The following is a 57,304-nucleotide window of genomic DNA, read 5'->3' on the forward strand; positions in this document are numbered from 1 at the left end:
CGACCCCTCCATCGTCCAACCACAACGAGCCAGCCACAAGATCCTTTCCCCGCCCTGCGCTGGCGCCGAAGGCGCCCCCTCCGCTCGATACGCCCGCGCAGCGGGCTACTCGATCAGCATGGAACGCCGCAGCAGCATGCTGGTCGAGTAGGCGCCGGAGGCGGCGCATCGAGACCCCGGCTCAGGACTCCGGGACCTCGATGCGGGGGAAGAGCGGGGCGAGGGTGCCGACGGTGGTGCCGACGGGCAGCTGTCCCCACTCCCCCGCCGCGCGCAGCGGCTGGGCGGTGAGGGCGCCGAGCGCGTCCTGCACGCCGAGCGCCTCCCAGAGCGCCGTGGTCGCGCGGGGCACGACCGGCGAGAGCAGCACCGCCAGGGCGCGCAGCCCCTCCGACGCCGTGTAGAGCACGGTGCCGAGGCGCTCGCGCTCGTCCTTCTTGGCCAGGGCCCACGGCTCCTGCTCGGTGATGTAGCCGTTGAGCTCGTCGACGATCGTCCAGACGGCGGTGATCGCGTCGTGGATCGCGAGGGTCTCGATCGAGCGGTCGGCCGCGGCCGCCGCCTCCGCGACCGTCGCCTGCACGCGCTCCTCCGCCTCGGTCAGTGCCGAGGGCTCGGGCACGACGCCGTCGTAGTAACGGTGCAGCATCGCGATGACCCGCGAGGCGAGGTTCCCGAAGCCGTTCGCGAGCTCGGCCTGGTACCGCGCCGCGAGGTCCTCCCAGGAGAAGGAGCCGTCCTGGCCGAAGGTGATCGCCCTCATGAAGTAGTAGCGGAACGCGTCCGAGCCGAAGGTGTCGGTGATCTGCTCCGGCGCGATGCCGGTCAGCTTCGACTTCGACATCTTCTCGCCGCCGACCAGCAGCCAGCCGTGGCCGAAGACCTGCTTGGGCACGTCGAGCCCGGCGGCCATCAGCATCGCGGGCCAGATCACCGCGTGGAAGCGGAGGATGTCCTTGCCGACGATGTGGGTCGCCGGCCAGCGGCGCTCGAACTCCGCCTCGTCCTGGCCGTAGCCCACGGCGGTGATGTAGTTGAGCAGTGCGTCGAACCAGACGTAGACGACGTGCGAGTCGTCCCAGGGCACCTTGACGCCCCAGTCGAAGCTCGAGCGCGAGATCGAGAGATCGGCGAGGCCCTGGCGCACGAAGCTGACGACCTCGTTGCGCGCCGACTCGGGCTGCACGAAGTCGGGGCGCTCCTCGTAGAGCGCGAGCAGTCGCTCGGTGTACTCGCTCATCTTGAAGAAGTAGTTCTTCTCCTTGAGCAGCTCGACCGGCTTGGAGTGGATCTTGCAGACGTACTGGCCCTCGTACTCGCCGGTCCCCTCGTCGAGGTCGGAGAGCTGCTTGTACTCCTCGCAGCCCACGCAGTAGTAGCCCTCGTACTCGCCGGTGTAGATCGCGTCCTCGTCGTAGAGCTTCTGCAGGAACTTCTGCACGTTGACCTCGTGGCGCTGCTCCGTGGTCCGGATGAAGTCGTCGTTGGCGATGTCGATCGTCGACAGCAGCGGCTTCCACGAGTTCTGCACGAGCCGGTCGGCCCACTCCTGCGGGGTCGTCCCGTTCGCGGTGGCGGTGCGCAGGATCTTCTGGCCGTGCTCGTCGGTCCCGGTCAGCAGCCAGGTGTCGTCGCCCGCCTGGCGGTGCCAGCGGGTGAGGACGTCGGCGGCGACCTCGGTGTACGCGTGCCCGATGTGGGGGACGTCGTTCACGTAGAAGATCGGGGTCGTGAGATAGAAGGAGGCGCCGTCGGACATGGCGACCATCCTAGGGTTCGCCGCCGGGGCCTCCCGCTGTGTGACGGAGCGGTGCCGGACGCGACCCGGGCCGGGGCTCAGCCGCGACGGGACGCGAGGGCCGCCTCGTACAGCGCGCGCTTGGAGAGGCCGGTGATCTCCGCGACCTCGGCCGACGCCTCCTTGAGCCGCGCGCCGGCCGCGACACGCTCGAGCACGTCGGCGAGCCCGTCCTCGAGGGAGGACTCGCGCTCGGGAGCGCCCTCGACCACCAGGCAGATCTCGCCGCGGAGGCCGTCGGCCGCCCACTCGGCGAGCTCGGCCGCGGTGCCGCGGCGGACCTCCTCGAACATCTTGGTCAGCTCGCGGCAGACCACGACCCGCCGCTCGGGGCCCATCGCCTCGACGAGATCGGCCAGGGAGTCGCCGATGCGGTGCGGCGACTCGAAGAAGACCATCGTCCGGCGCTCGTCGACGAGCGAGCGGAACAGCGTGACCCGCTCGCCGTGCTTGCGCGGCAGGAAGCCCTCGAAGCTGAAGCGGTCGGTCGGCAGACCGGAGACGGCGAGCGCCATCAGCACGGCCGACGGGCCGGGCAGAGCGGTCACGCGGACACCGGCGGCGACGGCGGTCTCGACGAGGTGGTAGCCCGGGTCCGAGACGGTCGGCATGCCGGCGTCGCTGAGGACGAGAAGGTCCTCCTCGCGGGCGAGCTCGACCAGCTCGGCGGAGCGCTCGCGCTCGTTGTGGTCGTGCAGGGCGTAGAGCTGCGGGCGGTTCTCGATCCCGAGGGCGCGGAGCAGCTGGATGGTGACGCGGGTGTCCTCGGCGGCGATGTACCGGGTGCTCTCGAGCGCCTCGACGAGCCTCCGCGTCGCGTCGCCGAGATTGCCGATGGGCGTGCCGGCCAGGATGATCATCCGTCCATCCTCCCAGTCGGCGCGCGTCGGCGGCCGAACACGGCCCGGCGGCGGATCCGCGCGCCGTTAGCATGGCCGGGTGACGGACCGACCGCAGCGCGACTTCGACGACCTGCTCCTCGACTCCGCGGGGGCCTCGCGCGCCGTGCCGGTCGGGCCCGCGGACGGGAGCACCGCCGAGAGCACCGCCCGCGGCACTGCCGCGAGCACCGCCGAGAGCACCCCGCCGGCGCGCGTGCGCGAGAGCGCGCCGGACCTGCCCCGCGGCTCCTGGTTCGACGACGTGCACGACCGCCTCGTCGCGACCACCGCGCGCCGCCGGCTCTGGGAGCTGGGGCTGCCGATCCTCGTCGTCGTGGTCGCCGCCGTGCTCCGCCTCTGGAACCTCGGGCACCCGCGCTCGCTGGTCTTCGACGAGACCTTCTACGTCAAGGACGCCTGGACCCTCTGGAACCTCGGCTTCGAGGGCGCCTGGCCGGAGAACCCCGACCCGGGCTTCGCCACCGGCGCCGTCGACGTCTTCACCGGAGCGCCGTCCTTCGTGGTGCACCCGCCGCTGGGCAAGTGGATCATCGGGCTCGGGATGGGCCTGCTCGGCGCGGACGACAGCGTCGGCTGGCGCCTCGCCACCGCGATCGTCGGCATCCTCGCGGTCGCCCTCGTGATCGTGATCGGGAAGCTGCTCTTCCGCTCCACCTTCCTCGCCTCGCTCGCCGGCCTGCTGCTCGCGATCGACGGCCACGCGATCGTGATGTCGCGGGTCTCGCTGCTCGACGGCATCCTGATGTTCGTCGCCCTCTGCGGTGTCGCCGCGATCCTGCTCGACCGGCGCTGGGCCGAGGAGCGGATGGCCGTGAAGGTCGCCGCGGGCGACCTGCCGAGCTGGGGACCGGTGCTCTGGTGGCGGCCCTGGCTGCTGACCGCCGGTCTGATCTTCGGCCTCGCGGCGGGAGTGAAGTGGACGGGCATCTACTTCCTCGCCGCCTACGGCGTCTACGCGGTCGTCGTCGATGCGCTGCTGCGCCGGCGCGCGGGCGTGCCGTTCTGGGTCAGCGGCGCGATCCTCAAGCAGGGGCCGGTCACCTTCCTCCTGGTCGTGCCGATCGCGCTGATCGCCTACCTCGGCACCTGGCTCGGCTGGCTGCGCACCTCGGGCGGCTGGGCGCGGCAGTGGGCGACGGAGGCCCCGGGCAACGCCTGGACCGGCGCGCTCGCCTGGGTGCCGGACTGGGCGCAGAGCCTCTGGCACTACCACGTGCAGATGTACGACTACTCGATCAATCTGCGCGCCACGCACCCCTACGAGGCGAACCCGCTGACCTGGCTGCTGATGCTGCGGCCGACGAGCATGTACTTCGTCGACCAGGCGACCGGGGTCGACGGCTGCGCGGCGGTGCGCTGCGACGAGGCGATCACCTCGGTCGCGAATCCGCTGATCTGGTACGCCGGCGTGCTCGCGCTGGTCTACCTGCTCTACCGGCTCGCCCGCTACCGGGAGTGGCGCGCCGGCTTCGTGCTGATGGGCATCGTCGCCGGGTACCTGCCCTGGATGCTGTACCTGGACCGCACCGTCTTCCAGTTCTACTGCGTCGTCTTCGAGCCGTACATGATGCTGGCGCTCGCCCTGACGGCGGGGGTGGTGATCGGCAAGCGCGGTGACGAGCGCGGCAGACGCACGCGCGGCATCGTGATCGTGCTGATCTTCGTGGTGCTCGCGGCGGCCCTGACCGCGTACTTCTACCCGCTCTGGACCGGGCAGCAGACGTCGTTCTCGTTCTGGCAGGCGCACATGTGGTTGCCCTCGTGGGTCTGATCGCCCGGATCGGGCCCGGGCTCGCGGCCTGCGCGGCAGCGGCGGTCCTGGCGTTCGCGGTGCACCTGGCGATCCCCGCCGTGCCGATGCTGACGGCCGCCGTGGCGCTCGGCATCCTGGTCGCGCAGCTGCCGGCGGCCCGCCCGCTGCTCAGCGGCCGGCTGGCCCCGGGGCTCAAGTTCTCCTCGCGCACGCTGATGCGCGCCGGCATCGTCCTGCTGGGGCTCAAGCTCTCGCTCGTCGACATCGCTTCGCTCGGCTGGGGCGCGATCCTGATCGTCGTCGCGATCGTGCTCGCGACCTTCGGGCTGACCTACGGACTCGGGCGCGCACTGCGCCTGCCCGGCCGCGAGCCGCTGCTGCTGGCCGCGGGCTTCTCGATCTGCGGGGCCTCGGCGGTCGGCGCGATGGCCGGGGCGACCCGGGCGAAGGAGGAGGAGCAGGCGGTACCGGTCGCGCTGGTCACCCTCTGCGGCACCCTCGCGATCGCGGTGCTGCCGGCGCTGCGCTACCCGCTCGGGCTCACGGACGTGCAGTTCGGGCACTGGGTCGGCGCGTCGGTCCACGACGTCGGCCAGGTGGTGGCGACGGCGCAGGTCGCGGGGGCGTCGGCCCTCGCGATCGCGGTGGTCGTGAAGCTGACCCGCGTGGTGATGCTGGCGCCGATGGTGGCGGTCGCCGCTGCCGTGACGCGACGCGGCGGAGACGAGGGCGGACCGCGCCCCGCCATCGTGCCGCTGTTCGTGGTCGGCTTCCTCGCGGCGGTGCTGCTGCGGACGCTCCTGCCGCTGCCGGAGAGCGTGCTGGTCGCGGCGGACACGGCGCAGACCTGGCTGCTGGCGGCGGCGCTCTTCGCGCTCGGGAGCGGTGTGCGGCTGCGGGCGCTGCTGACGACCGGCTGGCGGGCGCTGGTCGTCGCGCTCGCCTCGTGGTTCGCGATCGCGGTGATGTCGCTGGCGGCGGTGCACGCGACGCTCTGACGCTCGTCGAGGCGCGACGCTTCGAGTGCTCGGAGCCTGGGACTGTTACGGGATGCGTCGCTCCGGCGGCCCGGTGTCGGCGGCGCCCGCTAGCGTCGATCGCATGGCAGATCGCGAGTACGGCTTCAAGACGCGGGCAATCCACGCCGGCAACATCCCCGACCCGGTGACGGGCGCGCGAGCGCTGCCGATCTACCAGACGAGCGCGTTCGTCTTCGACGACACCTCCGACGCGGCGGCCCGGTTCGCGCTGCAGAAGTACGGGAACATCTACTCCCGGCTCTCCAACCCCACCGTCGCCTCGTTCGAGGAGCGGGTCGCGAGCCTCGAGGGCGGCCTCGGCGCCGTCGCGACCGCCTCCGGCCTGTCGGCGCAGTTCATCACCTTCGCGGCGCTGGTCGGCGCGGGCGACCACGTCGTCTCCTCCGCCAACCTCTACGGCGGCTCGATCACCCAGCTCGACGTGACACTGCGGCGCTTCGGCGTCGAGACCACCTTCGTGCAGTCGAGCGACCCGGCCGACTACGCCGCCGCGATCACCGAGAAGACCAAGGTGCTCTACGCCGAGACGATCGCGAACCCCTCCGGCGAGATCGCCGACATCGAGGGCCTGGCCGCCGTCGCGCACGCCGCCGGCATCCCGCTGATCATCGACTCGACCGTCGCGACGCCGTACCTCGTCCGCCCGATCGAGTGGGGCGCCGACATCGTCATCCACTCGGCCACCAAGTTCCTCGGCGGGCACGGCACCACGCTCGGCGGCGTCGTCGTCGAATCGGGGCGCTTCCACTACTCGCAGGAGAAGTTCCCGCTGCTGCACGACGCCGTCGCGTCCTACGGCGGTCTCTCCTGGGACGGCAACTTCGGCGAGTACGGCTTCCTCACGCGCCTCCGCGCCGAGCAGCTGCGCGACATCGGCCCGGTCCTCGCCCCGCACTCGGCCTTCCTGCTCGCGCAGGGCGTCGAGACGCTGCCCTACCGGATCCAGGCGCACGTCGACAACGCCCGCCGCGTCGCGGAGTGGCTCGACGCCGACCCGCGGATCGAGGAGGTCTACTGGGCCGGCCTGCCCGCGCACCCGCACCACGAGCGCGCGCAGAAGTACCTGCCCAAGGGCCCCGGCTCGGTCTTCAGCTTCGTGGTCAAGGGCGGCCGCGCCGTCGGCCAGACCTTCATCGAGTCGGTCGACCTCGCCAGCCACCTCGCCAACATCGGCGACGCGAAGACGCTGGTGATCCACCCCGCCTCGACGACGCACGCGCAGCTCACCGAGCAGCAGCTGCTGCACGCCGGGGTGCTGCCGGGCCTCGTCCGGCTCTCGGTCGGCATCGAGGACGCGGACGACATCATCTACGACCTCGATCAGGCGCTCACCCGCGCGGTCGAGGAGCACGGCACGCCGGACGCACCGACCGAGTTGCCGCCGGACGACGTCTCGGTGACCATCGACTCCCCGACCGTGGAGGTCTGACCATGAGCGACACCGCCACCGCTGCCGACACCGCCGCGACCACCGAGGCCGACGACACCGTCGTCGCGCACCTGTCCAACGGGCTCAGCTGCTCCGTGCCGACGAACTCGCCGCTGGCGAAGCTGCTCAAGTCGCAGCGCACCTGGGTCGGGCCGGACGCGAAGAAGCGGCTGGACATCCTCCGCCGCGCGAAGACCGTCGCGATCGTCGGCGCCTCGCCGAACCCGGCGCGCTCCTCCTACTTCGTGTCGACCTACCTGCAGCAGTCGAGCGACTACGAGCTGTACTTCGTGAACCCGAACGCGAAGGAGATCCTGGGGCAGCCGGTCTACAAGAGCCTCGCCGACCTCCCTGTGGTGCCGGACATCGTCGACGTGTTCCGCAAGGCCAGCGACATCCCCTCGGTCATCGACGACGTCGTGGCCATCGGCGCGCCGACGGTCTGGGTGCAGCTCGGCATCTGGAACCAGGAGGCCGCCGAGTACGGCGAGTCGAAGGGCCTCACCGTGGTGATGGACCGCTGCCTCAAGGTCGAGCACGCCCGCTTCCACGGCGGCCTGCACCTCCTCGGCTTCGACACCGGCCAGATCACCTCCCGCAAGACCCTGCGCTGACGCCGCCCCTCCCTCCTCCGCGAGATGCCACTTGTGCACGCTTTCCACGGCGTGTCGCGCGCACAAGTGGCATCTCGCGGAGGGGGTCAGTCGCCCTTCACGTTGACGAGCTGGCGGAGGGTGTGCCGGATCTCGACGAGGTCGGCCGAATCGGCCATCACCCGGTCGATCGGCTTGTAGGCCGCCGGGATCTCGTCGAGGAACGCGTCGGTGTCGCGGTACTCGATGCCGGCCATCGCCTCGCGCAGCTGCTCGCGGCTGAAGGTCTTCCGCGCCGCCGACCGGGAGTACTCGCGGCCGGCGCCGTGCGGCGACGAGTTCAGCGACATCGCGTCACCGCGCCCCACCACCACGTACGAGGCGGTCCCCATCGAGCCGGGGATGCGCCCCGGCCGTCCGGTGTCGGCCTGGATCGCGCCCTTCCGGCTCACCCAGACGTCGCGGCCGAAGTGGCGCTCCTTCTCGGTGAAGTTGTGGTGGCAGTTGATCCGCTCCCGCTCCTGGACCGCGACGCCGCTCCACTCGGCGAGCTGGCGGATGACCCGGTCCATCATCTCCTCGCGGTTGAGCAGGGCGAACCGCTGCGCCCACCGCAGCTCGGCGACGTAGCGGTCGAACGGCTCCGTCCCCTCGACCAGATAGGCGAGGTCGGGGTGCGGCAGCGCGATCCAGTGCCGCTCGCAGTACTCGCGGGCGACCCGGATGTGCGCCGTCGCGATCCTGTTGCCCACGCCCCGCGAGCCGGAGTGCAGGAACAGCCAGACCGCGTCCGTCTCGTCGACGCTCACCTCGATGAAGTGGTTGCCGCTGCCGAGCGAGCCGACCTGCAGCCGCCAGTGCTTCGCGGAGCGCGCCGGATCGAAGCCGGCCTCGGCGGCGAGCGCCTCCAGCTCGGCCACCCGCGGCTCGGCGGTCGCGACGACCTTCCGGTTCGCAGCTCCCGCCGACAGCGGCACCGCCCGCTCGATCTGCCGCCGCAGCTCGCCCAGGTCGCGGCCGGCGAGGTCGCTCCGGGAGAACTGCGTGCGCACGGCGATCATGCCGCAGCCGATGTCGACGCCCACGGCCGCCGGGATGAGCGCGCCGAGGGTCGGGATGACCGAGCCGACCGTCGCTCCGAGTCCGAGGTGGGCGTCGGGCATCAGCGCCAGGTGGGGGTGGATGAACGGCATCTCCGACGCGGTGAGCGCCTGCTGCCGCGCGTTGTCGTCCAGGATGCTCGCCCAGGAGACGAGCCGCTCCGTGATTCTCTGCATGGTCCTTCCTCTCGTGAAGGCCCGGCGGTCGCCGGGATCGGGGTGGGACGCGCTCGGGGCGGCGGGATGCCGCGAGCCGACCACGAGGCCCCTCCCCTGCAGAGGAGTGCCGACGCACGAGGGCCCCGAGACGCCGTCGTCCGGGAGCCCGCGGCGGATGCCTAGGGGTGCCGGACGACGCCGGGCTGGAGGTTCGCGAGATCGCGCTTCGAGCGTTCGAGCTCGACCGCGCCGACGAGGGCGCGGGGGCGATCGGCGACGAGCAGCTCGTCACGGGTCGATCGATTCGCGGTCACGGGCTGCTCCTTCCGGGCGTCGGGGGTGCGCACTCCGGTGGCGTGCCCGCCGAAGCTAGCAGTGCTGCTGGTGCCGTGCAACCCGGGCGTGTCGCGCGGCACGGGACGTCGGAGCACATCGGCGAAGGATCCTCCTGCCGTCCAGTGAGCACCTCCCCCTCGAGTCGGAGTCTCCTCCGCATCGCGTGGGCGCTCTCTGGGCGACCCCTCCGTGTCCCCGGATCCGTGACAGCGACAGGAGTAGGCAGGACGGGCAAGGGAGAAGCGAACTCCGCCGATCGTGACAACGAATCCGGCCGCCCGGCGGCCACGAAGAGGTGTACGAAACGATGAGAACCACCCGTCCCACTCCAGTCGCCCAGCGCCCGAGGCGCCTCCTGATCGCAGGGCTCGCCTGCGGCGCCCTCGCCCTCGGGTCGGTCGCCACGGCCCCGGCCGTCTTCGCGGCCGAGGCGCCGGTCAGCGCCGCTGCCGCGTCCGCCGCCGCCTGGCCCGTCGTCGCCGAGGGCGAGAACAGCGCCAACGCCCGCACGGTGCAGCACCTGCTGAACGCCGCCGGCGCCTCCGTGGACGCCGACGGCGTCTTCGGCCCCGCCACCGCCGCCTCGGTGACCTCCTTCCAGAGCGCGCGCGGCCTCTCCGCCGACGGCATCGTCGGCGCGCAGACCTGGGCCGCCCTGATCACGACGGTGTCCTCCGGCGACTCCGGCGAGGCGGTCAGCGCGCTCCAGGTGCAGCTGAACAAGGTCGGAGCGAGTCTCACGGTCGACGGTGCGTTCGGCGCCGCGACCCTCGCCGCCGTGAAGAGCGTCCAGTCGGCGGCCGGGCTGACCGTCGACGGCGTCGTCGGTCCGCAGACCTGGCAGTCGCTGGTCGGCGCCGGCTCGGGCACCACGCCCGACCCGGGCCAGCCGGGCGAGACCTTCGCGACCCTCAGCGAGGAGCAGCTCGCGAACATCCGCACGATCATCGCGGAGGGCAAGACCGCCGGCGTCCCCGAGTACGGCTGGGTCGTCGCCATCGCCACGGCGATGCAGGAGTCGCGACTGCGGAACCTCTCCGGTGGCGACCGCGACTCGGTCGGCCTGTTCCAGCAGCGCCCGTCGGCGGGCTGGGGCGACGCGGCCGATCTCGTCGACCCGGTCTACGCCTCGAGGGCGTTCTACGGGGCGGCGAACAGCCCCACCACGAACACCGGCCTGACGGACATCGCCGGCTGGGAGTCGATGTCGGTGACCGAGGCGGCGCAGGCCGTGCAGGTCTCCGCCTACCCGGACGCCTACGCGCAGTGGGAGACCCTGGCGCGCGAGGCCGTCGAGAGCGAGGGATGAGGATCATGAGCACCACGGACATCAGAACGACAGAGATCAGCACGCCGACGATCAGCACGACCGCCGCCACCACGATCCCCGAGACCCGGCGCGCACGGAGTCTCGGCGCCCGCGCCCTCGCGGTCGTCACCGCCCTGCTGCTCGCCTTCGGCGTCAGCGTCGGGACCGCGACCAGCGCTCAGGCGGCCGACTGGCCCGTCCTCTCCTCCGGCTCGACCGGCGAGGACGTGACCACCGCGCAGTACCTGCTCCGCTCCTCCGGCCAGTCGCTCGCGGTCGACGGCGCGTTCGGCGCCGGCACGCAGTCGGCGGTCACCTCCTTCCAGTCCGGCGCGGGTCTCGCTGCCGACGGCGTGATCGGTGCGGCCACCTGGGGTGCCCTGACGGTGACCGTGCAGAGCGGCGCCTCCGGAGACGCCGTCAGCGCCGTCCAGACGCAGCTGAACGCGAACGGCGCGTCCGTCGCGGTCGACGGCGCGTTCGGCGCGGCGACCACCGCCGCGGTGCAGAGCTTCCAGGGCAGTGCCGGACTGACCGCCGACGGCATCGTCGGACCGGCCACCTGGAAGGCGCTCGTCGCCGGGACCGGTGGCGGCACGACGCCTCCCCCGTCGGGCGACGCCGCCGCGACCGCGCAGGCGATCCTCGACAACCCGGGGATCGAGCTCTACGAGCTGGGCTCGGACGCCGCCTCCACCTCGCTCGCGAACATCCGCGACACGGCCGCCGGCCAGCCGGCGAAGACGAGCCCCGAGGGCGACGCCGGAGTGACCTCGGTCGCGCTGAACCCGGCCATGCTCGACGCGCTGCTGAAGCTGAACACGCAGTACGGCCACACCCTGCGGGTCACCTCCATCGCGGGTGAAGACCACTCCACCGGCTCCGGCCACTACACCGGCGATGCGGTCGACATCGACCTGATCGACGGCGTGCGGGTCTACGAGGGCGCCGACCACCAGGCGATCCAGAACGCCTGCGCCGAGATGGGCGCGACGCTCACGCTCGGCCCCGGCGACGCGGGCCACTCGGACCACGTGCACTGCGAGTTCTGACCCTCGGGACCTCGGTCCGGGTACTCGGAACAACAGGGGGCGGGCGCTCGATCGGGCGCCCGCCCCCTTCCGCGCGCGAGGCGTAGTCTCGGGAGATGAGTGCATACGTCTCCGCCTTCGACCTGTTCAGCGTGGGGATCGGCCCCTCCAGCTCGCACACGGTCGGTCCGATGCGGGCGGCCCTGGCCCTCGGCGAGCGGCTGCGGGACGCCGGGCTGCTCGACCGGGTGAGCCGCGTGGTCTGCACGCTCTACGGCTCGCTCGGCTCCACGGGCATCGGCCATGGGACGCCGGACGCGATCGTCGCCGGGCTGTCCGGGCTGCACCCGGAGACCTGCGACCCCGAGGAGGTCCGCGGAGCGTGGCGGCGGCTCGACGAGGACGGCGCGATCGCGCTCGCGGGCGAGGCGCGCCTGCCGATGACGCGCGACGACATCGCCTTCGAGCCGCGCACCCGGCTCCCCGAGCACCCCAACGCCCTGACGTTCAGCGTCTGGCTCGGCGACGCGGCGCTGCCCGAGTGGGAGGAGACCTACTACTCGATCGGCGGCGGCTTCATCCGCCGGGCCGGCGAGCGCGCCGAGCTGGCCTCGCTCGCTCCGCACCCCTACCCCTTCGTCTCCGCGCTCGACCTGCTCGCGACCTGCGACCGGACCCGCTCGAGCATCGACGAGATCGCCGCCGCGAACGAGCGGGCGCTGCACCCCGGCCTCGACGTCGACGCGCGGCTGGACGCGATCTGGGACGCGATGGCCGCCTGCGTCGAGCACGGCCTGGCGACCGAGGGCGTCCTGCCGGGAGGTCTGGGCGTGCAGCGCCGCGCCTCCGTCCTGCGCGGCAGGCTCGAGGCCTTCGAGGACGACCCGCTGGACCGCGCGCGGGCGACCTCGGTGGAGTGGCTGCACGCGTTCGCGCTCGCAGTGAACGAGGAGAACGCGGCCGGCGGACGCGTCGTCACGGCGCCGACGAACGGGGCGGCGGGCATCATCCCGGCCGTCGCGCACCACTACCTCCGCTTCGTGCCCGGGGCGGACCGCGCGGGCATCCGGCGGTTCCTGCTCACCGCGACGGCGATCGGCTCGCTCTGCAAGACCAACGCGTCGATCTCGGGTGCCGAGGCCGGCTGCCAGGGCGAGGTCGGCTCGGCCTGCGCGATGGCGGCGGGCGCGCTGTGCGCGGTACTCGGCGGGACCCCGCGGCAGGTGGAGAACGCGGCCGAGATCGCGATGGAGCACCACCTCGGGCTGACCTGCGACCCCGTCGGCGGGCTGGTGCAGATCCCGTGCATCGAGCGCAACGCGATCGCGGCCTCGACGGCGGTCAGCGCGGCGCGGCTGGCGCTGCACGGCGACGGGACGCACCGGGTCTCGCTCGACACCGTGATCGAGACGATGCGCCAGACGGGCATCGACATGTCCTCGAAGTACAAGGAGACCAGCGAGGGCGGCCTCGCGGTCAACGTCATCGAGTGCTGAGGGCGGCGGTCGGTACCGCAGGAGGGACGGCCGCGCCGAGCGGACTGTGACGCCGGATGAACCACGATGACGCACCGGCCTGCGGAGCGTCGGGGGTCGCGCCTAGCGTGGTGCGAGTGAGCAGCACTGCAGCCCCCTACCTCGCCCGGCCGATCGTCTCGACCCAGTGGCTGGCCGACCAGCTCGGCCGCGAGCACCTCGTCGTGGTCGACGCGAGCGTCCTGCTGGTGACCGGCTTCGACGGCCGGCCCGGCTACCTCGGCGGCGACGAGCAGTACCTCCTCGAGGGCCACGTGCCCGGTGCGGTCTTCGGCGACCTGCTCGCGCAGCTCTCGGATCCGGAGGCGGCCCTCCCCTTCACCCGGCTCGACCCCGAGCGCTTCGCCGCGGCGACGGCCGCCCTCGGCATCGACGACGACTCGGTGGTCGTCGTCTACGACTCCGCGGTGGGCCAGTGGGCGTCGCGCCTGTGGTGGCTCCTGCGCGCCGCCGGGCACGACGCGGTCGCGGTGCTCGACGGCGGACTCAGCGCCTGGCGGCGGGAGGAGCGCCCGATCGAGACCGGTCACGTCGAGCCGCGGGCCGCCGCGGGCATCACCGTCCGCCCCGAGCGCCCGCTCTGGATCGACAAGGCCGGCGTCGAGCGCGTCGTCCGCGGCGAGGAGCCGGGCGCCCTGATCTGCGCCGTGCCGCCGAAGGAGTTCACCGGCGAGCAGGGGCGCCGGCCGCGCCTCGGCCACCTCCCCGGCTCGGTCAGCGTCCCGGCCGTCCGGCTGGTCGACCGCGAGGACAACACGCTCCTCCCGCCGGAGCGGCTGCGGGCGCTCTTCGGCGAGACGCTCCGGGCCGAGCGGATCGTCCTCTACTGCGCGGGCGGGATCGCCGCGACGGCCGACGCGCTCGCGCTCGCCGTCCTCGGCGTCGACACCGCGGTCGTCTACGACGGCTCGCTCAACGAGTGGGCCGCCGATCCCGACGCCCCGCTCGTCGTCACGGCTGCGTGAGCAGCTCCTCAGGCAGCTCCGTCGTCGGCAGCGCGCAGACGAAGGCCTCGCAGGAGTAGGCCGTCGGCAGACCGTCGCGCGACGTCCGGCCCTCGAAGAGCTCGAAGCCGGCGCGGGCCCACTCCGCCGCCGCGTCGTCGCTCACCACCGCGAGCACGCCCAGCCCGGTCTCCCGGGCGCCGCGCTGCAGCGGTGCCCGTGTGCCGTCGTCCGGGACGACGACGACCAGCTGCGTGACCGGCTGCGCGAGGCGCCCGGCGAGCGCGAGCACCCCGCCGAATCCCATCGGCTGCCCGAGTGCCCCCGGCCCGATGCCCGCGACCACGGCCTCCGCCGCCTCCCGGTAGCGCCGCTCCCCCGTCAGGAGGTACAGCACATGCGCCGCGTCGGCCGCCGCCGAGAGGCCCGAGGGGTAGGCGCCCTCGGACGGGTCCGCCGCCAGCAGCAGCCCACGCGCGGTGAGCGCCGGGTCCCCACCGCCGGGCAGCGCGAACGGCGGCCAGGACGCGGCCGCGTCCAGCGCCCCGTCGATCAGCGTCCGGGCGACGACCGCGGAGCGGGGCGTCCCCTCGGCGAGCGCCAGCTGCAGCAGCCCGCCGGCGAGCATGCCGAGATCCTCCAGCGCCGGGCGCGCGGCGGAGACGGAGTCGCCGAGCGAGGCGCGGACGCCGACGCGCCCGTCGACGAGGTGCCGCTCCAGGAGGAGATCGGCGGCGGCACGCGCGGCAGCGATCCAGTCCTCCCGGCCCAGGGCTCGCCCGGCTCGCGCGAGCGCTCCGATCGCCAGCCCGTTCCAGCCGGTGACGACCTTCTCGTCGAGCGCGGGGGGCGCCAGATCCGTGCGGTCCTCGGCGAGGTAGTAGCCGCCCTCCGAGCGCTGCCCGTCGATGACGCTCTCGGAGTCCTGCGCGCTGGCGAAGCCGCCGCTCGGCCGCCGCAGCGTCGCGAGCAGGAACGACGCGACGCCCTCCGCCACCCCGGCGAGCGCCTCCCGGTCGACGCCGTCGCGCCCGAGCAGCACCGCCGCGACGTCGAGCAACTGCGCGTTGTCGTAGAGCATCCGCTCGTAGTGCGGATCGCTCCAGTCCTGGCGGGTGGCGTAGCGGAAGAAGCCGCCGTCGCGATCCCTCAGCGGCGAGCCCGCCAGCGTCAGCAGCGTCCGCTCGGCCAACTCCGCGCCGTCGTCCCGCGACGCCAGGAACCCGAGCACCGGCGCCACCGGGAACTTCGGCGCCCCGCCGAAACCGCCGTGCACCCGGTCCTCCTCGGCCGCGAGCGCCCCGACGGCCGCCGCGAGCGTCGCGTCGTCCGGGAGCGCGTCTCCCGACGGCACCACCGCGGTCGCCTCCCGCAGCGCGGTGCTGAGCGACCCCGCCGTCGCCTGCACCTCGTCGCGCCGCAGCCGCCACGCCTCCGACACCGCGTCGAGCACGTCCGAGAACGCCGGCACCCCGCCGACGGCCCGCGGCGGGAAGTACGTCCCCGCGTAGAAGGTCTCCCCGGCCGGAGTCGTGAACACCGTCAGCGGCCAGCCCAGATTCCGCGTGAACGCGCTCGCCGCCGTCAGATACGCGGTGTCGACGTCCGGATGCTCCTCCCGGTCCACCTTGACCGCCACGAACCCGTCGTTCAGCCGCGCCGCCAGCACCGGGTCCGAGAACGACTCCCGCGCCATCACATGGCACCAGTGGCAGGTCGCGTACCCGATCGACACCAGCACCGGCACGTCCCGGCGCACCGCCTCCGCGAACGCCTCCTCCCCCCACGGCCACCAGTCGACGGGGTTGTCCGCATGCGAGCGGAGGTACGGGCTGACACTGGAGCGGAGTCGTTCGGCCATGCCCTCCACGCTAGACGCGCCGCCCGCCGCCGCCCGAGGCGTTGACAGCCGCCCCCACGCTCGCCGCTCCCCCGGTGGACACCCGCTCCGCGGGGCCCCCTGCTGATCGAGTAGCCCGCGCAGCGGGCGTATCGAGATCCACCACCGCCCGAAGCCGAGCCTGCAGACCCACCCCGCTGACGCCGACAGGTCTCGATACGCCCCTCCGGGGCTACTCGACCAGCATGATCTGCTGACTTCATGTCGATCGAGTAGCCCGCGCAGCGGGCGTATCGAGATCCACCACCGTCAGGAGATGAGTCTGCAGACCCGCCCTGCTGACGGCGGTGGGTCTCGATACGCCCCTCCGGGGCTACTCGACCAGCATGGAAGGACGCCCCGGCACGCCGTGCGCTGGACGGCAGGTTCCTGAGAAGGTCGAGTCTCGTCCCGAAGGGATGGACGCCTCCCCTCGGCGCCCACCCTCGCCTCCGGCGGGGTGGACGCGGTGCCTCGTCGCGGCTCCTGGCTCGGGCCTGGCGGGCGCGCCGCAGGCGCGCGGGAAGGAGCCGCGACGGGGCACCGCGTCCGCCCCACCCGCCAGCACCCCAAACGCCGAAGGACGCCTCAGCGCTCGAAGAACCAGCCGGTCGGCCGCTGCGGCCCCGGCGACCCGCCGCCGCTCGCCCGCCGGCCGAAGACCAGGTACGCGATGCTCCCCGCGAACGGGAGGATCACGATCAGTGCCACCCAGCCGACCTTCGCGACCTTCGACAGCCGCCCGTTCGCCAGCACGCCCCGGATCGCGAGGATCAGCAGGACGATGTTGAGGATCACGAGGAGGGACTGCGTGTTCACACTCGGCTCTCTGCTCGGCCCGCACGGCGCGGGTGGCCGCCCGCGGGATTCCGCCGGGAGACCTGGGCATCATGTCACGGCGCCGTAGGATGGAGGGCTCATGTCAGACGTCCTCAGCATCCGGTATCCTCCCGAACTCCCCGTCTCGGCGCGCAGGGACGACATCGCCGCCGCCATCCGCGACCACCAGGTCGTGATCGTCGCCGGCGCCACCGGCTCCGGCAAGACGACGCAGCTGCCCAAGATCTGCCTCGAGCTCGGCCGCGAGAGCATCGCGCACACCCAGCCCCGCCGCATCGCCGCCCGCACCATCGCCGAGCGCATCGCGGAGGAGCTCGACGACGAGGTCGGCGGGATCGTCGGCTACCAGGTCCGCTTCACCGACAAGGCGAGCGCGTCGACCCGGATCAAGCTGATGACCGACGGCATCCTGCTCAACGAGATGAACCACGACCGGATGCTCAGCCGGTACGACACGATCATCATCGACGAGGCGCACGAGCGCAGCCTCAACATCGACTTCCTGCTCGGCTATCTGCACCGGCTGCTGCCCCGCCGCCCGGATCTCAAGCTGATCATCACCTCCGCCACGATCGACCCGCAGAGCTTCGCCGAGCACTTCCGCGACGCCGCCGGCGAGCCCGCCCCGATCATCGAGGTCTCCGGCCGCACCTACCCCGTCGAGATCCGCTACCGCCCGCTCGTCGCCGAGGAGCCCGAGGAGGAGGACGACACCGACGTCCCCGACGCCACGAGCGGCAGCCGCGATCTGATGACCGGCATCGCCGACGCGCTGGCCGAGCTGGCGCGCGAGGACCAGGGCGACGTCCTCGTCTTCCTCTCCGGCGAGAACGAGATCCGCGACGCCGAGGACGCCATCCGCGGCCGGAACCTCCCCGGCACCGAGGTCCTCCCCCTCTACGGCCGGCTGTCGGCCGCCGATCAGCACCGCGTCTTCGAGCGCGGCCGCACGCCGGGCGTCCGGCGCCGGGTGGTGCTCGCGACCAACGTCGCCGAGACCAGCCTCACCGTGCCCGGCATCCGCTACGTGATCGACGGCGGCACCGCTCGCATCTCGCGCTACAGCGCCCGCTCGAAGGTGCAGCGCCTGCCGATCGAGGCGATCTCGCAGGCGTCGGCCAACCAGCGCTCCGGCCGCTCCGGCCGCACCAGCGCGGGCATCGCGATCCGGCTCTACTCGGAGGAGGACTTCGAGCGCCGCCCCGAGTTCACCGATCCGGAGATCCTGCGCACCGGCCTCGCCGCCGTCATCCTGCAGATGATCTCGCTCGGCCTCGGCGACATCGCCGGCTTCCCGTTCCTCACCCCGCCCGACTCCCGCGGCATCAAGGACGGCCTCGACCTCCTCACCGAGCTCGGCGCCCTCCGCTCCCACGCCACCCCCGCCGACTCCCCCTCGCGAGATGCCACTTATGAGGGCGACACGCCGAAGAAACCCGTCACAAGTGGCATCTCGCGGGGGGCCGACACGGCGCCTCAGCTGACGAGGATCGGGCGGGACCTCGCGCGGCTGCCGATCGACCCGCGCTTCGGGCGGATGGTGATCGAGTCACGCAAGCACGACGTCAGCCGCGAGGTGATGGCGATCGTCGCCGGGCTGACGATCCAGGACGTCCGGGAGCGCCCGCTCGAGCGCCGCGCGCAGGCCGACCAGCAGCACGCCCGCTTCGTCGACCCCACCAGCGACTTCCTGACCCTGCTCAACCTCTGGAACTACGTGGAGGAGAAGCAGGCCGAGCTCTCCTCCAGCGCCTTCCGCCGGCTCTGCAAGGCCGAGTACCTCAACTACCTCCGCGTGCGAGAGTGGCAGGACGTCTTCCGCCAGCTCCGCCAGCTGGCTCGGCCGCTCAAGCTCGAGCTGGGCGAGCCGAAGGTCGACCCGGACGGGATCCACCGGAGCCTGCTCGCCGGCCTGCTCTCGCACCTGGGCATCAAGGACACCACCTCGCAGCAGGCGCAGCGCGCGGCGAAGAACCGCGAGCGCCAGAGCGTCCAGTACGTCGGCGCCCGCAACGCGAAGTTCTCGATCTTCCCCGGCAGCGCGCTGGCGAAGAAGCAGCCCGACGCCCTGATGAGCGCCGAGCTGGTCGAGACCAGCAAGCTGTTCGCCCGCTCCAACGCCGCGATCGATCCGGCCTGGGCCGAGGCGATCGCCGGCGACCTCGTGAAGCGGCAGTTCAGCGAGCCGCACTGGGAGAAGGCTCAGGGCGCGGCCGTCGCCTACGAGAAGGTCACGCTGTACGGCGTGCCGATCATCGCGCGGCGCCGGGTGCAGTTCTCCCGGATCGACGCCGGCTACGCCCGCGAGCTCTTCATCCGGCACGCCCTCGTCGAGGGCGAGTGGGACGCGCGGCACGCCTTCGACCGGAAGAACCGGGCCCTGCGCGCCGAGCTCGAGCGCCTCGAGGAGCGCACCCGCCGCCGCGACCTGCTCGTCGACGACGAGGCCGTCTTCGACTTCTACGATCGCCGCGTCCCGCGCGACATCACCTCGGTGCGCTCCTTCGACTCCTGGTGGCGCACCGCGCAGCACGACGAGCCCGACCTGCTGACCATGACGCAGGAGACCCTCCTGCCCGAGGACGCGGAGCAGATCGACGAGACCGCGTTCCCGACCCAGTGGCGCCAGGCCGACCAGCGCTTCCGGCTCTCCTACCGGTTCGAGCCGGGCACGGAGGAGGACGGCGTCACCGTGCACGTGCCGCTCGCGCTGCTGCCGCGCGTCACACCGCTCGGCTTCGACTGGCTGGTGCCGGGGCTCCGCGCCGAGCTCGTCACCGCGATGATCAAGGCGCTGCCCAAGCACCTGCGCCGGAACGTCGTGCCCGCGAACGACTGGGCGCGCAAGCTCACCGCCGCGCTCCCCCAGGACGTGCCGAACCCGCCGACGGAGTCGTTCGCCGCGACCCTCGCCGGGGCGATCCGCCGCGAGGCCGGCGTCGTGATCGACGCCTCCGACTTCGACCTCGAGCGCATCCCCGCGCACCTCCGGGTCACCTTCGCGATCGCCGACGAGCGCGGCCGGACCGTCGCCGCCGGCAAGGAGCTCGCGCCTCTGGCCGAGCGCCTGCGCGGCCGGGTCCGCGACGAGGTCGCCCGGGTCGTCGAGGCGCGCGTGCCCGACGCCCTCGAGCGCCGCGGCATCAAGACGTGGGACATGGCGGAGCTCCCCCGTGTCACCGACACCCGCCAGGGCGGCAACACGATCCGCGCCTACCCGGCACTGATCGACGACGGCGACTCCGTCTCGATCCGCCTGCTCGCGACCGCGGAGGACCAGGCGCGCGAGCACCCGCGCGGCGTCCGCCGCCTGCTGCTGCTCGCGACGCCCAGCCCGGTCGCCTACGTGCAGCAGTACCTGACCGCCAACGAGAAGCTCGTGCTCGCGCAGAGCCCGTACCAGAACACGACGGCGCTGTTCGGCGACTGCCTGCTCGCCTGCGTCGACGCGGTGCTCTGGCGGATGAAGCCGGACGGCATGCTCTTCCTTCGCGCCGAGTTCGACGCGGTGCGCGACCGGGTCTCGGGCAGCGTGATGGACTCGATGTTCGAGACCGTGAAGACCGTCACCACGATCCTCACCACGGCGCGCGGCGTCGAGAAGGCGCTCAAGGCCTCGACGAGCATGGCGCTGCTCCCCGCGCTGACCGACGCCCGCGAGCAGCTGACCGGGCTCGTGCACCCCGGCTTCGTCTCGGCGACCGGCCTCGAGCGGCTGCGGCACCTGCCCCGCTACCTCGGCGGCATCACCGAGCGCTTCGGCAAGATCGGCGAGAACGTCGGCCGCGACCGGGTCTGGCTGAACGAGGTGCAGGCGGCGCAGGAGCTCTACCGCTCCGCGGGCGGCACGATCCCGCTGCCGCCGCACGCTCCGGAGCGATTAGCGCGCGCGCGCTGGCTGATCGAGGAGCTGCGGATCAGCTTCTTCGCGCAGAGCCTGGGCACCGTCGAGAGCGTGTCGCTGCAGCGGATCCGGAAGGTCCTCGCGGGCTGACCGGGGCCGCCGGCGGCCGGTTCGGCGGACGACGCCGGCGGGCCTCCGCGGGCCGCTAGTGTCGTCCGGTGGGCAGCTACACCGAACTCCTGAGAACCCCCGGCGTGGGTCGCATCATCGCGGCCCAGCTCACCGCGCGCTTCCCGTTCGGGATGCTCTCACTCGCCTTCCTGCTGCACGTGGAGCGCGTGCACGACTCCTACGCCGCGGCCGGCCTGGTGCTCGGCTCGATGTCGATCGGCCAGGCGATCGCCGGCCCGCTGACCAGCCGCCTGATGGGGCGGCTCGGAATGCGGCGGGTGCTCACCGCCACCCTCATCGTCTGCGCGGCCGCGATCATCGCGATGGCGCTGCTGCCGCTGGAGATCTGGCAGTTCGTCGTCATCGGCTTCGTCGCGGGCCTCAGCATGCCGCCCGTGCAGCCGGCGGTCCGGACGATCTACCCGAAGATGGTGCCCAGCTCGCAGCTGACCCCGCTCTTCTCCCTCGACGCCTCGGCGCAGGAGATCATCTGGGTGCTCGGCCCGGTGCTGACGACGTTCGTCTCGATCCAGATCTCGACCGTCGCGGGCATCCTCACCGCCGCGTTCTTCCTCGTCGGCGGCGGCATCTGGTTCATCGCCTCGCCCGAGGTCGGCCGGGTGCGCATCCCGCGCTCGCGTCGGAAGCTCGGCGCCGTGCTGACCAAGCCGCCGGTGCTTCTCGCGACCGTCGTCGGCTTCCTGCTGGTCGGCGCCTGCGCCGCGGTCGAGGCCGGCGTCGTGGCGGTCTTCGGCGAGGGCGGCGTGGAGTCGGGCGTCGTCCTGGCGGTCTTCGCGGCGGGCTCGCTCGTCGGCGGGCTCACCCTCGGCCACATCCCGATCAGCCGCTGGGCGACCGCGCGGCGGATGCTGATCGTCACCGTCGGCATGGGCCTCGCGGCGTTCTCGACCGATTTCTGGTGGCTCTCGATCACGCTGTTCCTGGCCGGCGTCGGCATCGCGCCGGCCCTGGCCGCGCTCTTCACGATCACGGCCGCGAGCGTGAAGTTCTCGGACACGGCGGAGGCCTACGGCTGGGTCGGCACCGGGCAGCTGATCGGCGCGGCGCTCGGCTCGGCGATCGCGGGCGTGCAGATCGACCGATCCGGCCCGACGGCCGCGATCGTGGTCGCCGCGGTGTTCGCCTTCGTCGGCTTCGTCGTCCCGGCGCTCGGCCGCCGCTTCCACCCGGACCTCCGCGGCCGCGACGCGAGCCCGCTGCCGGACACCGAGCCGGTGGAGCTGCCGACCTGAGTCGGCGTCCTATGACGCCCTTGCGCGGAGGCGTCTCCCACTCGGCTCGGACCCCGCTCCCTTGAGGCTCCCAGGCGCGCCCCCCTAGTGTGGGGCTCGCACGGGACGGAGGGGCTGCCGATGGCACTGCGCGACGACGCGGAGGAACTCGTCCGCCAGCATCAGCGCGAGGCGGAGGAGGCACACGTCCTCGACCCCTGGGCCGACCCCGAGACGCCCGAGTGGGCCGGGGAGCTGGCCGCGGCGCTCTGGCAGGGCTCGTTCCGCCCCAGCCCCGTCTACTACCGCGCGGAGGACCCCTCGCACGCCTGGCGCGGACCGCATCCGATCCGGGTGCACCACCTCGGCTTCGGCTGGCAGATCACGGCCCGGCGACTGCGGGCCGGCGCGATCGTGCCGAGCACCGTCGTCCTGCTCGAGACGGGCACGCTCTGGCTCGGTCTCGGGCCCGCTCGCCGACCGGGCCGCGGACTGCGCGCCCTCGGGGAGCAGGGCCTCGTCGACGGCCTCCAGCCCGGACACGACGACTACTTCGCCGTCCGCCGCTTCGTGCACACCAGCCAGGCCGCGCGCGACGACCGCCGCCTCCTCTTCGGCGTCGCCGGCCTCGCCGCCCTGATCGAGGACACCGTCCGCGTCGGCCCGCACGGCGAGCTGCACTGGCACCTCTGACCCCTCCCGCGAGATGCCACTTGTGACCGGCTTTCGCGGCGTGTCGTGCGCACAAGTGGCATCTCGCGGAGGGGGAAGAATGGGGGGATGAGCGTTCCCCTTCTCCCCCTCAACGACGGGCGGGCGATCCCGCAGGTCGGGCTCGGCGTCTACAAGATCGGCGACGACGAGGCGGCCCGCACGGTCGCCACGGCGCTCGAGGCCGGCTACCGGCACATCGACACGGCGACCCTCTACGGCAACGAGCGCGGCGTCGGCGAGGGGATCCGCGCCAGCGGCCTCCCCCGGGAGCAGGTCTTCGTCACCACCAAGGTCTGGAACGACGACCACGGCTTCGACGAGACGCTCGAGGCCTTCGACCGCAGCCTCGAGTTGCTCGGCACCGACTACGTCGACCTCTACCTCGTGCACTGGCCGATCCCCTCGCGCGACCGCTACGTCGACACCTACCGCGCGCTGGAGCGGATCCGCCAGGAGGGCAGGGCGCGCTCGATCGGCGTGTCCAACTTCGCGATCGAGCACCTCGAGCGGCTGCTCGGCGAGACCGAGGTCGTGCCCGCGATCAATCAGGTCGAGCTGCACCCGCGGCTCCCCCAGGACGAGCTGCGCGCCTTCGACGCCGCGCACGGCATCGTGACGCAGGCCTGGTCGCCGCTGGCCCGCGGTCGCCTGCTGGACGAGCCCGTGCTCGCGTCGATCGCCGCGAAGCACGGCGTCTCGCCCGCGCAGGTCGTGCTCCGCTGGCACGTGCAGCTCGGAGTCGTCGTGATCCCGAAGTCGGTGACGCCCGCGCGGATCCGGGAGAACCTCGACGTGTTCGGGTTCGCCCTCGACGCGGAGGATCTGGCAGGAATCGGTGCACTGGCGTCCGGCGAGCGCACCGGCCGCGACCCGAGCCTCGACTGACGCGCCCTAGCCTGGCGGCATGACGACGCGAGCCCCGGAGACGAGAACCGCCCTCCTCCTGCACGGACTCGGCGGCGCGTCCGGCACCTGGTGGCGGGTCGCCGAGGCGCTGACCGGTGCCGGCTGGAGCGTGACGGCACCGGATCTGCGCGGGCACGGTGCGGGCGCCCGCGGCGGGTCGTCCCGGCACGACGACTACGCCGACGACGTGCTCGCCCTGCGCGCTCCGTCCGGCACCTGGGACCTCGTGGTCGGCCACTCCCTCGGCGGAGCGGTGGCGGTGCGGGCGGCGGCGCGCGACACCGGCTGGGCCGCCCGGCTGGTGCTGCTCGACCCGGTGCTGCAGCTGCCGGCCGAGTCGCGGGCGGAGGTCCGCGCGGAGGAGCTCGCCGCCCTCGCCGTCACCGCGGACGAGCTCGCCGCCGCCGAGCCGCGCTGGGACGAGCGCGACCGCGCGGAGAAGCTCCGCGCCGCGCACGCCGCCGATCCGGCCGCCGTCGCCGCGACCGTCGACGACAACGACCCCTGGGACCTGCTCGCCGACGTCCCGGCCCTTCGCACGCCCGCGCTCGTGCTCGCGGGCGACCCGCAGGTGTTCACGTTCTTCCCGCCGTCCCTCGCCGCACAGGTCCTCCGCGCGAACCCGCGCGTCCGCTATGCGGTGGTCGCCGGAGCCGGTCACAGCCCGCACCGCGACCGGCCCGCGGAGACGATCGCGATGCTCCGCGAGTGGGCCGAGAGCGACGCGACGGCCTGAGACGCCCTCCGGCCGCGGCCGGCGCTCCGTGTTTCCACCGGGTGACAAGTGCCGCGAAGGGGTGTCATTCGCGCGCGACCTGTGAATACGCTCGCAGAGGGCACCGCCGCTTCTCAGCACAGCGAGGGCGACGGAGGCCGTCGGTCCGACGGCCGCCGCCCTCGACGAAAGGGACCACCTGTGGCTACCACCACTGAAGACACCTCCGGCGCACGACGTCGGCGTCCACTCCTCGGCTCGGCCGCGATGATCGGCGCCGGCGCGCTGGTCGCCGGCTTCGCCTTCGCTCCCGCGGCGAACGCCGTCGAGCCCGTCGACTTCGCCGATGCGGTGACCGTCGACGGCATCATGAACCACCTCGAGGCCTTCCAGGCGATCGCGGACGCCAACGACGGCAACCGCGCGATCGGCACCGAGGGCTACGAGCAGAGCGGCCAGTACGTCGAGGCCGTGCTGAAGGCCGCCGGCTACACCACCGAGCGCCAGGACTTCACCACCACCACCCAGACGATCGACGAGTTCTCGCTGACCACGACCCCCGCGGTCGAGGGCATCCCGATGTCGTTCACCCCCTCCACCCCCGAGGGCGGCGTCACGGGCGAGCTGATCCAGCCGGTCGACCCGCTGGGCTGCGACGCCGACGCCTGGGCCGGACTCGACGCGACCGGCAAGGTCGCCCTGGTCAGCCGCGGCACCTGCAGCTTCTCGGAGAAGTCGGCCGCCGCCGGCGCCGCCGGGGCCTCCGCCGTGATCATCTACAACAACGCTCCCGGTGAGGCGCTCAACGGCACGCTCGGCGCGCCCGACGACAGCTACATCCCGTCGGTCGGCGTGACGCTCGAGGAGGGCCAGTCGCTGATCGCGGCGCTGCCCAGCACGGCGACGCTGGTGATCGAGCAGACGACCACCGACACTGACACCTTCAACATCATCACCGAGACGCCCGGCGGCGACCACGACAACGTGGTCATGCTCGGCGCGCACCTCGACGGCGTGCCCGAGGGCCCCGGCATCAACGACAACGGCTCGGGATCGGCGACGCTCCTCGAGACCGCCGTCCAGCTCGCGGACGCGGGCGAGACCACCAACGCCGTGCGCTTCGCCTGGTGGGGCGCCGAGGAGGTCGGGCTCGTCGGCTCGTACACCTACGTCGACTCGCTCTCGGAGGAGGAGGCCGGCGACATCGCGACCTACCTGAACTTCGACATGGTCGCCTCGCCGAACTACGTCGTCTCGGTCTACGACGCGAACGAGTCCACCTACGAGGCCCCGGTCGAGGTGCCCGCGGGCTCCATCGCCACCGAGAAGGCGTTCACGGACTACTTCGACTCGATCGACCAGCCCTGGATCGACACCGCGTTCGACGGCCGGAGCGACTACGACGGCTTCATCTCCGCCGGCATCCCGGCCTCGGGCCTGTTCACGGGAGCGGACGACATCAAGACCGAGGAGGAGGCCGCGCTCTTCGGCGGCACCGTCGGCATCGCGCACGACCCGAACTACCACTCGGCCGGCGACGACCTGGCGAACATCAACCAGGAGGCGCTGGGCATCACCTCGAAGGCGATCGCCTTCGTGACCGCCTCCTTCGCCGAGGACACCTCCGCGATCGACGCCGAGAAGGACCCGACCACGCCGGAGCCGGAGCCCACCACCCCGCCGTTCGTGCTTCCCACCAAGGAGCAGGTGCTCGGGCTGATCGCCGCCGGCCTCTCGCCGCGCGAAATCGCCGCCGAGCTCGGCATCACCGAGGCGATCGCGCGTCCCTACGTGCAGCAGATCATCGACCGCTACGGCATCACCGACCGGGCGAGCGCTGAGCGCCTGATCCGCGAGTACCTCGCCGACCGCGGCGTGCTCATCGGCGCGTAGTCACCGCACCACCCGAGGCGTCCCGCTCCGGTCGACGCGTCCCGCTCCGGCAGGACGCCTCGACGGGGGCGGGACGCCTCACTCGTTCGCGGCGGGCCGCCGCCGACCCGGACCGCTCGCACTGAACGACGGATGTCGTTGATAGCCTCGCGAGCGATGGAGCCTTCCTGGATCGTCGTCGTGGCCGCGGGCGAGCGGACCGGCGAGCCCGCCGTCCGGCCGCGGCGCGTGTTCGCCGGCGTGATCGCCGTCGCCCTGCTCCTGATCCTCGGCATCAGCGCCCTCGACGTTCAGGCTGCGCGGACGCTCGCGGAGTCCGAGGCCGTCGCCGACGCCTCCGACACCGCCGATCTCCTCGCGGAGGTGATCGTCGAGCCGGCTCTCGCGGACGCCGTGCTCACCGGCGACCCGGCGGCGCTGGAGCTCGTCGACCGCGAGGTCCGGGCGCACGTGCTCGACGACTCCCTGGTGCGCGTGAAGCTCTGGGACCGCTCGGGCCGCATCCTCTACTCCGACGACCGGCGCCTGGAGGGGCGGACCTTCACCCTGGACGAGGACGATCTGGAGGCCTTCGCCGACGTCGCTGTGCACGCCGAGGTCTCCGACCTGCAGGCCCCGGAGAACGTGTACGAGCGCGACAGCGGACGCCTCCTCGAGGCCTACCGGACCGTGCGGACGCCGTCGGGGACTCCGCTCCTGTTCGAGAGCTACTTCCGCTACGACGAGGTCGTCGAGCGCAGCGGCGAGCTCTGGCGCAGCTTCGCCGTCATCTCGATCGCGAGCACGGTGCTGCTGGTGCTCGTGCTGCTGCCGGTGCTCGCGCGCCTCCTCGCGCTGATCGGGCGGTCGCGGCGGAGTCGCGAGGCACTGCTGCAGCGCGCCCTCGACGCCTCGGCGGACGAGCGCCGGCGGATCGCGGCGACCGTCCACGACGGTGCCGTGCAGGACCTCGTCGCCGCCTCCTTCGCCGTGCACGGGCGGGCGGAGCGAGCCGAGGCGGACGGCGATCCCGCCCTCGCCGCGGATCTTCGCGAGGTCGCCGCGACCGTCCGCACCGGCCTCGGCGGTCTGCGGTCGCTGCTCGTCGACATCTACCCGCCGAGCCTCGCCGACGCGGGGCTCGCGGCAGCTCTGGAGGATCTCGCCGTCACGACCCGCGCGCGCGGACTGGACGTGGTGGTCGAGGCGCCGCCGCGCACCGGCCTGACCGCGGACGACGAGCGGCTCCTCTACCGGGTCGCGCACGAGGCGCTGACGAACGCGGTCAAGCACTCCGGCGCGCGGAGCGTCCTCGTCCGGCTGCGGCGCGCAGGCGATCGCACGGGCCGCTCGGTCGCGCTCGACGTCGTCGACGACGGGTGCGGCTTCGACGCGGCGACGGCGCTCGCGCACCCGGAGGCGGGACACCTCGGGCTGAGCATCCTGCGCGATCTCGCCCGCGAGCGCGGCGCCGAGCTGCGCCTCCTGACGGCTCCAGGCCGGGGGACGCACTGGCGACTGGAGCCGGCGCCGTGATCCGCGTCCTGATCGTCGACGATCATCCGCTCGTCCGCGCGGGCCTCGCCGCGCTGATCTCGAGCGCGCCGGACCTGCTGCTCGTCGGGCAGGCGGGCAGCGGCGAGGAGGCGCTCGGATCGGCGGCGGAGTCCGCGCCCGACGTCGTCCTGATGGACCTGTCGATGCCGGGCATGGACGGCATCGAGGCGACCGCGCGGATGCTCGCCCTGCACCCGGCGATCCGCGTCGTGGTCCTGACCTCGTTCGACGACCGGGGCCGCGTCCTCGCCGCGCTGCGGGCGGGTGCCCAGGGGTACCAGCTCAAAGACGCCGACCCCGCCGTGGTGCTCGACGCGGTCCGCTCGGCGGCGGCGGGGCACGCCCCGCTGGATCCGCGGGCGGCCCGGGCTCTGCTGCCGGGCGGCGCCGGTGCCGCCCTGCCCGCGCTCAGCACTCGCGAGGAGCAGGTGCTGCGGCTGATCGCCTCCGGCCGAGCGAACAAGGAGATCGCGCGAGAGCTCGGGATCGCGGAGCGGACGGTCAAGGTGCACGTCGGGCACGCCTTCACGCGCATCGGCGTGCGCGATCGCACGAGCGCCGCGCTGTGGGTGCGCGACCACCTGCCCGGGTACTAGTACCAAGGTCCGATTGCCGGGCGGCTCGGCGCGGGCGAGGGTTGCCTCCTACCCCGCACCGGCCCGGCGCCGGTCGACAGGAAGGCCACGATGTCCCCCCTCAGCAGAACCGCCCGCACTGCGGCGATCGCCGCGATCGCGCTGCTCCTCACCGGCCTCGCGGCCTCGCCCGCGCAGGCCAAGACCTCGTCCGTCGGAGGCGACTACTCCGTCACCGTGAACGGCACCACCTACGACCCGGCCGCCGGCAAGGACGTGAAGCTCAAGGACGTCGCCGTCGCCGGGACCATCGCCGTGCGCGGCGTCAACAACCGCTTCGACCTCCGCGTGTCGACGCTGGGCGTCTACGACTACACGCTCACCGGCGCCCCCGACACGCAGCGGATGGTCACCTCGCCGACGGTGGTCTTCGCGTCCAAGGTGCCGACGCTCACCGCGGCGCAGCTCGCGGGCGCGCGGCTCGACTCGCTGGAGGTGAAGGACGACACCCTGGTGGTGATCCTCAGGACCGCGGCCGGCAAGCTCAAGGTGCAGGCGAAGGACGGCGCGCAGGGCGGCATCTTCCAGATGGAGCCCGAGTTCGCCGGGAACGTCGAGCTCGTGCACACGCTCGGCCCCGGGCTGTTCTACTTCGTCAACAGCTTCACCGGCAAGATCAACTTCGGCAGCGGAGTCGACGCAGTGACCCCGGCCCAGAGCGCGACGGGCTACCACTCGATGCTGCTCGGCAAGGACAGCCCGCAGGTCGCCACGAAGACCTTCCAGAGCGGCACGGTCACGAAGTGGACCGTCGCCTCGGGTGGCCGCCTCGGCGGGGTGCTCGGCGAGGACGCCGTCGAGCTCTCGCAGGGAGCGACCAACTGCACGAGCCAGTGCCAGGCGCAGAACCGCATCAACGGCTCGCTGCCCGTTCCGCCGGACCCCGTGAACCCGACCCCGATCGGCTGAGCCGACCCGGACGCCCGAGGCGTCCCGTCCCCGTCGAGGAGTCCCGCTGCTGCTGGACGCCTCGACGGGAACGGGACGCCTCACGCGTTCCCTGCGTCCGCTTCCGGGCGGTCGGGCCCGCGTCAGGGACGGCGGGCGCGGGCGAAGGCCTCCTCGACGTCCTCGTCGGGGTCGGCGAGGAGGCGGAGGGTCGCGAGGGCGTGGAAGCGGCGGGGGTCCTCCTCCGAGCGCGCGGCGGCCTCGAGGACGGGGGCCGCGGCGTCGCCGAGCATCAGCAGCGCGCGGGTGAGGGCGCGCTGGTCAGGGCGGTCGCGCTCGCCGAGGTGCTCCGCGAGCTGCCGGGCCAGCGCGGGCCGCTCGGAGTCCGGGGCGAGCCGGGCGGCGGTGCGCCAGGCCGCGTGCGCGACCGCGGGGTGCTCGTCGTGCAGCAGCGCGGGCGTGATCGCCGGGAACGCGCGCGGATCGCCCACCTTCGACAGCGTGTGCAGCGCCTGGCTGCGGGCCTGCGGTGTCCCGGACGCGAGCTCGGGCAGCAGCAGGTCGACGGTGACCGCCGGATCGTGGCGGGTGAGCGCCCAGGTGAGCATCTCGCGCACGCCGAAGTCGGGCTCGACGGCGCAGCGGGCCACGAGCACCGGGGCGTACTCGCCGGCGGGCCGGGTGCCGGCGGTCATCGCCGCTTGCAGCCGGGACGACGCGTCGGGAGCGGTCAGGGCGGCGCGGAGCCTGTCGGCGGGCCGGTTCTCGTCAGTCATCGCCGTCCATTGGACACCCGCCGCCCGAAAGGACGTCGAGTGCCCCTCCCCCTCCGCGCCGCGAGATGCCACTTGTGACCCGATTCCACGGCGTGTCGCGTGCACAAGTGGCATCTCGCGGGAGGGGCGGGGCTTCCCGCCGCGGCGGCGCACGGTGTTCACTGGGGCCATGCGAGCCATCTGGAAGGGCGCGATCACCTTCGGCCTGGTCAACGTGCCGGTGAAGATCTACAGCGCGACCGAGGACCACGACGTCCCCCTGCACCAGGTGCACGACAAGGACGGCGGGCGGATCCGCTACCAGCGCAAGTGCGAGATCTGCGGCGAGGTCGTCACCTTCGACCACATCGACAAGGCCTACGACGACGGCGAGCGCACGGTCGTGCTCACCAAGGACGAGCTGAAGGCGCTGCCGGAGGAGCGCGACCGCGAGATCGACGTCGTGCAGTTCGTCCCGAGCGAGCAGGTCGACCCGATCATGTTCGACCGCGCCTACATCCTCGAGCCGGACTCCTCCTCCCCCAAGGCCTACGTGCTGCTGCGCCGCACCCTCGAGGAGACGGACCGCACCGCGATCGTCGAGTTCGCGCTCCGGCAGAAGACCCGGCTCGCGGCGCTGCGGGTGCGCGGCAAGCTGCTGATGCTGCAGACGCTGCTCTGGGCCGACGAGGTGCGTGAGGTCGAGTTCCCGTCGCTCGAGGGCACCACCCGGATCGCCGCCCGCGAGCTGGAGATGTCCTCGCACCTGGTCGACTCCTACTCGGAGGACTTCGACGCGTCGAAGTTCCAGGACTCCTACCAGGCCGAGCTGCGCACCCTCATCGACGCGAAGATCGAGCAGGGCGACGCCCTCGACACCTCCGCCACCTTCGGCGAGAAGCCCGAGGAGGAGGGCGGCGGCGAGGTGCTCGACCTGATGGAGGCGCTGAAGCGCTCGGTCGAGCGCAGCCGCGGGGCGAAGGCGGGGGCGTCCGCGGACTCCGAGGAGAAAGCGCCGGCGAAGAAGCGGGCGACGAGGAAGAAGGCGGACGAGGACTCCTCCGCCGACGAGGACTCGGCGCCGAAGAAGACCGCCGCCAAGAAGACGCCGGCGAAGAAGAGCGCCGCGAAGACCGACGACGAGAAGGCCGCTCCGAAGAAGATCACCTCGAAGAAGAAGCCCGCCGCGAAGAAGGCGGCCTCGACGGCCGGAGCGGAGGAGGAGAAGGCGGCGTCCTGAGCCCGACCGGCCCGGAGGATCGGCTCAGGCCAGCTCGTCCACGTCGTCGAGGTCGACCGCGACCGAGCTGACCAGCGCGAGCAGCGCCTCCGCGTAGGCGTTCTCGGCGATCTCGTCCTCGAAGTCGCGCTGCTCGCCGGCGAGCTCGACCGTCACGGCGAAGCGCACCGGCCCGCCGTCCGCGACGCGGCGCAGCGAGCGGAACGTGCCGCGCAGCAGCTCGCGCAGCTGGTCCTCGCGCGGCAGCCAGAGCGAGTCGTCGAGCGCCACGGAGTCGAGCGCCCACTCGGTCGTGCCGTTGAAGCCGAGCACGGTGCCGGTCTCGTACTCGTGCGGCTCGATGGTCATGTCGCTCACGGTGAAGACGTCGCCGTCGAACCCCTCGCGCTCGATGCGGAAGCGGTCGCCGGTGACCGGTGCCCAGCGCAGCCCTGCGGTGCGCAGCGCCCTGGCCAGTTCGAAGGAGATCATCCCCCGATCATGGCGCGCGTTCCCGGACGGAGGCCGCGAAGACGGACCGGCGGCCCCGATGTCGGTGGGTGAGTTTACGTTCATGAAACGTCCGGTTCACAGGCCGGGCACCCGCACTGCATAGCGTGGCTCACTGTGCCCCTTTCAGGGGCGAGGGTCGCCGTCGACGTGCGGTGACGCACCACCGCTCCCCGGAGCGGCGATCGAGAGGACCACCATGCCCGACTCCCCCGCACTCCCCGCGCAGAGGCCCCGCGCCCGCGCTCCCCGGAGAGGCCTCGCGCTCGCGGCCCTCGCCGGCCTGGCCCTCGTCGCCTCGCCACTGGTCGCCGCTCCCGCCACCGCGGCTCAGAGCGGTGACGAGCTGGTCATCAGCGAGGTCTTCGCCCGCGGCGGCTCGGCCGGCGCGACCTACACCAACCGCTTCGTCGAGCTCTTCAACCCGACCGGCGCCGACGTCGCGCTCTCCGGCCTCTCGCTGCAGTACCGCTCGGCCACCGGCACGGCGAACCCGACGACGACCGTCGCGCTCACCGGCACCGTCCCCGCCGAGGGCCACTTCCTGATCGCCGGCGCGAGCAATGGCACCAACGGCGCGCCGCTCCCCGCCGCCGACCAGACCGCGAACGGCCTCAACATCGCGGCCGCGGGCGGCACGCTCTTCCTGGTCGAGGGCACCGCGACCCTCGTCGCCCCGCCGACCGGCACCGCCGAGCAGCCCGAGGCGGTCCTCGACCTCCTCGGCTACGGCACCTCGAACACCTTCGAGTCGGCGGCCGCCACCGCGCCGACGCTGACCGAGTCGATCGCGCGCGCCGACACCGCGACGGGCGACACCGACTCCAACGCCGCCGACTTCACCGTCGGCGCGATGACGCCCGAGGCCGCCGGCGGCAGCACCCCGGAGCCGACGCCCGCGCCGACCGGGACGCCGACCCCCACCGCGACCCCGACCGCCCCGCCGACGACGCCGCCCACCACCGCGCCGACCGTCTCGATCGCGGAGATCCAGGGCACCGGAGCCGCGTCCCCGCTCGTCGGGCAGACCGTCACCACCACCGGCGTCGTCACCGCGCGCTACGCGACCGGCGGCTACAGCGGCTACGTGATCCAGACCGCCGGCACCGGCGCGCAGACCACCGGCCGCACCGCCTCCGACGCCGTCTTCGTCTACTCCTCCGCCTCGGTCGGCGCGGTCGCGATCGGCGACAACCTGCGCATCACCGGCGCCGTCAGCGAGTTCAACGGCCTCACCGAGCTCACCCCGACCTCGGCCGCGACCGTCGAGAAGCTCGGCACCCCGGCCGTCGCGCCGATCCCGGCCGCCGTCGGCCTCCCCCGCACCGTCGAGGAGCGCGAGACGCTCGAGAGCATGCTGATCGCCCCGCAGGGCGCGTTCACCGTGACCGACACCTTCGACCTCAACAGCTTCGGCTCCGTCGGCCTCGCCGCCGGCGACTCGCCGCTGCTGACCCCGACCGAGGTCGCCCGCCCCGGAACGCCCGAGCTGGCCGCGGTCGTCGCCGACAACGCCGCCCGCGCGATCGTCCTCGACGACGGCGCCTCGATCAACTTCCTCGGCGCCGCCGCGAACAAGGCGATCCCGCTGCCCTACCTCACCCCGACCGAGCCGATCCGCGTGGGCGCCCCGGCGACCTTCACGACCCCGGTCGTGCTCGACTACCGCAACGGCGGCTGGTCCTTCCAGCCGACGACGCAGCTGACCGTCGAGAACGCCGCGACCGTGCAGCCCGCGACGTTCGCGAACACCCGCGAGGCGGCCCCCGAGGCCGTCGGCGGCGACCTCTCGATCGCGTCCTTCAACGTGCTGAACTACTTCTCCACCACGGGTGACTCGATCACCGGCTGCACCTTCTACACCGACCGGGACGGCGACCCCGTCACGGTCAACAGCGGCTGCGACGCCCGCGGCGCCGCGAACGCGGACGACCTCGAGCGCCAGCAGGCCAAGATCGTCACCGCGATCAACAGCCTCGGCGCCGGCGTCGTCTCGCTCGAGGAGATCGAGAACTCGGCCAAGTTCGGCAAGCCGCGCGACGAGGCCCTCGCCACGCTGACCGCCGCGCTCAACACCGCCGCCGGCTCGGAGCTGTGGGCGTACGTGCCCTCGCCCGCCGCCCTCCCCGCGCTCGCGGACGAGGACGTCATCCGCACCGCGTTCATCTACAAGAAGGCCGTCATCGAGCCGGTCGGCGAGTCCGTCATCCTGAACGACGGCGTCGCCTTCTCCAACGCCCGCAAGCCCCTCGCCCAGGAGTTCCGCCTGATCGGCGACAGCGCCAGCGAGTTCGTCGCGATCGTGAACCACTTCAAGTCGAAGGGCTCCGGCTCCGGAGTCGACGCGGACCAGGGCGACGGCCAGGGCGCCTCGAACGCCTCCCGCGTCAACCAGGCCACCGCGCTCGTCGCGTTCGCCGACCGCCTGAAGACCGAGAAGGCGACGGACCTCGTCTACCTGCTCGGCGACTTCAACGCCTACTCGCAGGAGGACCCGATCCAGGTCCTGCGCGACGCGGGCTACATCGACCAGGGCGCGAAGGACGGGAAGTACTCCTACTCCTTCGACGGCGCGGTCGGCTCGCTCGACCACGTCTTCGCCTCCCCGGCGGCCGACGCGACCGTGACCGGTGTCGACACCTGGAACATCAACAGCGGGGAGTCGGTGGCGCTGGAGTACAGCCGCTACGACTACAACGCGACGATCTTCTACGACACCTCGGCCTACCGCTCGAGCGACCACGACCCGGTCGTCGTCGGACTGGACCTGCCCGAGACCGCGCCGGCGACCGTGATCGACGTCGCGACCAGCGCGAAGACCACGCGCCTCGCCGTGCTCCGCACGCTGACGGTCACGGCCGTCAACAACGGCCCGGAGGCGGTCGCGATCGAGATCTCGACGCCCTACGGCACGCGGACGAAGAGCTCGGTGAAGCCCGGCCAGTCGTTCACGACCTCCTACCTCACGGTGCTCCGCCCGATCAAGGCCGGCACCGCGACGATCGAGGTCACCGCGAAGGACGGCACGGAGCGGACGTACCAGCAGGCGTACAGCGCCCGCTAGAGCACCGCGCACGACCGACCGCCGGGGCGGGCCCGCTGAGAAGCGGGCCCGCTCTCGTCGCGCCACCCCTGACGTCGCGCGGGTCCGGCTCCTAGAGTGCGGAGCATGCCCGAGGGAGACAGCGTCCACCGTCTCGCCGCCCGTCTGAGGCGGGCGGCGGACGGCCGCACCGTGGCGGACGGTGAGCTGCGCTCGGGTGACGCGGCCGGCAGCTCGCTCGAAGGCCTGCGGATCCTCGAGCACGACACCCACGGCAAGCACCTGCTCACCCGCTTCTCCGGTGATCTGACCCTGCACACCCACCTGCGGATGCAGGGCTCCTGGACGGTCACCTCGCCCGGCCGCGCCGTCCCGCGGGCCGTGCAGAAGGACGTCCGCGTCCGGCTCCGGCTCGACGACGGGGTCACCCTCTGGGGCGTCGACCTCCCCGTCGTCGAGCTGCTGCCGACCCGCGACGAGGCGCGCGCGGTCGGCCATCTCGGGCCGGATCCGCTCCGCGCCGACTGGAGCGCGGAGGAGGCCGTCGCCCGCCTCTCCCGCGCGCCCGAGCGGCCCGTGATCGCCGCGCTGCTCGATCAGCACCTGATGGCGGGCCTCGGCAACCTCTGGGCCAACGAGGTCTGCTTCCTCCGCGGGCTCTTCCCCTGGCGGCCCGTCGGCACCGTCGACGTCCGCGCCCTGGTCGCCACCGCCGCCCGAGGCCTGCGCGCGTCCGTCACTGTGCCCGGGATGTTCCAGACCACCACCGGCGACACCCGCCGCGGCGAGCGGCACTGGGTCGCGGGCCGCGCCGGCCGGCCGTGCCTGCGCTGCGGCACCACGGTCCTCGTCCGCGCCGAGGTCCGCGACGACCCGGAGCAGCGGCGCACCTGGTGGTGCCCGCACTGCCAGCCCGAGCTCCCCTGAGGCGGGCCGTGCCCTCGACCGCCCGCCTGCGTAGGCTGGGCGCAACGAGCGGAGGGGTGTCATGAGCGACAACGTCTGGGGGTCCCCGGACCCGTCGGCCCGGCGCGATCAGCCGTCGGCGACCGGGGTCGAGCGGAGCTCCGCAGCGCAGCCGCCCGCCGAGAACGCCGCCGAGAAGCCGGCGGAGGTCGAGCTCGCCCGTCCCGAGGACATCGAGCGGGCGCAGGCCGTCAAGGATCTCAAGCGCCGCCGCGACTTCGCCGGCTCGGTCGGCGGCTGGATGACCGTCTCCGCGATCAGCACCGGCGTCTGGTTCGCGACCGGCGCCGACGGCTACTTCTGGCCGATCTGGCCGATGCTCGGCATCGGCATCGGGGTGGCCAGCCAGGCCGCCGCCCTCTGGGGCCCGGCGAAGAAGGAGATCACCGAGGCCGACATCGCCGCCCAGATGCGCAAGCGCGAGGCCCGCGGCCGCTGACCCCGGTCGCCTTGGAAGAGACGCCCGCCTGCATGCTGGTCGAGTAGCCGCGCAGCGGCGTATCGAGACCCACCCTCCTCAGCAGGGCAGGTCTGCAGACTCCCGTTCTGACGCTGGTGGATCTCGATACGCCCGCTCCGCGGGCTACTCGATCAGCATGCAGCTCACCGCCCGCTCACCATGCCGCCGCACCCGCTGTGCCGCCGCACCATGCTGGTGGAGTAGCCGCGCAGCGGCGTATCGAGACCCACCCCCCGACAGCACCCGCCCCGCCCGGCACCCCCCCTCCCAGGAGTCCCGTCGACCCCGGCTGCTAGGGTGCGTGTCGAGCGTGCCGACGTCCCGACGGCTGCGCTCACGGCACAGCGTGGCGCGCCGGACCCGAGGCGTGCCGCCTCCGGCACCGCCCACTGACGGTTTGGACACCCTTGGCCGACTCCTCCTCGCCCTCCTCCGCGCAGCCTCCCTTCGACGCGTCGCAGTTCCACGAGCTCCCGCCGAAGCGGCCCTCCCGTCGAGCCGTCGTGCTCGGCGCGGTCGGCGCCGGCCTCGGCCTCGTCGCCCTCGGCGGCGGCGGCTACGCCGCCTACCGCGCCCTGCAGCCCGACCAGCCCGGCGTCTCCGGCGAGCCGGGCACCCCGGCCGCCGAGCTCGACCTGCTGGCCGGCGTCCCGACTCCGACGCCCTCCTTCGGCCCGAACGGCACCCACTGGCCCTCGCGGACCCCGTGGTTCACCGGCGACGTCGACCTCGAGGTCGAGGTGGAGTGCTCCTGGTCGGCGATCAGCGAGGCCATCACCACGGCACTCGACACCGCGGGCCCCGCCGACACCGTCCGCATCCTCGTCGCACCGGGCGAGCTGCCCGGCGGCGGCGCCGGCTCGAGCTCCTCCCCGATGATGCAGGACATCGGCACGCTCGATCGCGACACCCGCGTCCTCGTCTACCCGCGCGACGGCTGGGGCACGGTCACCACCGCCAACTCCTGGCGCCTGCTCCGCGTCTACAACGTCGCTCTCGTGGGCATCGTCACCAACGGCGCCTTCCTCGCCTCCGGCTGCAGCAGCTCGGCCTTCGCGCGGATCACCACCAACGCCTACAACGTCTACGGCGTCGACGGCACCGACTTCACCGAGAACGTCGAGCTCGTCGAGGTGGTCGTCCCGGACGCCCAGCTCCGCGACGAGGACGTCTCGAGCATGCGCACCCCCACCGACGGCGCGGGCGGCCTCCGCCACATCTTCCGGATCGGCTGCTACACCGCCCCGGCGTACAAGGAGAAGGGCTCCGGCGCGCACACCGACACCGTGCAGTTCTCCGGCCAGGGCGGCAACTACTACGGCGACATCACGAGCATCGACTGCATCGACTTCGCCTCGACGAACACCGCGTTCCAGATCGGCTCGGCCGAGAACGTGCGCTACCAGCACTGCCTGGTCGTCGGAGCGGACGTCGTGAAGCGGGTCTTCCCGGTGCCGGACGAGGCCGATCAGGACGGCAGCTTCGGCGCCTCCAACGGCCCCGGCGTCGAGTTCGGCTGCTCGGCGCTCGACAGCACCTTCATCGGACCGATGGGCGCCGCGACCTGGGCGTCGGTGACGAACTCGACCGCCGGCTACGAGACCACCGGCGCGGCACCGAAGGAGGGCGAGTGGATCATCGACGAGTCGATCCTCGAGTGGAGCGCCGACGACGTGCACGAGCGCAGCCCGCAGGTGACGAGCGAGTACCTGGCTCAGATCTGGGCCTGACCGGCTGAGCATCCGACCGGCTGAGCGTCCGACCGCCTCGCCGGCCGGGCGCCCGAGCGCGCGACTTCCGGCGCTCAGCCCGCGTGCCGCCCGGCCCGCGCCGGTCGCGTCAGCGCGACGAGCGGCGCCGGCACCGTGAAGAGCGGATCCCCCGGGATCAGCGCCAGCACCCGGCGGATCCCGAGCGACAGCGCGACGATCGCCGCCGTGAGCACCAGCGGGTAGAGCAGCGCCGCGACCGGCTTCTCGAGCAGCCCTGTCAGCCAGGCGGCGTCCGGGTTCGCGACGAGCGACCACAGCCCGAGCAGCGGCACCTGCAGCAGGTAGATCGGCAGCGTCCGCCGCCCGATCGCCGAGCCGACCCGCGCCGCCGGCGCCCAGCGGCAGAGCAGAGCCGCGCAGGCCACGGCGAGCGGGATCGCGCTCGCGCTCACCACGAAGCCAGCGATCTGCCCGGCCGCCCCGTCGACGACGCGCCCGCCCACGACCGCCACCAGGAACACCCCGAGCGGCACGAGCAGCACCAGCACGCCCGGCCGCGAGAAGCGGCGCAGCTGCTCGGCCCCGAGGACGCCGAGCGCGAAGAAGACGAAGTTGGCCAGCAGCGCGTCGCCGAACAGGATCACCCGCAGGTTCGTCGCGAGGAACCAGGCGGCGGTGCCGAGCAGCAGGATCCCCCACCACGGCACCCGCAGCGCCCGCAGCAGCACCAACACGAGCGGGTAGAGCGCGAGCGCGAAGAGGAACCAGAGCGTGGTCGTCGGGAAGACGAACTGCAGGAGGACGCGGTCGAGCGAGTCGATCGAGTGCGGGAAGTCCGGGCGCGCGAGCAGGGCGAAGAACACCGCGTAGAGCACGACCCACACCGCGTAGAGGTAGTAGTTCGAGACGAGCCGCACCCGCGCGGAGCCGCGACGCCAGCCGCGCAGCAGGCCGGACTGCGCGAGGAGCCCCGCCAGCGCGAAGAGGATCGGCATCCGGATGCGTCCGAGCGAGCCGCCGACCTGGTCCCAGAGCGCGGCGATCGAGGATCCGGGATCCGCGACGGTGGCGAAGCTCCAGATCAGGACGTGGAAGAGGACGACCGCGAGGACGCCGAGGCCGCGGGTCGTGTCGATCCAGGCGAGCCGCTCGCGCGCGACGAGCGCGTCCCCTGATCCCGTTGCCACGCGAACCAGTATGCGGGCTCGATGTGTCGTGGAAAACGCGACGTGCGGCGCGCGGCGTCGGTGCGCGGTGGTGGCTCGCGGTATTCGATCACGCGCCGGCCGTCGATTCGCGCCGTCAGCTCGCGCCGTCGAGCCGCCCGACCGCGGTGACCCGCACGACCGCGGCGCCCGCCTCGTCCGACTCCGCGAGATCGACCGTGGCGGAGATCCCCCAGTCGTGATCGCCGGCCGGATCGTCGAGGATCTGCCGCACCCGCCACTGGGTCGGCGTCTCGGTGACGAGCAGCATCTTCGGTCCGCGGGCGTCCGGCCCGATCCCGATCGAGTCGTGCTCGTCGTAGTAGTCGTCGAGCGCCTCGCCCCAGGCGTCGGCGTCGAAGCCGGCCGCCGCGTCCAGCTCGCCGAGCGCCTCGTGGTCGTCCAGCGCCGCGAGCGTGACCCGCCGGAACAGCTCGTTGCGCACCAGCACCCGGAAGGCGCGCTGGTTCGCGGTCAGCCGGCGCGGCGCGGGCGGCACGATCGCCTGGTCGGCGGCGTGCAGGGCCGGGTTGACCAGCTCCTCCCACTCGTCGACCAGCGAGGAGTCGACCTGGCGCACCAGCTCGCCGAGCCACTCGATCAGATCGTGCAGCTCCTCGTTCTTGATCTCGTCCGGGATGGTCTGCCGGGCGGCCCGGAACGCGTCGGAGAGGTAGCGCAGCACGAGCCCCTCCGAGCGGGAGAGCTTGTAGAACGCGCAGTACTCGCCGAACGACATCGCGCGCTCGTACATGTCGCGCACCACCGACTTGGGCGAGAGCTCGAAGTCGCGCACCCAGGGCTGCACGGCGGTGTAGGTCTCGAAGGTCGCCTCGAGCAGCTCCTGGAGCGGCTTCGGGTGGGTGACGCTCTCGAGCAGCTCCATCCGCTCCTCGTACTCGATGCCGTCCGCCTTCATCGCGGCGACCGCATCGCCCCGGGCCTGGAACTGCTGGGCGCCGAGGATCTGCCGCGGGTCGTCGAGCGTCGCCTCGAGCACCGAGATCACGTCCAGCGCGAAGGTCGGCGACTCCGGGTCGAGCACGTCGAACACGGCGAGCGCGAACGGCGAGAGCGGCTGGTTGAGCGCGAAGTTCGGCTGCAGATCGACGGTCAGCCGGATGCGGACCACGCCGTCGGCGTCGACGATCTGCTCGACGACCTCGGCGGTCCGCAGCGTGCGGTAGATCCCCAGCGCCCGGCGGGCCAGCTGCAGCTGCCGCTTCCACGGCTCGTGGTTGTCGAAGATCAGGGAGTGCACGTTCGCGAAGACGTCGCCGCCGCGCGCGATCACGTTGAGCAGCATCGCGGAGGTGATCGTCATGTGCGAGGTGAGCGTCTCGGGCTCGGCGTCGACGAGCTTGCGGAAGCTCGGCTCGCCCCAGCTGACGAAGCCCTGCGGCGCGCGCTTGCCGACCCACTTGCGCCGCTTCTTCGGGTCGTCGCCCATCTTGTCGAGCGCCTTGCGGTTCTCCGACTCGTGCTCGGGCGCCTGCACCACCACGGTGCCCGCGGTGTCGTAGCCCGCGCGGCCGGCCCGCCCGGCGATCTGGTGGAACTCGCGGGCCGAGAGCTGGCGGCTCTTCACGCCGTCGTACTTGGTCAGCGCGCTAAGCAGGACCGTCCGGATCGGCACGTTGATGCCGACGCCGAGGGTGTCCGTCCCGCAGATCACCCGCAGCATGCCCTGCTGGGCCAGCTGCTCGACCAGGCGGCGGTACTTCGGCAGCATGCCCGCGTGGTGCACGCCGATCCCGAGCCGGAGCAGTCGCGAGAGGGTCTTGCCGAACGCGGTCGTGAAGCGGAAGCCGCCGATCACCTCGGCGATGCGGTCGCGGTGCTCGCGGGTGGCGATGTTCGCGCTGGTCAGCGCCTGCGCCCGCTCGAGCGCGGCGGCCTGGGAGAAGTGCACGATGTAGACCGGCGCCTGGTTCGTCGAGAGCAGCTCCTCGATCGAGTCGTGGATCGGCGCGATCTCGTAGAAGAAGTGCAGCGGCACCGGCCGCTCGACGCCGGTGACCGTCGCGGTCTCGCGCCCCGTGCGCCGGGTGAGGTCCGCGGCGAGCGCCGTCACGTCGCCGAGCGTCGCCGACATCAGCACGAACTGCACGTGCGGCAGCGTCAGCAGCGGCACCTGCCAGGCCCAGCCGCGGGACGGGTCGGCGTAGAAGTGGAACTCGTCCATCACGACCTGGTCGACGTCCGTCTCGGCGCCGTGCCGGAGTGCCAGGTTGGCGAGGATCTCGGCCGTGCAGCAGATGATCGGCGCGTCCGGGTTCACCGAGGAGTCGCCGGTCACCATGCCGACGTTCGCGGCGCCGAAGACGTCGACCAGTGCGAAGAACTTCTCCGAGACGAGCGCCTTGATCGGCGCGGTGTAGTAGCTGCGCCGGCCGTTCGCCAGCGCGGCGGCGTGCGCCCCGATCGCGACCAGCGACTTCCCGGTGCCCGTCGGCGTCGACAGGATCAGGTTCGCCCCCGACGAGATCTCGATCATCGACTCGTCCTGCGCCGGGTACAGCGGCAGCCCGCGCGCCTCGGCCCACTCCGTGAACGCCAGGTACACCGCGTCGTCGTCGACGCGCCCGTCGGCGTCGGGCGTCGGCATCCGTTCGAGCAGCGTCGCAGTCATCCCCCCATCCTCCCGGAGTTTCCTGCGCCAGGGCCCCTCCCTGCTGGTCGAGTGCCTCCGCAGCGGCCGCACCCTGCCGGTCGAGTGCCTCCGCAGCGGCCGCACCATGCTGGTCGAGTAGCCGCGAAGCGGCGTATCGAGACCCACCCACCGGATGACGGTGGATCTCGATACGCCCTCTCCGAGGGCTACTCGATCACCATGCCGATGCCGGTCGAGCAGCCGCGCCGCGGCGTATCGAGACCCGCGCTCACGGGCGCGCTCGATCCGCGAGGGCCCGGCGCAGCCGCTCGACCGAGCGCTCGGGGTGCGGCAGGAACTCGGCCGCGACGATGCGCACCGGGTGCACACCGATCGCGAGGAAGTCGTCGTAGCGGCCGACGTCGCGCGCGAACTGGCGGTTGCTCGTGCGGTGTCCGTCGCCCTCGTACTCCCAGGACACCCGCTCCCGCTCGTACCAGCCGTCGGGCCGCCCGACGAAGACACCCGCCGACGTGAACAGCGGCACCTGGAGCTGCGGCTCCGGCAGTCTTGCCCGCACTGACGCGAGCCGGAAACGGGACTCCGGCCGCGACTCGGCGCCGTCGCGCACCAGCGCGATCGCCTCGCGCAGCCGCGCCGCCCCGCGCCCGCAGAACCACGCCACTCGCTCGCGGAGCTCCCCCAGCGGCACCCAGGGGCGCGGATCCTCCGGATCTCCGCGGTGCGGCGTCCGCACGAGCGCGTCGCCCGCCGCCACGAGATCGTCGAGCTCGAGCAGCGTGCCCAGATGGCAGAAGAGCGACGCCCCGTCGGTCATCGGCAAGCCGTGCCGGACGACGCGCCGTACCCGCGCATCGGAGACCGCGTGCCCGGCCACTCCCGGACGCCGTGCCGCCCGAGCCGGCGCGCGCACGCTGACGTGCAGCGGCTCACCCGGCAGGGCGCGCGGGAGCTCCAGCGGCCAGAGTCTCGCCGCGGTCAGATGGCTGAGGACCGCTCCCGGCCCGAGCAGGGCGAGGAGCGCCCGCGCGCGGATCTCGAGGTCCGGATCGACGCCCTCGACCCGCACGCCGTGGAACGGCGCCGTCAGATCGCCGCTGCGCAGGCGACCCCGGGCGAGACCGACGCGAGCGGCCTCGGCGACGGTGAACGGCCGCCCGAGGAGCTCGGCGGGAAGACGGGACGGCTGCGGCATCCCGCCACCGTGCCGCACGCGGACGCCTGAGAACCGCTCTCCACAGACCCGCCCGTTCTCCACACCCCGACCGCGCCCGCCGATCCGTCACGAACGGTCCCCTCTCGCATTCGGAGACGACCATTCGTGCCGGATCGACGCGAGCAATGGGCTGGGCGATCAGCAGGCTGGGGCCGGTCAGCAGTCCGCGGGTCAGGCGAGGGCGCGCTCGACGTACGGGCGCAGGTCGGCGGCGAGGCGCAGCTCGCCCGCGGCCTCGGCGTCGAGGAGGGTCTGCGCGTCGTCCGCGCGGCGCTCGACGAACCAGCGGCGCAGCGGCACGGCGCGCTCCGGGCGCGAGAGCAGCTCGATCGCGTCGCCGGCCTCGATGCTCCCCCGGTGCAGGACCCGCAGGTAGGCGCCGGTGCGCCCCTCGTCGGCGAAGCGCTTGACCCAGTGCGGCTCGCCGAGCACGCGCTGGAAGGTCGCGCACGGCGTCCGCGGCATCGTCACCTCGACCTCGACCTTCTCGCCGATCCGCCAGCGCTCGCCGATCACGGCGCCGGTGAGGTCGAGCCCCTCGACGCGCAGGTTCTCGCCGAACCGTCCGGGGGGCATCTCGTAGCCGAGCCGCTCCGCCCACCACTCGGCGTCCTCGCGGGCGTAGGCGTAGAGGGCCTTCGCCTCGCCGCCGTGGTGCGCGCGGTCGGCCTGCACGTCGGCGTAGACGCCGAGATCGCGGATGACGACCGGCCCCTCGACGGGGCGCTTGTCGATGGCGGTCACGCCGACCAGGCCCGGGTCCGGGAGCAGGCGGTCGACACGGCAGACGGCGAGGAGTCGGGGCATGCGGTCATGCTCTCACCGCACGGGCCTGCTCGCGCGCAGAGGCTCGCCGGTGGGCGGTGCGCAAGTGCTCGCCGCGTAGGCTCGCCGGGTGCGCGCCGCCCTCCCCGCTCCCCGTTTCGATCCGCTCCTCCTCGACGGCCTCGCGGAGGGCTACGCCGGCGACACCGGCGCCCGGGAGCACGCGGAGGGCCTCCGCTTCGACGGCGTCGACCTCACCGGCGCCGACCTGACGGCCGCGTCCTTCAGCGAGTGCGTGCTCGACGGCGTGGTCCTCGAGCGGGCGCAGCTGCGGGCCGCCTCCCTCGTGGAATCGCGGCTCGAGCGGCTGGACGTGCCGGGGCTGTCCGCGCCCCGCAGCCGCTGGCGCTCGATCGAGCTCGCCTCCTCCCGGCTCGGCTCGGCCGAGCTCTACGAGAGCACCTTCGAGCAGGTCCGCATCACGGACTGCAAGCTCGGCTACGTCAACCTGCGCGGAGCGACCCTGCGCGACGTCCTCTTCGAGCGCTGCACGATCGACGAGCTCGACCTGGGCGGGGCCACCGGTTCGCGAGTGGCCTTCACCGACTGCGACGTCCGCTCGCTGGAGCTGCCCGGCGCGAAGATCCAGGACCTCGACCTGCGCGGCGCCGAGCTGCACGTGCTCGGCGGTCTCGACGGGCTCCGAGGCGTCGCGCTCACGGAGCTGCAGCTCAGCCTGATGCTGCCGCTGTTCGCCGAGCACTTCGGCGTGCGGATCCTCGGCTGAGGCGGACCCCCGGCCCTATGCGCGCCGTCGCCCGATCCGCCGGCTGAGCGCGCGGCGCCCGAGCAGGAACACCCCGAGCACGATCGTCGTGACGACCACGAAGCTCAGCTGCACGCCCTGCCCGGAGAGCACCCGCAGCAGCATCCCGCCGGCCACCGTCACGACCCAGACCACGATTCCGGAGACGAGGATGCGATCCGGCGTCCGCCAGGCGCGCGCGATCACCCAGCCCAGCAGCAGCGCCGCGAGGAAGGGCCAGAGCGTCACGAGGAAGCCCTCGAGCACCGAGTCGCCGTCGTGCGTCCGCCGCCCGATCAGCACGAAGACCGCGACCAGGAGGACGTCCACCGCCAGGCCGAGCCCGGCGCGGCGGGTCACGCCGGCTCCGTCACGAAGTCGATCAGCTGCTCGACCCGGCCGAGCAGCGCGGGCTCCAGGTCCTTGAAGGTCCGGACCTGCCCGAGGATGCGCTGCCAGGCGCGCGCGATGTCGGCCTGCTCGTCGTGCGGCCAGCCGAGCGCCTGGCAGATGCCCTTCTTCCACTCGATCGAGCGCGGGACGTCGGGCCAGCGCTCGAGGCCGACGCGGGCCGGCTTGACCGCCTGCCAGACGTCGACGAAGGGATGGCCGACGACGAGGACGTGCGCGCCGTGCGAGCCGGCGGCGACCGCGTCGGCGATCCGCGACTCCTTCGATCCGCGGACGAGGTGGTCGACGAGCACGCCGATCCGCCGTCCCGGCCCGGGGGCGAAGGCGCGGACCAGCTCGTCGAGGTTGTCCACGCCCTCGATGTACTCGACGACGACGCCCTCGATCCGCAGGTCGTGACCCCAGACCTTCTCCACCAGCTCCGCGTCGTGTCGGCCCTCGACGTAGATGCGGCTCGGCAGCGCGACGCGCGCCTTCGCGTCCGCGACGTGGAAGGAGCCGGAGGCGGAGCGCGCCCGGCCGAGGTTCGCGTCGCGCTTGAGGCCGGGCGCCTTGAGCGACACCGGCTTGCCGTCGATCAGGAAGCCGGGGCCGATCGGGAAGACGCGGACCTTGCCGAAGCGGTCCTCGAGCTTCACCATCCGCAGCTCCACGCCGACGACGGCGCCGACGAATCCGGAGGCGACCTCCTCGACCACGAGATCGCGCTCGGCCTCGACCACCGCGACCGCGACCGTGTTCTTCGCCCGCCAGTTCCCGGCGAGCACGTCCTGCCCGTACCTGTCCTCGTCCATCGCCTCGAGGGTAGCCCGCTGCTGCGGATGATCATCACTCTCGATTGCCCGAATGTATTGCGATGCGTTTATGGATCTGGTCCACTGGTCCTGGCCGCCGACCGGTGGCCGCGTTCCTCGAAAGGCAGCACCATGAGCAGCACCGACCTCCACGCCGAGCACGACCTCACCGAGCACCAGCACGGCGACGGCTGCGGCCACACCACCGTCCAGCACGACGACCACGTCGACTACGCGCACGGCACCCACCGCCACGCACTGCACGGCGACCACTACGACGAGCACGGCGCGCACGCCGAGCACGTCGCCGCCGCCGACCAGTCCTGACCCGTTCGGCGGCATGCTGGTCGAGTAGCGCGAAGCGCGTATCGAGACCCACCCTCCAGACGACGGCGGATCTCGATACGCCCTCTCCGAGGGCTACTCGATCAGCATGAGCGAGCCGCCCATGCAAGACGGCGGCCGGCCCCGTCTGCCGGCGAGCACGACGCCGCCACCGCCCTTGCATGCTGGTCGAGTAGCGCGCAGCGCGTATCGAGACCCCGCCGCCGGCGAGCATGACGCTGCGAGACCCCGCTCCCAGCCGCGGTGAGTAGGCTGGCGGGGATACAACGTGCTCCGGGGTCGGTGAGAGTCCGAACCGGCGGTGACAGTCCGCGAGCCGCTGACCACTTCGGTGGGAGGCGGTTGACCTGGTGGAATTCCGGGACCGACGGTGAAAGTCCGGATGGGAGGCAGCACGAGCGTCGCGCGCGAGCGCGGCGCTGAACGGCGGTGCCCGCGCACCGCCGCTCGCACCCCGGAGTTCGGCGACGAACGGAACCGGGAATGACGATCGACTTCGAGCACGCGATGCGCAGGGCGCTGGCCCTCGCCGAGCGCGGCCCCTCGCGCGGCGTGAATCCGCGCGTCGGCTGCGTCCTCCTCGCGCCCGACGGCACCGTCCTCGCCGAGGGCTGGCACCACGGCGCCGGCACCGCTCACGCCGAGGTCGACGCCCTCTCCGCCCTCGCCCCGGGCGCCGCGACCGGCGCCACCGCCATCGTCTCCCTCGAGCCCTGCAACCACACCGGCCGCACCGGCCCCTGCAGCCGTGCCCTGATCGACGCCGGCGTCGCCCGCGTGGTCTACGCCGTCGGCGACCCCGGCGACCGCTCGGCCGGCGGCGGCGACACCCTGCGCGCGGCCGGCGTCGAGGTGATCGAGGGCGTCCTCGCCGAGGAGGCGGAGGAGTTCCTGCACGTCTGGCTCGCCGCGACCCGCCGCCGCCGCCCCTGGGTGACCCTCAAGTGGGCGTCCACGCTCGACGGCCGCACCGCCGCCGCCGACGGCAGCAGCCGCTGGATCACCGGCGCCGCGGCCCGGCAGCGCGTGCACGAGCAGCGCGCCGCAGCGGACGCGATCCTCGTCGGCACCGGCACGGTCCTCGCCGACGACCCGAGCCTGACCGCCCGCGGCGACGCCGGAGAGCTCCTCGCCGAGCAGCCGCTCCCGGTCGTCGTCGGCACCCGCGCCGTCCCCGTCGGCGCCCGCATCCTCGAGCACCCGCGCCCCCCGGTCCTCGAGCGCACCCACGACCTCGCCGCGGTCCTCGACCGCCTCTACGACGCCGAGATCCGCCACGTCTACGTCGAGGGCGGCCCGACACTGGCCTCCGCCCTCGTCGTCGACGGGCTCGTCGACGAGTTCCTCGTCTACCTCGCCCCGGCGCTGCTCGGCGGCCCGCGGCTCGCCCTCGACGACCTCGGCGTCGCGAGCATCGCCGGCGCGCACCGCCTCGATCTCCGCTCCGTGGAGGTCCTCGGCGGCGACCTCCTCGTCACCGCCCGGCCGGGCTCCCCCGCCCTCCGGCAGCCCGCCCCGCAGAAGGAGTCCTGATGTTCACCGGAATCATCGAGGAGGTCGGCGTCGTCACGGCCGTCTCGGCAGGGACCGACGCGATCCGCCTGACGGTGCGCGGCCCGCTGGCCGTCGAGGGCGCCCGGCACGGCGACTCCATCGCGGTCTCGGGCGTCTGCCTCACCGTCGTCGACCAGTCGGCGGACGGCTTCACCGCCGATGTGATGGCGCAGACCCTGCGGATGTCCACGCTCGACGGCGTCGCGATCGGCGACCCCGTCAACCTCGAGCGCGCGGCGCTGGTCGGCGACCGCCTCGGCGGCCACATCGTCCAGGGCCACATCGACGGCACCGCGACGCTGCTCGCGGTCACGCCCGGCGACGCCTGGCGCGTGCTGCGCTTCTCCCTCCCGCCCGCGGCCGCTCCCCTGGTCACCGACAAGGGCTCGATCGCGGTCGACGGCGTCTCGCTGACGGTCTCGGCGATCAGCCCCGCCACCGAGCCGGAGCAGTGGTTCGAGGTCTCGCTCATCCCCGAGACCCTGGCCGCCACCACCCTCGGCGCCCGCGCCGTGGGCGACCGCGTCAACATCGAGACCGACATCCTCGCCCGCCACGTCGAGCGGATGCTCGCGCTGCGGTCCGCCGCCGACGAAGGAGGCCGAGCATGAGCCTCGCCACGATCCCCGAGGCCGTCGCTGCCCTCCGCGCCGGCCGCCCGATCATCGTCGCCGACGACGAGGGCCGCGAGAACGAGGGCGACGTCATCGTCTCGGCCCAGCTCGCCAGCCAGGAGACGATCGCCTGGATGGTCCGCCACTCCTCCGGCTTCATCTGCGCCCCGATGACGAACGAGATCGCCGACCGCCTGGAGCTCCCGCTGATGGTCGTCGACAACGAGGACCCGCGCGGCACCGCCTACACGATCTCGGTCGACGCCGCCGACCGTCTCTCCACCGGCATCAGCGCCTCCGACCGCGCGCACACGCTCCGCGTGCTGGCCGACCCGGAGGCGACCCCGGCGCGACTGCACCGGCCCGGCCACATCCTGCCGCTGCGTGCCGTCGAGGGCGGCGTGCGCGAGCGCGACGGCCACACGGAGGCGGCGGTCGACCTGATGAAGCTCGCCGGGCTCGAGCCCGTCGGCGCCATCTCGGAGATCGTGGCCGAGGACGGCGAGATGATGCGCCTCCCCGGCCTGATCGCGCTCGGCGAGCGCGAGGGCGTGCCGGTCACCACGGTGGCCGCCCTGATCGCCTACCTCGAGGAGCACCACGCCGAGCTGGACGCCTCGAGCGTGGAGCCCGCCCGGGACACCCCGCGGGTGATCTTCGAGGTCGAGACGACCGTGCCGACCACGCACGGGCCGTTCCGGCTGCGCGCCTACCGCGACCGCCAGACCGGCGCCGACCACGTCGCCGTCGTGGCGGGCGACATCGGCGACGGTCACGGCACGCTCGTGCGGGTGCACTCCGAGTGCCTCACCGGCGAGGCCTTCGGCTCGCTGAAGTGCGAGTGCGGACCGCAGCTCGACGCCGCGCTCGACACGATCCAGCGCGACGGCGGCGTCGTGATCTACCTCCGCGGGCACGAGGGCCGCGGCATCGGCCTGATCAACAAGCTCCGCGCCTACCGCCTCCAGGAGGACGGGCTCGACACCCTCGACGCCAATCTCGCCCTCGGCCTGCCCGCCGACGCCCGCGACTACGGCGCCGCCGTCGGCATCCTCGAGGACCTCGGCGTCACCGACGTCCGCCTGCTCACCAACAACCCGGAGAAGGTGCGCCAGCTCACCGACCGCGGCATCACCGTGTCCGAGCGCGTGCCGCTGGTCGCCGGTGTCGGCGCCTTCAACCAGGGCTACCTCGCGACCAAGCGCGACCGGATGGGCCACTTCAGCGATCTCGACCCCCTCGTCGGACTCGACCCCCTCGACGCCGGACCCTCCGGCGCGACACCGAAGGAGTAAGCCATGGCCGGTAGCGGCGCCCCCACCACCTCCCCCGTCGACGGGAGCGGCCTCCGCGTCGTCGTCGTCGCGGGGACCTGGCACCAGCAGATCAGCGACGGGCTGATCGCCGGTGCGAAGGCCGCGCTCGACGAGTCCGGCGCCTCCTGGTCGCTCGTGCGCGTCCCGGGCTCGTTCGAGCTGCCGGTGGCCGCGAAGGCCGCCCTCGAGGCCGGCGCCGACGCGGTGGTCGCCCTCGGCGTCATCATCCGCGGCGGCACCCCGCACTTCGAGTACGTCTCGGACGCGGCGACCTCGGGCCTGACGAACGTCTCGATCCAGACCGGCAAGCCGGTCGGCTTCGGTGTGCTCACCCTCGACACCGAGCAGCAGGGCATCGACCGCGCCGGCCTGCCCGGCTCGAAGGAGGACAAGGGCCGCGAGGCGGCGGAGGCGGCGATCGCGACCGCGCTCGTCCTCCGCGAGCTGCGCGGCTAGCCGCGACCCCGAGCGCCGACGCCCCCCTTGTCGGGGGCGTCGGCGCACTTCGCGGAGAGGCGCTCTTGCTGAGAAGACCCGGAGTAAAGTGGACGGGTCGTCACGAGCGGCCCTACCCTCCCTCCCCCTCGGCCCCCGCGGCCCGCAGCGCCCGATCGACGCCGCCCCCGCCGGCACCGGGAGACCCCTCCACCGGAGCAGCCCTCTTCCATGTCTTCTTCCCGTACCGCAGCCGACGCTCCCGCCGCCGCCCCGCAGAACTCCCGGGGCCGGGTCATCCTGGCGAGCCTCATCGGCACCTCGATCGAGTTCTACGACTTCTACGCCTACGCGACGGCCGCCGTCCTGGTCTTCCCGTCGCTCTTCTTCGTCAACGAGGACCCGGCGGTCGCCCTCCTCGCCTCCTTCGCGGTCTTCGGCGTCGCCTTCATCGCCCGCCCGATCGGGTCGATCATCTTCGGCCACTTCGGCGACCGCGTCGGCCGCAAGGGGACCCTCGTCGCCTCGCTGCTCACGATGGGCATCGCGACCTTCCTGATCGGCTGCCTGCCGACCGCCCTCACGCCGGGCTGGGAGTTCCTCGCTCCGTTCCTGCTCGTCGTGATGCGCTTCTGCCAGGGCCTCGGCCTGGGCGGCGAGTGGTCCGGCGCCGCCCTCCTCGCGACCGAGAACGCCCCCGCGAACAAGCGCGCCATCTACGGCACGTTCCCCCAGCTCGGCGCCCCGATCGGCTTCATCGTCGCGAACGTGCTCTTCCTCGTGCTCGCGAGCACCATGAGCGACGAGACCTTCGCCGCCTGGGGCTGGCGCGTGCCGTTCCTCGCGAGCGCCGTGCTGGTGATCGTCGGCCTCTACGTGCGCCTCAAGCTCGTCGAGACCCCCGCCTTCCAGAAGGTCGTCGACAACGGCGAGGTGGCCAAGCTGCCGCTCGCCCGCGTCTTCAAGACCAGCTGGCGCCCGCTCATCCTCGGCACGTTCATCATGCTGGCGACCTACGTGCTCTTCTACCTGATGACCACGTTCACGCTGACCTACGGCACCACGCCCTCCGACGCGGCGACCCCGGGCCTGGGCTACAGCCGCAACGACTTCCTGATCATGCTGATCGTCGGCGTCGTCTTCTTCGGGGTCTTCACGCTCGTCTCCGGCCCGCTGGCCGAGAAGTTCGGCCGCCGTCGCACGCTGCTCGTCGTCACCTCGGCGATCCTCGTCTTCGGCCTGCTCTTCGTCCCGCTGTTCAGCGGCGGCTTCGCCGGCGTGATGGCGGTGCTGATCCTCGGCTTCACGCTGATGGGCCTCACCTTCGGCCCGATGGGCGCCGTCCTGCCCGAGCTGTTCCCGACCAACGTCCGCTACACCGGCTCGGCGATGTCGTACAACCTGGCGTCGATCCTCGGAGCGGCGCTCGCGCCGATCATCGCGGTGGCGCTCTGGCAGTCGGCCGGCGGCAGCACGCTGCTGGTGGGCCTCTACCTCAGCGGCGCGGCGGTGCTGACGCTGATCGCCCTGCTGCTCTCGAAGGAGACGCAGCACACGGCGTACCACGACAACGTGTCGTAGGACGCTCCTGCTCACTGCCTGTCCGGCCCGTCGGTTCCCCCGGCGGGCCGGACCCGTCTCCGGGCCCGTGCGACAGGACGCGGCGCCGGCGCTTCATGCCGGTCGACCCTTCTCATGCCGGTCGACCCTTCTCATGCCGGTCGACCCTTCCTGCTGGTCGACCCTTCATGCTGGTCGAGTAGCCCCGCAGGGGCGTATCGAGACCCACCGTGGTCAGCAGGGCGGGTCTGCAGACTCGCGTTCTGACGTCGGCGGATCTCGATACGCCCGCTCCGCGGGCCACTCGATCAGCGTGGCTTCCCGTCCCGATCGAGGGCCGGTTCGCAGCCACGAAGGGGCAAGATGGACGGCGGTCCACAAGAAGTACGGCACGGCGTGAGCGAGGACGAACGAGCGATGAGCAGCACCACGGAGAGCACGCGCGGCGGACGGCGGCCCCGCCGCGGCAAGGACGACGGACCCCGCGCCTCCTTCTCACAGCTCGTCCCCTACCTGCTGGAGCACCGCGGCATCCTCTCGGTCGTGGTGGTGCTCAGCCTCTTCGGCGCCGCCGCCAGCCTCGCCCAGCCGCTCGTCGTCGGCCAGGTCATCACCCGCGTGCAGGACGGCCTCGACCTCGGCCCGCTGGTCTGGGCGCTCCTCGTCCTCGTCGTCGCCTCCGGCCTCATCTCCGGCTTCGCGCACTACCTGCTCCAGCGCACCGGCGAGGGGATCGTCCTCTCCAGCCGCCGCCGGCTCGTCGCGCGGCTGCTCCGCCTGCCGATCCGCGAGTTCGACGCCCGCCGCACCGGCGACCTCGTCTCGCGCGTCGGCTCCGACTCCACGCTGCTGCGCGCCGTGCTCACCCAGGGCCTCGTCGACTCGATCGCCGGCTCGCTGCTCTTCGTCGGTGCGATCGTCGCGATGGCGATCATCGACTGGGTGCTGCTGCTGATCATCGTGGTCGTCGTCGCCGTCGCGCTCGGCGCTGCGCTGACCCTCGGTCGCGGCATCCGCGTCGCGAGCCGCAAGGCGCAGGAGAAGGTCGGCGACCTCGCCGCCGCCGTCGAGCGCGCGATCAGCGCCGTCCGCACCATCCGCGCCGCCGGCGCCACCGACCGCGAGATCGCCGTCGTCGACACCCACGCGACCGAGGCCTACCGCCTCGGCATCCGCGTCGCGCACATCTCGGCGCTCGTCGTCCCGGTGGCCGGCATCGCAATGCAGGTCGCCTTCCTCGCCGTCCTCGGCGTCGGCGGCTACCGCGTCGCCTCGGGCGCGATCGACATCGCGCAACTGGTGTCGTTCATCCTCTTCCTCTTCATGATGGTGATGCCGCTGGGCAACTTCATCGGCGCGATCACCTCGGTCAACTCGGCGCTCGGCGCGCTCGGGCGGATCCAGGAGATCATCGACCTGCCGATCGAGGGCGACGGCGAGCGCGACGGCGGCGGCCTCGGCCCGGGCGTCGCCGACTCCGCGATCGCCTTCGACGACGTCGTCTTCTCCTACGACGAGAAGGCCCTCGACACCGACGAGGACGCGCGCGACCGCACCGTCCTGCGCGGCGTCTCGTTCGCAGTCCCGCGCGGCAAGCGCACCGCCCTCGTCGGCCCGTCCGGCGCCGGCAAGAGCACGATCCTCGCGCTGATCGAGCGCTTCTACGACCCCGAGGCCGGCGTGGTCCGGCTCGGCGGTGTCGACATCACCGCCATCGACCGCGACGCCCTCCGCGCGCAGATCGGCTACGTCGAGCAAGACGCGCCGGTGCTGGCCGGCACCCTCCGCGAGAACCTCGTGCTCGGCCGACCGGACGCCTCCGACGAGGACTGCCTGCGGGTGCTCGAGGCCGTGAACCTCACCGACGTGCTCGAGCGCAACCCGCTCGGACTGAACGCGCCCGTCGGCGAGAGCGGCGTCATGCTCTCGGGCGGTGAGCGCCAGCGCCTCGCCATCGGGCGCGCGCTCCTCGCGGCCCCGCCGATCCTGCTGCTCGACGAGTCGACCTCGAGCCTGGACGGCCTCAACGAGCAGCGCCTGCGCCTCGCGATCGACGCGGTGGCCGAGAACCGCACGCTGCTCGTCATCGCGCACCGCCTCTCGACGGTCGTCGACTCCGACCAGATCGTGGTGCTGCAGAAGGGCGAGGTCGTCGGGATCGGCACGCACTCCGAGCTCGTCGAGTCGACGCCGCTCTACCGCGACCTGGCCAAGCACCAGCTGCTGGTCTGAGCACGGCCCCCGCCCGGTCAGCGCGGCGGCATCCGCAGCGCGCCGTCGAGGCGGATCACCTCGCCGTTGAGCATCGGGTTCTCGATGACGTGGCGGACGAGCGCGGCGAACTCCGACGGCCGGCCGAGCCGGGCCGGGTGCGGCACCGCCTCGCCGAGGGCGGCGCGCGCCGCCTCCGGCAGCCCGGCGAGCAGCGGGGTGTCGAAGGTGCCGGGTGCGATCGAGACGACGCGGATCAGCGCGGAGGCGAGCTCGCGCGCGAGCGGCAGGGTCAGCGCGGCCACGGCGCCCTTCGAGGCGGCGTAGGCCGCCTGCCCGATCTGCCCCTCGAAGGCGGCGATCGACGCCGTGGTGATCAGGACCCCGCGCTCGCCGTCGATCGGCTCGCCCTCGGCGATGACGGCCGCCGCGAGCCGCAGGACGTTCAGCGTGCCGACGGTGTTGATCCGCAGGACCCGCTCGAAGGCGTCGAGCGCCAGCGGTCCGTCGCGGCCGAGGAGCCGCCCCGGCGTGGCGACGCCGGCGCAGGTCACGGCGATCCGCAGCCCCTCGGCGGCCGTCACGGCCCGCTGGACCGCGTCGGCGTCGAGGACGTCGCCCGGGATCCGCAGAATCGACTCCGGCAGGTCGGCGCTGTCGAGCGCCGTCGGCAGATCGAGGACGACGACGCGCGCTCCTGCCTCGGCGAGGGCCCGCACCGTCGCGGCTCCGAGACCCGAGGCTCCCCCGGAGACCAGCGCCGCGCAGCCCTCGACGCGCATCAGGGGGCGATCGTCGGGGCGGGCGCGTCGGTGGAGAGCGCCTCGGCGGAGCAGTCGGTGAGGGTGCGGTCGTAGTCGGCGATCGCCTCCTGCGCGGCCAGCCACTCCGACTCGCTCAGGGAGCCGTCCGGGGCGGCGGGCCGCTCGTTCAGGCCGTAGCGCGCGAGGCACCGGGTGATCAGCTGGGAGACCTCATCACCCTCGGTCACCGCTCCGGTCGCGACGGGCGTCGGCTCGGTCGCGCGGATCGTCCGCGCGGGCGTGGCACCGGAGTCGGGCACCTCGGCCGGGTCCAGCGCGCAGCCCGCGAGCGGGGCCAGCAGCAGCACGGCCGCGACGGCCGACGGCAGGCGGGCGGCGCGGAGCCGGGAGCGCTCGGACATGGACGACCTCGGGAGTGGATGACGGCGGAGGACGGCACGGCGCCGGAGGAGCGGTGCCGGCCGGGTTCGTGGCGAGCGTAGCGCAGGCGCTCGGACCGGGGCGTCCGGGGTGCGCGGAACGACGGGCCGCGGCCCTGACGGGGGGGGTCAGGGCGCCGCGAGCGCCCACATCGCGACCGCACTCGCCGCCGCGACGTTCAGCGAGTCGATCCCGTGCCGCATCGGGATCTGCACCGCGACGTCCGCGGCGGCCAGCGCCTCCGCGGTGAGCCCCTCCCCCTCGGTGCCGAGCACGAGCGCGACCCGCTCCGGGGCGGCCGCCGCGAAGTCGCGCAGCGGCACCGCCTCCGGGGTCAGCGCCATCGCGGCGATCGTGAAGCCGGCCTCGTGCAGCAGCGCGCGCGTGCTCGGCCAGTCGCCGACCCGCGTCCAGGGCACCTGCAGCACCGTGCCCATGCTGACGCGGATCGCCCGGCGGTAGAAGGGGTCGGAGCAGCGCGGCGTCACCAGCACGGCGTCGGCGCCGATCGCGCCGACCGAGCGGAAGATCGCGCCGACGTTGGTCGGGTCGACCACGTTCTCGAGCACGACCACGCGGCGCGCGCCGGCGAGCAGCTCCGCGGGGTCGGCCAGCACCGGCCGGTCCAGCGCGGCGATCAGGCCGCGGTGCAGCGTGTAGCCGGTCAGCTCGGCCAGCAGCTCACCGGGTCCGGTGAAGACCGGCACGTCCCGGTCGCCGAGCAGCCGCTCGGCCTCCTCGACCGAGCCGCCGAGCGAGAGCACCGAGCGCGGCCGGTGGCCGGCGGCGAGCGCCCGCTCGAGCACCAGCGCCGACTCCGCGAGGTAGAGCCCGTGCGGGCCGCGGGCGTTCTTCAGCGCGACGTCCGTGGCGTGCGCGTAGTCGCGCAGCCGCGGGTCCTCGAGCGAGCGGACCTCGATCAGCTCCACAGATCAGGCGAACGGGTCGGGGGTGAGCGTGTACTTCGTGCTGAGGTACTCGTGGATGCCCTCGAGCCCGCCCTCGCGGCCGAGCCCCGACTGCTTGACGCCGCCGAACGGCGCCGCGGCGTTCGAGACCACACCGACGTTCAGGCCCATCATCCCGGTGGCGAGCCGCTCGATCATCCGCTGCCCGCGGGCGAGGTCACGGGTGAAGACGTACGAGACCAGCCCGAACTCGGTGTCGTTGGCGAGGGCGACCGCCTCGTCCTCGTCGCGGAACGGCACGATCGCGAGCACCGGGCCGAAGATCTCGGTGCGCAGGATCTCGCTGCCGGGCGCGACCCCCGCGAGCACCGTCGGCTCGTAGAAGTGCCCCGCTCCGTCGATGCCGTGCCCGCCGACCCGGACCTCGGCTCCGCGCTCGACAGCGTCCTCAACCAGCGAGGCCGCCTTCTCGACCGCGCGGTCGTCGATCAGCGGACCGATCGTGATGCCCGCCTCGGTGCCGCGGCCGACGGTCAGCGCGCGGACGCGCTCCGTGACGCGGGCCGCGAACTCCTCGGCGATCGACTCGTGCACGAAGAAGCGGTTCGCGGCCGTGCAGGCCTGCCCGATGTTGCGGAACTTCGCCAGCATCGCGCCCTCGACCGCGCGGTCGAGATCGGCGTCCTCGAAGACGACGAACGGCGCGTTGCCGCCGAGCTCCATCGAGGTGCGCAGGACGCCCTCGGCCGCCTGCTGCAGCAGCGTCCGCCCGACCGGCGTCGAGCCGGTGAAGGAGAGCTTGCGCAGCCGCGGGTCCGACAGGATCGGCTCCGACACCGCTCCGGCCGAGGAGGTGGTGACCACGTTGACGACGCCGTCCGGCACCCCGGCCTCGGCGAGCAGGGCGGCGAAGGCGAGCGTCGTCAGCGGCGTGAGCTCGGCGGGCTTCACCACGACGGTGCAGCCGGCGGCGAGGGCCGGGGCGATCTTGCGGGTCGCCATCGCGAGCGGGAAGTTCCACGGGGTGATCAGGTAGCACGGGCCGATCGGGTGCTGCGAGACGATCATCCGCCCCGTGCCCTCCGGGTTCACGCCGTAGCGGCCCGAGATGCGCACCGCCTCCTCGCTGAACCAGCGGAGGAACTCGCCCCCGTAGGCGACCTCGCCGAGCGCCTCGGCGAACGGCTTGCCCATCTCCAGCGTCATCAGCAGGGCGAAGTCGTCCTTGCGCTCCTGCAGGAGGTCGAACGCGCGGCGGAGGATCTCCGCGCGCTTCCGGGGCGCGGTCGCGGCCCAGGCCGGCCCCGCCTCGACGGCGGCGTCGAGCGCCCGCAGGCCGTCCTCCGGAGTCGCGTCGGCGATGGTGCGGATCACCTCGCCGGTGGCCGGATCCTCGACGTCGATCGTGCCGCCGCCCGAGCCGTCGACCCACGCGCCGCCGATGAGCAGCTGCGACGGGACGCGGGCGAGCAGGGCAGCCTCGGCGGCGCTTCGAACGACGGAATCACTCACGAGAACAC

At 73.0% G+C, this 57,304-nt stretch carries 48 protein-coding genes and 1 riboswitch; of the genes, 30 read left to right on the forward strand and 18 right to left on the reverse strand.

The window, feature by feature from the left end:
- Positions 1–181 precede the first annotated feature (181 nt).
- Both metG and rsmI read right to left on the reverse strand, forming a co-directional pair.
- Complete coding sequence (gene metG, locus EDF45_RS19920) at positions 182–1,759, reverse strand: methionine--tRNA ligase (RefSeq protein ID WP_123737609.1); 1,578 nt, start codon at positions 1,757–1,759, stop codon at positions 182–184.
- A 77-nt stretch (positions 1,760–1,836) separates the two neighbouring features.
- On the reverse strand, positions 1,837–2,658 hold the full coding sequence (gene rsmI, locus EDF45_RS19925; RefSeq protein ID WP_123737608.1) for a 16S rRNA (cytidine(1402)-2'-O)-methyltransferase: 822 nt from the start codon (positions 2,656–2,658) through the stop codon (positions 1,837–1,839).
- Positions 2,659–2,737: 79 nt separating this feature from the next.
- Between rsmI and EDF45_RS19930 the strand changes: the two genes are divergently transcribed.
- From EDF45_RS19930 to EDF45_RS19945, 4 genes are all read left to right on the forward strand, one after another.
- Positions 2,738–4,471, forward strand: a complete 1,734-nt coding sequence (locus EDF45_RS19930) for a dolichyl-phosphate-mannose--protein mannosyltransferase (RefSeq protein WP_260312333.1) — start codon at positions 2,738–2,740, stop codon at positions 4,469–4,471.
- A complete protein-coding gene (locus tag EDF45_RS19935; RefSeq protein WP_123737607.1) occupies positions 4,450–5,451 on the forward strand; it encodes a YeiH family protein in 1,002 nt (333 codons plus the stop codon). Before EDF45_RS19930 ends, EDF45_RS19935 begins: the two co-directional genes overlap by 22 nt.
- A 103-nt stretch (positions 5,452–5,554) precedes the next feature.
- Positions 5,555–6,922, forward strand: coding sequence for an O-acetylhomoserine aminocarboxypropyltransferase/cysteine synthase family protein (locus tag EDF45_RS19940; protein WP_123737606.1), 1,368 nt, complete (start codon positions 5,555–5,557; stop codon positions 6,920–6,922).
- A 2-nt stretch (positions 6,923–6,924) separates the two neighbouring features.
- The gene (locus tag EDF45_RS19945; RefSeq protein ID WP_123705153.1) at positions 6,925–7,536 is read left to right on the forward strand and encodes a CoA-binding protein; all 612 of its coding nucleotides are present in this window, start codon (positions 6,925–6,927) and stop codon (positions 7,534–7,536) included.
- Between the two features lie 86 nt (positions 7,537–7,622).
- Here the strand turns inward: EDF45_RS19945 and EDF45_RS19950 are convergent, their stop codons facing one another.
- Both EDF45_RS19950 and EDF45_RS21855 read right to left on the reverse strand, forming a co-directional pair.
- Positions 7,623–8,792, reverse strand: coding sequence for an RtcB family protein (locus EDF45_RS19950; protein WP_123737605.1), 1,170 nt, complete (start codon positions 8,790–8,792; stop codon positions 7,623–7,625).
- Between the two features lie 161 nt (positions 8,793–8,953).
- A complete protein-coding gene (locus EDF45_RS21855; protein WP_260312332.1) occupies positions 8,954–9,088 on the reverse strand; it encodes a hypothetical protein in 135 nt (44 codons plus the stop codon).
- 329 nt (positions 9,089–9,417) lie between these two features.
- On the opposite strand from EDF45_RS21855, the gene EDF45_RS21630 reads away from it, so the two are divergent.
- The 4 genes from EDF45_RS21630 to EDF45_RS19980 all read left to right on the forward strand — a co-directional run bounded on the left by EDF45_RS21630 (position 9,418) and on the right by EDF45_RS19980 (position 13,950).
- Positions 9,418–10,419, forward strand: coding sequence for a peptidoglycan-binding protein (locus EDF45_RS21630; RefSeq protein ID WP_221181166.1), 1,002 nt, complete (start codon positions 9,418–9,420; stop codon positions 10,417–10,419).
- Positions 10,420–10,424: 5 nt separating this feature from the next.
- Positions 10,425–11,471 (forward strand): peptidoglycan-binding protein, encoded by a 1,047-nt coding sequence (locus EDF45_RS19970; RefSeq protein WP_185020293.1) that lies wholly within the window; start codon positions 10,425–10,427, stop codon positions 11,469–11,471.
- A 95-nt stretch (positions 11,472–11,566) separates the two neighbouring features.
- Positions 11,567–12,946 carry an L-serine ammonia-lyase gene (locus EDF45_RS19975; RefSeq protein ID WP_123737603.1) on the forward strand — a complete coding sequence of 460 codons (1,380 nt, stop codon included), beginning with the start codon at positions 11,567–11,569 and terminating at the stop codon, positions 12,944–12,946.
- A 116-nt stretch (positions 12,947–13,062) separates the two neighbouring features.
- Positions 13,063–13,950, forward strand: coding sequence for a sulfurtransferase (locus EDF45_RS19980; protein ID WP_165909152.1), 888 nt, complete (start codon positions 13,063–13,065; stop codon positions 13,948–13,950).
- Here the strand turns inward: EDF45_RS19980 and EDF45_RS19985 are convergent.
- Together EDF45_RS19985 and EDF45_RS19990 are read right to left on the reverse strand one after the other, a co-directional pair.
- On the reverse strand, positions 13,937–15,790 hold the full coding sequence (locus EDF45_RS19985; RefSeq protein ID WP_123737601.1) for a thioredoxin domain-containing protein: 1,854 nt from the start codon (positions 15,788–15,790) through the stop codon (positions 13,937–13,939). The two genes, EDF45_RS19980 and EDF45_RS19985, sit on opposite strands and share 14 nt — an antisense overlap.
- A gap of 606 nt (positions 15,791–16,396) precedes the next feature.
- A complete protein-coding gene (locus EDF45_RS19990; RefSeq protein ID WP_123737600.1) occupies positions 16,397–16,627 on the reverse strand; it encodes a PLD nuclease N-terminal domain-containing protein in 231 nt (76 codons plus the stop codon).
- 100 nt (positions 16,628–16,727) lie between these two features.
- Between EDF45_RS19990 and hrpA the strand changes: the two genes are divergently transcribed.
- The 9 genes from hrpA to EDF45_RS20035 all read left to right on the forward strand — a co-directional run bounded on the left by hrpA (position 16,728) and on the right by EDF45_RS20035 (position 29,203).
- Positions 16,728–20,642: an ATP-dependent RNA helicase HrpA gene (gene hrpA / locus EDF45_RS19995; protein WP_123737599.1), complete on the forward strand. Its 3,915-nt coding sequence runs from the start codon at positions 16,728–16,730 to the stop codon at positions 20,640–20,642.
- Between the two features lie 68 nt (positions 20,643–20,710).
- Entirely contained in the window at positions 20,711–21,916 is a 1,206-nt protein-coding gene (locus EDF45_RS20000) for an MFS transporter (protein WP_123737598.1), read from the forward strand.
- A 120-nt stretch (positions 21,917–22,036) separates the two neighbouring features.
- Positions 22,037–22,588 (forward strand): hypothetical protein, encoded by a 552-nt coding sequence (locus tag EDF45_RS20005; protein ID WP_123447651.1) that lies wholly within the window; start codon positions 22,037–22,039, stop codon positions 22,586–22,588.
- Between the two features lie 87 nt (positions 22,589–22,675).
- On the forward strand, positions 22,676–23,494 hold the full coding sequence (locus EDF45_RS20010; protein WP_123737597.1) for an aldo/keto reductase: 819 nt from the start codon (positions 22,676–22,678) through the stop codon (positions 23,492–23,494).
- 19 nt (positions 23,495–23,513) lie between these two features.
- A complete protein-coding gene (locus EDF45_RS20015; protein ID WP_123737596.1) occupies positions 23,514–24,251 on the forward strand; it encodes an alpha/beta fold hydrolase in 738 nt (245 codons plus the stop codon).
- 180 nt (positions 24,252–24,431) lie between these two features.
- Positions 24,432–26,123: a M28 family peptidase gene (locus EDF45_RS20020; RefSeq protein ID WP_243598476.1), complete on the forward strand. Its 1,692-nt coding sequence runs from the start codon at positions 24,432–24,434 to the stop codon at positions 26,121–26,123.
- 156 nt (positions 26,124–26,279) lie between these two features.
- Positions 26,280–27,638 (forward strand): ATP-binding protein, encoded by a 1,359-nt coding sequence (locus EDF45_RS20025; RefSeq protein ID WP_123705167.1) that lies wholly within the window; start codon positions 26,280–26,282, stop codon positions 27,636–27,638.
- On the forward strand, positions 27,635–28,255 hold the full coding sequence (locus tag EDF45_RS20030; protein ID WP_123737594.1) for a response regulator transcription factor: 621 nt from the start codon (positions 27,635–27,637) through the stop codon (positions 28,253–28,255). The genes EDF45_RS20025 and EDF45_RS20030 overlap by 4 nt, the downstream gene beginning before the upstream one ends.
- Before the next feature lie 90 nt (positions 28,256–28,345).
- A complete protein-coding gene (locus tag EDF45_RS20035; protein ID WP_207901805.1) occupies positions 28,346–29,203 on the forward strand; it encodes a hypothetical protein in 858 nt (285 codons plus the stop codon).
- A 122-nt stretch (positions 29,204–29,325) separates the two neighbouring features.
- On the opposite strand, the gene EDF45_RS20040 is transcribed toward EDF45_RS20035, so the two are convergent.
- The gene (locus tag EDF45_RS20040) at positions 29,326–29,958 is read right to left on the reverse strand and encodes a HEAT repeat domain-containing protein (protein WP_123737593.1); all 633 of its coding nucleotides are present in this window, start codon (positions 29,956–29,958) and stop codon (positions 29,326–29,328) included.
- A gap of 169 nt (positions 29,959–30,127) precedes the next feature.
- Here EDF45_RS20040 and EDF45_RS20045 point away from each other — a divergent pair, with 169 nt between their 5' ends.
- Complete coding sequence (locus EDF45_RS20045) at positions 30,128–31,177, forward strand: Ku protein (RefSeq protein ID WP_123737592.1); 1,050 nt, start codon at positions 30,128–30,130, stop codon at positions 31,175–31,177.
- Between the two features lie 24 nt (positions 31,178–31,201).
- Here EDF45_RS20045 and EDF45_RS20050 read toward each other — a convergent pair whose 3' ends face one another.
- A complete protein-coding gene (locus EDF45_RS20050; protein WP_123705172.1) occupies positions 31,202–31,648 on the reverse strand; it encodes a hypothetical protein in 447 nt (148 codons plus the stop codon).
- Positions 31,649–31,865: 217 nt separating this feature from the next.
- Between EDF45_RS20050 and EDF45_RS20055 the strand changes: the two genes are divergently transcribed.
- From EDF45_RS20055 to EDF45_RS20070, 4 genes are all read left to right on the forward strand, one after another.
- On the forward strand, positions 31,866–34,730 hold the full coding sequence (locus EDF45_RS20055; RefSeq protein ID WP_123737591.1) for an ExeM/NucH family extracellular endonuclease: 2,865 nt from the start codon (positions 31,866–31,868) through the stop codon (positions 34,728–34,730).
- Positions 34,731–34,835: 105 nt separating this feature from the next.
- A complete protein-coding gene (locus EDF45_RS20060; RefSeq protein ID WP_123737590.1) occupies positions 34,836–35,636 on the forward strand; it encodes an Fpg/Nei family DNA glycosylase in 801 nt (266 codons plus the stop codon).
- 61 nt (positions 35,637–35,697) lie between these two features.
- Complete coding sequence (locus EDF45_RS20065; protein ID WP_123737589.1) at positions 35,698–36,114, forward strand: 2TM domain-containing protein; 417 nt, start codon at positions 35,698–35,700, stop codon at positions 36,112–36,114.
- A gap of 428 nt (positions 36,115–36,542) precedes the next feature.
- Positions 36,543–37,865, forward strand: a complete 1,323-nt coding sequence (locus tag EDF45_RS20070; RefSeq protein WP_123733594.1) for a hypothetical protein — start codon at positions 36,543–36,545, stop codon at positions 37,863–37,865.
- Between the two features lie 74 nt (positions 37,866–37,939).
- Here the strand turns inward: EDF45_RS20070 and EDF45_RS20075 are convergent, their stop codons facing one another.
- The 4 genes from EDF45_RS20075 to EDF45_RS20090 all read right to left on the reverse strand — a co-directional run bounded on the left by EDF45_RS20075 (position 37,940) and on the right by EDF45_RS20090 (position 43,689).
- The gene (locus EDF45_RS20075) at positions 37,940–39,034 is read right to left on the reverse strand and encodes an acyltransferase (protein ID WP_185020294.1); all 1,095 of its coding nucleotides are present in this window, start codon (positions 39,032–39,034) and stop codon (positions 37,940–37,942) included.
- 115 nt (positions 39,035–39,149) lie between these two features.
- Positions 39,150–41,684, reverse strand: a complete 2,535-nt coding sequence (locus EDF45_RS20080) for an RNA helicase (RefSeq protein WP_123737587.1) — start codon at positions 41,682–41,684, stop codon at positions 39,150–39,152.
- Positions 41,685–41,934: 250 nt separating this feature from the next.
- Positions 41,935–42,861: a hypothetical protein gene (locus EDF45_RS20085; protein WP_148060345.1), complete on the reverse strand. Its 927-nt coding sequence runs from the start codon at positions 42,859–42,861 to the stop codon at positions 41,935–41,937.
- A gap of 192 nt (positions 42,862–43,053) precedes the next feature.
- Positions 43,054–43,689: an MOSC domain-containing protein gene (locus EDF45_RS20090; RefSeq protein ID WP_123705180.1), complete on the reverse strand. Its 636-nt coding sequence runs from the start codon at positions 43,687–43,689 to the stop codon at positions 43,054–43,056.
- An 88-nt stretch (positions 43,690–43,777) separates the two neighbouring features.
- Between EDF45_RS20090 and EDF45_RS20095 the strand changes: the two genes are divergently transcribed.
- On the forward strand, positions 43,778–44,434 hold the full coding sequence (locus EDF45_RS20095) for a pentapeptide repeat-containing protein (protein WP_123737585.1): 657 nt from the start codon (positions 43,778–43,780) through the stop codon (positions 44,432–44,434).
- 15 nt (positions 44,435–44,449) lie between these two features.
- Here the strand turns inward: EDF45_RS20095 and EDF45_RS20100 are convergent, their stop codons facing one another.
- Together EDF45_RS20100 and EDF45_RS20105 are read right to left on the reverse strand one after the other, a co-directional pair.
- A complete protein-coding gene (locus EDF45_RS20100; RefSeq protein ID WP_123737584.1) occupies positions 44,450–44,812 on the reverse strand; it encodes a DUF3054 domain-containing protein in 363 nt (120 codons plus the stop codon).
- Positions 44,809–45,657, reverse strand: a complete 849-nt coding sequence (locus EDF45_RS20105) for a DUF3097 domain-containing protein (protein WP_123737583.1) — start codon at positions 45,655–45,657, stop codon at positions 44,809–44,811. The genes EDF45_RS20100 and EDF45_RS20105 overlap by 4 nt, the downstream gene beginning before the upstream one ends.
- Positions 45,658–45,789: 132 nt before the next feature.
- Here EDF45_RS20105 and EDF45_RS20110 point away from each other — a divergent pair, with 132 nt between their 5' ends.
- From EDF45_RS20110 to EDF45_RS20140, 7 genes are all read left to right on the forward strand, one after another.
- A complete protein-coding gene (locus tag EDF45_RS20110; protein WP_123447667.1) occupies positions 45,790–45,984 on the forward strand; it encodes a zinc transporter permease in 195 nt (64 codons plus the stop codon).
- Between the two features lie 283 nt (positions 45,985–46,267).
- Positions 46,268–46,401: riboswitch (FMN riboswitch) on the forward strand.
- Positions 46,402–46,485: 84 nt separating this feature from the next.
- On the forward strand, positions 46,486–47,535 hold the full coding sequence (ribD, locus tag EDF45_RS20115; protein ID WP_260312331.1) for a bifunctional diaminohydroxyphosphoribosylaminopyrimidine deaminase/5-amino-6-(5-phosphoribosylamino)uracil reductase RibD: 1,050 nt from the start codon (positions 46,486–46,488) through the stop codon (positions 47,533–47,535).
- Positions 47,535–48,167, forward strand: coding sequence for a riboflavin synthase (locus EDF45_RS20120; protein ID WP_123737582.1), 633 nt, complete (start codon positions 47,535–47,537; stop codon positions 48,165–48,167). The genes ribD and EDF45_RS20120 overlap by 1 nt, the downstream gene beginning before the upstream one ends.
- Positions 48,164–49,465, forward strand: coding sequence for a GTP cyclohydrolase II (ribA, locus tag EDF45_RS20125; protein ID WP_123737581.1), 1,302 nt, complete (start codon positions 48,164–48,166; stop codon positions 49,463–49,465). Before EDF45_RS20120 ends, ribA begins: the two co-directional genes overlap by 4 nt.
- A 3-nt stretch (positions 49,466–49,468) precedes the next feature.
- Entirely contained in the window at positions 49,469–49,942 is a 474-nt protein-coding gene (gene ribH / locus EDF45_RS20130) for a 6,7-dimethyl-8-ribityllumazine synthase (RefSeq protein WP_123447670.1), read from the forward strand.
- Between the two features lie 210 nt (positions 49,943–50,152).
- Positions 50,153–51,502, forward strand: a complete 1,350-nt coding sequence (locus EDF45_RS20135; RefSeq protein WP_123737580.1) for an MFS transporter — start codon at positions 50,153–50,155, stop codon at positions 51,500–51,502.
- Between the two features lie 396 nt (positions 51,503–51,898).
- Positions 51,899–53,713, forward strand: coding sequence for an ABC transporter ATP-binding protein (locus EDF45_RS20140; protein WP_123737579.1), 1,815 nt, complete (start codon positions 51,899–51,901; stop codon positions 53,711–53,713).
- Positions 53,714–53,730: 17 nt separating this feature from the next.
- On the opposite strand, the gene EDF45_RS20145 is transcribed toward EDF45_RS20140, so the two are convergent.
- The 4 genes from EDF45_RS20145 to EDF45_RS20160 all read right to left on the reverse strand — a co-directional run bounded on the left by EDF45_RS20145 (position 53,731) and on the right by EDF45_RS20160 (position 57,296).
- A complete protein-coding gene (locus EDF45_RS20145) occupies positions 53,731–54,474 on the reverse strand; it encodes an SDR family NAD(P)-dependent oxidoreductase (RefSeq protein ID WP_123737578.1) in 744 nt (247 codons plus the stop codon).
- On the reverse strand, positions 54,474–54,857 hold the full coding sequence (locus tag EDF45_RS20150) for a hypothetical protein (RefSeq protein ID WP_123737577.1): 384 nt from the start codon (positions 54,855–54,857) through the stop codon (positions 54,474–54,476). Before EDF45_RS20150 ends, EDF45_RS20145 begins: the two co-directional genes overlap by 1 nt.
- Before the next feature lie 147 nt (positions 54,858–55,004).
- Complete coding sequence (locus tag EDF45_RS20155) at positions 55,005–55,805, reverse strand: RNA methyltransferase (RefSeq protein WP_123737576.1); 801 nt, start codon at positions 55,803–55,805, stop codon at positions 55,005–55,007.
- 3 nt (positions 55,806–55,808) lie between these two features.
- On the reverse strand, positions 55,809–57,296 hold the full coding sequence (locus tag EDF45_RS20160) for an NAD-dependent succinate-semialdehyde dehydrogenase (protein WP_123737575.1): 1,488 nt from the start codon (positions 57,294–57,296) through the stop codon (positions 55,809–55,811).
- Between the last annotated feature and the right edge of the window lie 8 nt (positions 57,297–57,304).

The sequence above is a fragment of the Rathayibacter sp. PhB186 genome, assembly GCF_003751825.1.
GTDB lineage: Bacteria > Actinomycetota > Actinomycetes > Actinomycetales > Microbacteriaceae > Rathayibacter > Rathayibacter festucae.

Excerpts from the sequence above, each read along its gene's own strand:
- metG (WP_123737609.1), bottom strand. The coding sequence starts at position 1,759 with ATGTCCGACGGCGCCTCCTTCTATCTCACGACCCCGATCTTCTACGTG.
- rsmI (WP_123737608.1), bottom strand. The coding sequence starts at position 2,658 with ATGATCATCCTGGCCGGCACGCCCATCGGCAATCTCGGCGACGCGACG.
- EDF45_RS19940 (WP_123737606.1), top strand. The coding sequence starts at position 5,555 with ATGGCAGATCGCGAGTACGGCTTCAAGACGCGGGCAATCCACGCCGGC.
- EDF45_RS19945 (WP_123705153.1), top strand. The coding sequence starts at position 6,925 with ATGAGCGACACCGCCACCGCTGCCGACACCGCCGCGACCACCGAGGCC.
- EDF45_RS19950 (WP_123737605.1), bottom strand. The coding sequence starts at position 8,792 with ATGCAGAGAATCACGGAGCGGCTCGTCTCCTGGGCGAGCATCCTGGAC.
- EDF45_RS21630 (WP_221181166.1), top strand. The coding sequence starts at position 9,418 with ATGAGAACCACCCGTCCCACTCCAGTCGCCCAGCGCCCGAGGCGCCTC.
- EDF45_RS19970 (WP_185020293.1), top strand. The coding sequence starts at position 10,425 with ATGAGCACCACGGACATCAGAACGACAGAGATCAGCACGCCGACGATC.
- EDF45_RS19975 (WP_123737603.1), top strand. The coding sequence starts at position 11,567 with ATGAGTGCATACGTCTCCGCCTTCGACCTGTTCAGCGTGGGGATCGGC.
- EDF45_RS19985 (WP_123737601.1), bottom strand. The coding sequence starts at position 15,790 with ATGGCCGAACGACTCCGCTCCAGTGTCAGCCCGTACCTCCGCTCGCAT.
- hrpA (WP_123737599.1), top strand. The coding sequence starts at position 16,728 with ATGTCAGACGTCCTCAGCATCCGGTATCCTCCCGAACTCCCCGTCTCG.
- EDF45_RS20005 (WP_123447651.1), top strand. The coding sequence starts at position 22,037 with ATGGCACTGCGCGACGACGCGGAGGAACTCGTCCGCCAGCATCAGCGC.
- EDF45_RS20010 (WP_123737597.1), top strand. The coding sequence starts at position 22,676 with ATGAGCGTTCCCCTTCTCCCCCTCAACGACGGGCGGGCGATCCCGCAG.
- EDF45_RS20015 (WP_123737596.1), top strand. The coding sequence starts at position 23,514 with ATGACGACGCGAGCCCCGGAGACGAGAACCGCCCTCCTCCTGCACGGA.
- EDF45_RS20025 (WP_123705167.1), top strand. The coding sequence starts at position 26,280 with ATGGAGCCTTCCTGGATCGTCGTCGTGGCCGCGGGCGAGCGGACCGGC.
- EDF45_RS20035 (WP_207901805.1), top strand. The coding sequence starts at position 28,346 with ATGTCCCCCCTCAGCAGAACCGCCCGCACTGCGGCGATCGCCGCGATC.
- EDF45_RS20040 (WP_123737593.1), bottom strand. The coding sequence starts at position 29,958 with ATGACTGACGAGAACCGGCCCGCCGACAGGCTCCGCGCCGCCCTGACC.
- EDF45_RS20045 (WP_123737592.1), top strand. The coding sequence starts at position 30,128 with ATGCGAGCCATCTGGAAGGGCGCGATCACCTTCGGCCTGGTCAACGTG.
- EDF45_RS20050 (WP_123705172.1), bottom strand. The coding sequence starts at position 31,648 with ATGATCTCCTTCGAACTGGCCAGGGCGCTGCGCACCGCAGGGCTGCGC.
- EDF45_RS20055 (WP_123737591.1), top strand. The coding sequence starts at position 31,866 with ATGCCCGACTCCCCCGCACTCCCCGCGCAGAGGCCCCGCGCCCGCGCT.
- EDF45_RS20060 (WP_123737590.1), top strand. The coding sequence starts at position 34,836 with ATGCCCGAGGGAGACAGCGTCCACCGTCTCGCCGCCCGTCTGAGGCGG.
- EDF45_RS20065 (WP_123737589.1), top strand. The coding sequence starts at position 35,698 with ATGAGCGACAACGTCTGGGGGTCCCCGGACCCGTCGGCCCGGCGCGAT.
- EDF45_RS20080 (WP_123737587.1), bottom strand. The coding sequence starts at position 41,684 with ATGACTGCGACGCTGCTCGAACGGATGCCGACGCCCGACGCCGACGGG.
- EDF45_RS20085 (WP_148060345.1), bottom strand. The coding sequence starts at position 42,861 with ATGCCGCAGCCGTCCCGTCTTCCCGCCGAGCTCCTCGGGCGGCCGTTC.
- EDF45_RS20090 (WP_123705180.1), bottom strand. The coding sequence starts at position 43,689 with ATGCCCCGACTCCTCGCCGTCTGCCGTGTCGACCGCCTGCTCCCGGAC.
- EDF45_RS20105 (WP_123737583.1), bottom strand. The coding sequence starts at position 45,657 with ATGGACGAGGACAGGTACGGGCAGGACGTGCTCGCCGGGAACTGGCGG.
- EDF45_RS20110 (WP_123447667.1), top strand. The coding sequence starts at position 45,790 with ATGAGCAGCACCGACCTCCACGCCGAGCACGACCTCACCGAGCACCAG.
- ribD (WP_260312331.1), top strand. The coding sequence starts at position 46,486 with ATGACGATCGACTTCGAGCACGCGATGCGCAGGGCGCTGGCCCTCGCC.
- EDF45_RS20120 (WP_123737582.1), top strand. The coding sequence starts at position 47,535 with ATGTTCACCGGAATCATCGAGGAGGTCGGCGTCGTCACGGCCGTCTCG.
- ribA (WP_123737581.1), top strand. The coding sequence starts at position 48,164 with ATGAGCCTCGCCACGATCCCCGAGGCCGTCGCTGCCCTCCGCGCCGGC.
- ribH (WP_123447670.1), top strand. The coding sequence starts at position 49,469 with ATGGCCGGTAGCGGCGCCCCCACCACCTCCCCCGTCGACGGGAGCGGC.
- EDF45_RS20135 (WP_123737580.1), top strand. The coding sequence starts at position 50,153 with ATGTCTTCTTCCCGTACCGCAGCCGACGCTCCCGCCGCCGCCCCGCAG.
- EDF45_RS20140 (WP_123737579.1), top strand. The coding sequence starts at position 51,899 with ATGAGCAGCACCACGGAGAGCACGCGCGGCGGACGGCGGCCCCGCCGC.
- EDF45_RS20145 (WP_123737578.1), bottom strand. The coding sequence starts at position 54,474 with ATGCGCGTCGAGGGCTGCGCGGCGCTGGTCTCCGGGGGAGCCTCGGGT.
- EDF45_RS20150 (WP_123737577.1), bottom strand. The coding sequence starts at position 54,857 with ATGTCCGAGCGCTCCCGGCTCCGCGCCGCCCGCCTGCCGTCGGCCGTC.